56 protein-coding genes are annotated in these 52,941 nt (G+C 65.9%); 19 read left to right on the forward strand and 37 right to left on the reverse strand.

The features are described from left to right. Both VFH65_RS02450 and VFH65_RS02455 read left to right on the forward strand, forming a co-directional pair. On the forward strand, window positions 1–972 hold a 972-nt coding region (locus tag VFH65_RS02450; RefSeq protein WP_353319542.1), incomplete at its 5' end, for a glycosyltransferase. A 9-nt stretch (window positions 973–981) separates the two neighbouring features. Then, window positions 982–1,173: a DUF3046 domain-containing protein gene (locus VFH65_RS02455; RefSeq protein WP_353319543.1), complete on the forward strand. Its 192-nt coding sequence runs from the start codon at window positions 982–984 to the stop codon at window positions 1,171–1,173. A gap of 4 nt (window positions 1,174–1,177) precedes the next feature. On the opposite strand, the gene VFH65_RS02460 is transcribed toward VFH65_RS02455, so the two are convergent. From VFH65_RS02460 to VFH65_RS02545, 19 genes are all read right to left on the reverse strand, one after another. After that, window positions 1,178–1,579, reverse strand: a complete 402-nt coding sequence (locus VFH65_RS02460) for a hypothetical protein (RefSeq protein ID WP_353319544.1) — start codon at window positions 1,577–1,579, stop codon at window positions 1,178–1,180. 128 nt (window positions 1,580–1,707) lie between these two features. Further along, on the reverse strand, window positions 1,708–2,835 hold the full coding sequence (gene hypD, locus VFH65_RS02465) for a hydrogenase formation protein HypD (RefSeq protein ID WP_353319545.1): 1,128 nt from the start codon (window positions 2,833–2,835) through the stop codon (window positions 1,708–1,710). A 17-nt stretch (window positions 2,836–2,852) separates the two neighbouring features. Further along, on the reverse strand, window positions 2,853–3,125 hold the full coding sequence (locus tag VFH65_RS02470; protein ID WP_353319546.1) for a HypC/HybG/HupF family hydrogenase formation chaperone: 273 nt from the start codon (window positions 3,123–3,125) through the stop codon (window positions 2,853–2,855). 17 nt (window positions 3,126–3,142) lie between these two features. Next, a complete protein-coding gene (gene hypE / locus VFH65_RS02475) occupies window positions 3,143–4,243 on the reverse strand; it encodes a hydrogenase expression/formation protein HypE (protein WP_353319547.1) in 1,101 nt (366 codons plus the stop codon). Continuing rightward, a complete protein-coding gene (locus VFH65_RS02480; RefSeq protein WP_353319548.1) occupies window positions 4,240–4,920 on the reverse strand; it encodes a D-sedoheptulose-7-phosphate isomerase in 681 nt (226 codons plus the stop codon). The genes hypE and VFH65_RS02480 overlap by 4 nt, the downstream gene beginning before the upstream one ends. Continuing rightward, window positions 4,917–5,645 (reverse strand): hydrogenase assembly protein HupF, encoded by a 729-nt coding sequence (locus VFH65_RS02485; protein WP_353319549.1) that lies wholly within the window; start codon window positions 5,643–5,645, stop codon window positions 4,917–4,919. Before VFH65_RS02485 ends, VFH65_RS02480 begins: the two co-directional genes overlap by 4 nt. After that, on the reverse strand, window positions 5,642–6,394 hold the full coding sequence (locus tag VFH65_RS02490) for a DUF6390 family protein (RefSeq protein ID WP_353319550.1): 753 nt from the start codon (window positions 6,392–6,394) through the stop codon (window positions 5,642–5,644). The genes VFH65_RS02485 and VFH65_RS02490 overlap by 4 nt, the downstream gene beginning before the upstream one ends. A gap of 4 nt (window positions 6,395–6,398) precedes the next feature. Beyond that, entirely contained in the window at window positions 6,399–8,687 is a 2,289-nt protein-coding gene (hypF, locus tag VFH65_RS02495) for a carbamoyltransferase HypF (RefSeq protein ID WP_353319551.1), read from the reverse strand. Further along, window positions 8,684–8,935, reverse strand: coding sequence for a HypC/HybG/HupF family hydrogenase formation chaperone (locus VFH65_RS02500; protein ID WP_353319552.1), 252 nt, complete (start codon window positions 8,933–8,935; stop codon window positions 8,684–8,686). The genes hypF and VFH65_RS02500 overlap by 4 nt, the downstream gene beginning before the upstream one ends. A 3-nt stretch (window positions 8,936–8,938) precedes the next feature. Continuing rightward, window positions 8,939–9,421 (reverse strand): hydrogenase maturation protease, encoded by a 483-nt coding sequence (locus tag VFH65_RS02505; protein WP_353319592.1) that lies wholly within the window; start codon window positions 9,419–9,421, stop codon window positions 8,939–8,941. A gap of 10 nt (window positions 9,422–9,431) precedes the next feature. Beyond that, entirely contained in the window at window positions 9,432–9,536 is a 105-nt protein-coding gene (locus VFH65_RS32000) for a DUF6893 family small protein (protein ID WP_414688340.1), read from the reverse strand. A 2-nt stretch (window positions 9,537–9,538) separates the two neighbouring features. Further along, the gene (locus tag VFH65_RS02510) at window positions 9,539–10,885 is read right to left on the reverse strand and encodes a hypothetical protein (protein ID WP_353319553.1); all 1,347 of its coding nucleotides are present in this window, start codon (window positions 10,883–10,885) and stop codon (window positions 9,539–9,541) included. Further along, the gene (locus VFH65_RS02515; protein ID WP_353319554.1) at window positions 10,882–11,526 is read right to left on the reverse strand and encodes a DUF6084 family protein; all 645 of its coding nucleotides are present in this window, start codon (window positions 11,524–11,526) and stop codon (window positions 10,882–10,884) included. The genes VFH65_RS02510 and VFH65_RS02515 overlap by 4 nt, the downstream gene beginning before the upstream one ends. After that, on the reverse strand, window positions 11,523–12,155 hold the full coding sequence (locus VFH65_RS02520; protein WP_353319555.1) for a DUF5947 family protein: 633 nt from the start codon (window positions 12,153–12,155) through the stop codon (window positions 11,523–11,525). The genes VFH65_RS02515 and VFH65_RS02520 overlap by 4 nt, the downstream gene beginning before the upstream one ends. Then, window positions 12,152–13,060, reverse strand: a complete 909-nt coding sequence (locus VFH65_RS02525; protein WP_353319556.1) for a NifU family protein — start codon at window positions 13,058–13,060, stop codon at window positions 12,152–12,154. The genes VFH65_RS02520 and VFH65_RS02525 overlap by 4 nt, the downstream gene beginning before the upstream one ends. A 3-nt stretch (window positions 13,061–13,063) precedes the next feature. Continuing rightward, a complete protein-coding gene (locus tag VFH65_RS02530; protein WP_353319557.1) occupies window positions 13,064–14,860 on the reverse strand; it encodes a nickel-dependent hydrogenase large subunit in 1,797 nt (598 codons plus the stop codon). A gap of 90 nt (window positions 14,861–14,950) precedes the next feature. Beyond that, window positions 14,951–16,006: a hydrogenase expression protein HypE gene (locus VFH65_RS02535; RefSeq protein WP_353319558.1), complete on the reverse strand. Its 1,056-nt coding sequence runs from the start codon at window positions 16,004–16,006 to the stop codon at window positions 14,951–14,953. Between the two features lie 85 nt (window positions 16,007–16,091). Beyond that, window positions 16,092–16,904 carry a hydrogenase nickel incorporation protein HypB gene (hypB, locus tag VFH65_RS02540; RefSeq protein WP_353319559.1) on the reverse strand — a complete coding sequence of 271 codons (813 nt, stop codon included), beginning with the start codon at window positions 16,902–16,904 and terminating at the stop codon, window positions 16,092–16,094. Window positions 16,905–16,906: 2 nt separating this feature from the next. Continuing rightward, window positions 16,907–17,236, reverse strand: a complete 330-nt coding sequence (locus tag VFH65_RS02545) for a hydrogenase maturation nickel metallochaperone HypA (protein ID WP_353319560.1) — start codon at window positions 17,234–17,236, stop codon at window positions 16,907–16,909. Between the two features lie 265 nt (window positions 17,237–17,501). Here VFH65_RS02545 and recA point away from each other — a divergent pair, with 265 nt between their 5' ends. Together recA and recX are read left to right on the forward strand one after the other, a co-directional pair. Continuing rightward, a complete protein-coding gene (recA, locus tag VFH65_RS02550; RefSeq protein ID WP_353319561.1) occupies window positions 17,502–18,557 on the forward strand; it encodes a recombinase RecA in 1,056 nt (351 codons plus the stop codon). Then, window positions 18,523–19,047: a recombination regulator RecX gene (recX, locus tag VFH65_RS02555; protein WP_353319593.1), complete on the forward strand. Its 525-nt coding sequence runs from the start codon at window positions 18,523–18,525 to the stop codon at window positions 19,045–19,047. The genes recA and recX overlap by 35 nt, the downstream gene beginning before the upstream one ends. Window positions 19,048–19,052: 5 nt before the next feature. Here the strand turns inward: recX and VFH65_RS02560 are convergent, their stop codons facing one another. The 5 genes from VFH65_RS02560 to VFH65_RS02580 all read right to left on the reverse strand — a co-directional run bounded on the left by VFH65_RS02560 (window position 19,053) and on the right by VFH65_RS02580 (window position 23,212). Continuing rightward, a complete protein-coding gene (locus tag VFH65_RS02560) occupies window positions 19,053–19,952 on the reverse strand; it encodes a hypothetical protein (RefSeq protein WP_353319562.1) in 900 nt (299 codons plus the stop codon). A gap of 80 nt (window positions 19,953–20,032) precedes the next feature. Beyond that, window positions 20,033–20,914 (reverse strand): amino acid ABC transporter permease, encoded by an 882-nt coding sequence (locus VFH65_RS02565; RefSeq protein WP_353319563.1) that lies wholly within the window; start codon window positions 20,912–20,914, stop codon window positions 20,033–20,035. Between the two features lie 28 nt (window positions 20,915–20,942). After that, window positions 20,943–21,623 carry an amino acid ABC transporter permease gene (locus VFH65_RS02570; protein WP_353319564.1) on the reverse strand — a complete coding sequence of 227 codons (681 nt, stop codon included), beginning with the start codon at window positions 21,621–21,623 and terminating at the stop codon, window positions 20,943–20,945. Window positions 21,624–21,639: 16 nt separating this feature from the next. Beyond that, window positions 21,640–22,461: a glutamate ABC transporter substrate-binding protein gene (locus VFH65_RS02575; protein WP_353319565.1), complete on the reverse strand. Its 822-nt coding sequence runs from the start codon at window positions 22,459–22,461 to the stop codon at window positions 21,640–21,642. Between the two features lie 22 nt (window positions 22,462–22,483). Then, window positions 22,484–23,212, reverse strand: a complete 729-nt coding sequence (locus VFH65_RS02580; RefSeq protein ID WP_353319594.1) for an amino acid ABC transporter ATP-binding protein — start codon at window positions 23,210–23,212, stop codon at window positions 22,484–22,486. A gap of 157 nt (window positions 23,213–23,369) precedes the next feature. Here VFH65_RS02580 and miaB point away from each other — a divergent pair, with 157 nt between their 5' ends. Together miaB and VFH65_RS02590 are read left to right on the forward strand one after the other, a co-directional pair. Then, entirely contained in the window at window positions 23,370–24,887 is a 1,518-nt protein-coding gene (gene miaB, locus VFH65_RS02585) for a tRNA (N6-isopentenyl adenosine(37)-C2)-methylthiotransferase MiaB (RefSeq protein ID WP_353319595.1), read from the forward strand. Next, entirely contained in the window at window positions 24,875–25,486 is a 612-nt protein-coding gene (locus VFH65_RS02590; protein WP_353319566.1) for a hypothetical protein, read from the forward strand. The genes miaB and VFH65_RS02590 overlap by 13 nt, the downstream gene beginning before the upstream one ends. Here VFH65_RS02590 and VFH65_RS02595 read toward each other — a convergent pair. Further along, complete coding sequence (locus VFH65_RS02595; RefSeq protein WP_353319567.1) at window positions 25,483–26,847, reverse strand: DUF349 domain-containing protein; 1,365 nt, start codon at window positions 26,845–26,847, stop codon at window positions 25,483–25,485. The two genes, VFH65_RS02590 and VFH65_RS02595, sit on opposite strands and share 4 nt — an antisense overlap. Before the next feature lie 161 nt (window positions 26,848–27,008). Here VFH65_RS02595 and VFH65_RS02600 point away from each other — a divergent pair, with 161 nt between their 5' ends. From VFH65_RS02600 to hflX, 5 genes are read left to right on the forward strand one after another with little or no spacing between them, the layout of a single operon-like run. Beyond that, on the forward strand, window positions 27,009–27,878 hold the full coding sequence (locus tag VFH65_RS02600; protein ID WP_353319568.1) for a DMT family transporter: 870 nt from the start codon (window positions 27,009–27,011) through the stop codon (window positions 27,876–27,878). Between the two features lie 16 nt (window positions 27,879–27,894). After that, window positions 27,895–28,581 (forward strand): hypothetical protein, encoded by a 687-nt coding sequence (locus VFH65_RS02605; protein ID WP_353319569.1) that lies wholly within the window; start codon window positions 27,895–27,897, stop codon window positions 28,579–28,581. Beyond that, window positions 28,578–29,486, forward strand: a complete 909-nt coding sequence (gene miaA, locus VFH65_RS02610; protein WP_353319570.1) for a tRNA (adenosine(37)-N6)-dimethylallyltransferase MiaA — start codon at window positions 28,578–28,580, stop codon at window positions 29,484–29,486. Before VFH65_RS02605 ends, miaA begins: the two co-directional genes overlap by 4 nt. A 4-nt stretch (window positions 29,487–29,490) precedes the next feature. Further along, entirely contained in the window at window positions 29,491–30,363 is an 873-nt protein-coding gene (dapF, locus tag VFH65_RS02615; protein WP_353319571.1) for a diaminopimelate epimerase, read from the forward strand. Window positions 30,364–30,408: 45 nt separating this feature from the next. Beyond that, the gene (gene hflX, locus VFH65_RS02620) at window positions 30,409–31,833 is read left to right on the forward strand and encodes a GTPase HflX (RefSeq protein WP_353319572.1); all 1,425 of its coding nucleotides are present in this window, start codon (window positions 30,409–30,411) and stop codon (window positions 31,831–31,833) included. Between the two features lie 7 nt (window positions 31,834–31,840). Here hflX and VFH65_RS02625 read toward each other — a convergent pair whose 3' ends face one another. From VFH65_RS02625 to VFH65_RS02640, 4 genes are all read right to left on the reverse strand, one after another. Beyond that, a complete protein-coding gene (locus VFH65_RS02625) occupies window positions 31,841–34,171 on the reverse strand; it encodes a putative bifunctional diguanylate cyclase/phosphodiesterase (protein ID WP_353319573.1) in 2,331 nt (776 codons plus the stop codon). A gap of 362 nt (window positions 34,172–34,533) precedes the next feature. Then, on the reverse strand, window positions 34,534–34,770 hold the full coding sequence (locus tag VFH65_RS02630) for a CsbD family protein (protein ID WP_353319574.1): 237 nt from the start codon (window positions 34,768–34,770) through the stop codon (window positions 34,534–34,536). An 85-nt stretch (window positions 34,771–34,855) separates the two neighbouring features. Further along, window positions 34,856–35,488 (reverse strand): methyltransferase family protein, encoded by a 633-nt coding sequence (locus VFH65_RS02635; RefSeq protein ID WP_353319575.1) that lies wholly within the window; start codon window positions 35,486–35,488, stop codon window positions 34,856–34,858. An 8-nt stretch (window positions 35,489–35,496) separates the two neighbouring features. Continuing rightward, on the reverse strand, window positions 35,497–37,818 hold the full coding sequence (locus VFH65_RS02640) for a molybdopterin guanine dinucleotide-containing S/N-oxide reductase (protein ID WP_353319576.1): 2,322 nt from the start codon (window positions 37,816–37,818) through the stop codon (window positions 35,497–35,499). Between the two features lie 129 nt (window positions 37,819–37,947). On the opposite strand from VFH65_RS02640, the gene VFH65_RS02645 reads away from it, so the two are divergent. Then, on the forward strand, window positions 37,948–39,093 hold the full coding sequence (locus VFH65_RS02645; protein ID WP_414688342.1) for an acyl-CoA dehydrogenase family protein: 1,146 nt from the start codon (window positions 37,948–37,950) through the stop codon (window positions 39,091–39,093). Window positions 39,094–39,215: 122 nt separating this feature from the next. Continuing rightward, window positions 39,216–41,162 (forward strand): LGFP repeat-containing protein, encoded by a 1,947-nt coding sequence (locus VFH65_RS02650; protein ID WP_353319578.1) that lies wholly within the window; start codon window positions 39,216–39,218, stop codon window positions 41,160–41,162. A gap of 18 nt (window positions 41,163–41,180) precedes the next feature. Here the strand turns inward: VFH65_RS02650 and lexA are convergent, their stop codons facing one another. Beyond that, the gene (gene lexA, locus VFH65_RS02655) at window positions 41,181–41,885 is read right to left on the reverse strand and encodes a transcriptional repressor LexA (protein WP_353319579.1); all 705 of its coding nucleotides are present in this window, start codon (window positions 41,883–41,885) and stop codon (window positions 41,181–41,183) included. Between the two features lie 210 nt (window positions 41,886–42,095). On the opposite strand from lexA, the gene VFH65_RS02660 reads away from it, so the two are divergent. Both VFH65_RS02660 and nrdR read left to right on the forward strand, forming a co-directional pair. Then, window positions 42,096–42,545, forward strand: a complete 450-nt coding sequence (locus VFH65_RS02660; RefSeq protein WP_353319580.1) for a LysM peptidoglycan-binding domain-containing protein — start codon at window positions 42,096–42,098, stop codon at window positions 42,543–42,545. 162 nt (window positions 42,546–42,707) lie between these two features. Beyond that, window positions 42,708–43,178 carry a transcriptional regulator NrdR gene (nrdR, locus tag VFH65_RS02665; RefSeq protein WP_353319581.1) on the forward strand — a complete coding sequence of 157 codons (471 nt, stop codon included), beginning with the start codon at window positions 42,708–42,710 and terminating at the stop codon, window positions 43,176–43,178. Window positions 43,179–43,190: 12 nt separating this feature from the next. Here nrdR and VFH65_RS02670 read toward each other — a convergent pair whose 3' ends face one another. The 3 genes from VFH65_RS02670 to VFH65_RS02680 are packed head-to-tail and all read right to left on the reverse strand — an operon-like array spanning window position 43,191 to window position 45,976. Beyond that, window positions 43,191–43,877, reverse strand: a complete 687-nt coding sequence (locus tag VFH65_RS02670) for a PhzF family phenazine biosynthesis protein (RefSeq protein WP_353319582.1) — start codon at window positions 43,875–43,877, stop codon at window positions 43,191–43,193. A gap of 45 nt (window positions 43,878–43,922) precedes the next feature. Beyond that, on the reverse strand, window positions 43,923–44,945 hold the full coding sequence (locus VFH65_RS02675; RefSeq protein WP_353319583.1) for an alpha/beta fold hydrolase: 1,023 nt from the start codon (window positions 44,943–44,945) through the stop codon (window positions 43,923–43,925). 47 nt (window positions 44,946–44,992) lie between these two features. Then, the gene (locus VFH65_RS02680; RefSeq protein ID WP_353319584.1) at window positions 44,993–45,976 is read right to left on the reverse strand and encodes a proteasome assembly chaperone family protein; all 984 of its coding nucleotides are present in this window, start codon (window positions 45,974–45,976) and stop codon (window positions 44,993–44,995) included. A 118-nt stretch (window positions 45,977–46,094) separates the two neighbouring features. On the opposite strand from VFH65_RS02680, the gene VFH65_RS02685 reads away from it, so the two are divergent. Then, window positions 46,095–46,901, forward strand: a complete 807-nt coding sequence (locus tag VFH65_RS02685; RefSeq protein WP_353319585.1) for a trypsin-like serine peptidase — start codon at window positions 46,095–46,097, stop codon at window positions 46,899–46,901. 10 nt (window positions 46,902–46,911) lie between these two features. Here the strand turns inward: VFH65_RS02685 and sthA are convergent, their stop codons facing one another. Then, window positions 46,912–48,318 (reverse strand): Si-specific NAD(P)(+) transhydrogenase, encoded by a 1,407-nt coding sequence (gene sthA, locus VFH65_RS02690; RefSeq protein WP_353319596.1) that lies wholly within the window; start codon window positions 48,316–48,318, stop codon window positions 46,912–46,914. A 79-nt stretch (window positions 48,319–48,397) separates the two neighbouring features. On the opposite strand from sthA, the gene VFH65_RS02695 reads away from it, so the two are divergent. Further along, window positions 48,398–49,162: a hypothetical protein gene (locus VFH65_RS02695; protein ID WP_353319586.1), complete on the forward strand. Its 765-nt coding sequence runs from the start codon at window positions 48,398–48,400 to the stop codon at window positions 49,160–49,162. Between the two features lie 90 nt (window positions 49,163–49,252). Next, complete coding sequence (locus VFH65_RS02700) at window positions 49,253–50,296, forward strand: DUF4192 domain-containing protein (protein WP_353319587.1); 1,044 nt, start codon at window positions 49,253–49,255, stop codon at window positions 50,294–50,296. Window positions 50,297–50,311: 15 nt separating this feature from the next. Here the strand turns inward: VFH65_RS02700 and VFH65_RS02705 are convergent, their stop codons facing one another. From VFH65_RS02705 to VFH65_RS02715, 3 genes are all read right to left on the reverse strand, one after another. Further along, window positions 50,312–51,004, reverse strand: a complete 693-nt coding sequence (locus VFH65_RS02705) for a metal-dependent transcriptional regulator (RefSeq protein ID WP_353319588.1) — start codon at window positions 51,002–51,004, stop codon at window positions 50,312–50,314. A 134-nt stretch (window positions 51,005–51,138) separates the two neighbouring features. Next, window positions 51,139–52,128, reverse strand: a complete 990-nt coding sequence (locus tag VFH65_RS02710) for a sigma-70 family RNA polymerase sigma factor (RefSeq protein ID WP_353319589.1) — start codon at window positions 52,126–52,128, stop codon at window positions 51,139–51,141. A gap of 117 nt (window positions 52,129–52,245) precedes the next feature. Beyond that, window positions 52,246–52,662: a DUF3099 domain-containing protein gene (locus VFH65_RS02715; RefSeq protein WP_414688341.1), complete on the reverse strand. Its 417-nt coding sequence runs from the start codon at window positions 52,660–52,662 to the stop codon at window positions 52,246–52,248. 47 nt (window positions 52,663–52,709) lie between these two features. On the opposite strand from VFH65_RS02715, the gene VFH65_RS02720 reads away from it, so the two are divergent. Continuing rightward, the coding region (locus VFH65_RS02720) for a DUF3039 domain-containing protein (protein WP_353319591.1) at window positions 52,710–52,941 on the forward strand (232 nt) is incomplete at its 3' end.

The raw sequence follows: 52,941 nt of genomic DNA on the forward strand, positions 1-52,941 counted from the left end.
GGGGCGAAGATCCATCAGCGGGCCGCGCGGATGGCGGTGCTGAACGTGCCGCGGCTGCGCGGTCTGGCGCCGGATCTGGTGGTCTCCGACGTGATCACGGCGTGCGGCGGGCTGGCCGCCGAACTGATGGGTGTGCCGTGGGTCGAGCTGAACCCGCATCCGCTGTACCGGCCGTCCAAGGGCCTGCCGCCGCTTGGCAGTGGCCTGGCGCCGGGCGTGGGTATTCGCGGCCGCCTTCGCGACACCGTGATGCGCGCGTTGACGGCCCGGTCGTGGCGGGAGGGGCTGCGCCAGCGCTCGGCGGTGCGGATCGAGATCGGCTTGCCCGCAACCGATCCCGGCCCGGTACGGCGCCTGATCGCCACGCTGCCTGCTCTTGAGGTGCCGCGCCCCGATTGGCCATCGGAGGCCGTCGTCGTCGGACCGCTGCACTTCGAGCCGACAATGTCGGTGCTGGACATCCCGTCGGGTTCGGGCCCTGTGGTGGTGGTCGCACCGTCGACCGCGACGACCGGCACGCTCGGGCTGGCAGAGCTGGCGTTGGAGACGCTGGTGCCGGGGGAGGTGCTGCCAGAAGGGTCGCGGGTGGCGGTGTCGCGGCTGGACGGTCCGGATGTGGAGGTTCCGCCGTGGGCGGCCGTCGGCCTCGGGCGGCAGGACGAACTGCTGTCGCACGCCGACTTGGTCATCTGCGGCGGCGGCCACGGCATGGTGTCCAAGACACTGCTGGCCGGGGTACCGCTGGTGGTGGTGCCTGGTGGCGGCGATCAGTGGGAGATCGCCAATCGCGTTGTGCGGCAAGGCAGTGCGCAGCTGGTGCGGCCGTTGACCGGCTCGGCGTTGGCGGCCGCGGTTGGCGAAGTGTTGTCGTCGCCGCGGTACCGGGAGGCCGCCGTGCAAGCGAGGGCCGGCATCGACGAGGTCGCCGATCCGGTACGGGTGTGCCAGGAAGCGCTGGCTGCTTCGGCGTAACTTGGTCGGGTGCGGATGACGGAATTCCGGGAACTCGTCGAGGGACAGTTCGGTCCGGTGCGCGGCGCGTCGTTGCTCGTCGACCACGTGCTGAGCAGGTTCGGGCGCACCGCGGAGCAGGCCATCGAGGACGGTGTCGATCCGCGGGACGTCTGGCGGGCGCTGTGTGCGGACTTCGACGTCCCACGCGATCAGTGGTGACTTCTCAGCGCTTGTCCTCGGCACGCCCCGTACCCGGCGTATGAGCAGGGCCTACTGCGTCATCGTCGCGGTCTGTCTCCGGCGTCTGCGTCGCCGGCCGCTCCTGGGCCGGTGAAGCGGCGGCACCGCCCGCAGTCTCACCTGGTGGCGGCGATTTATAGTCCGGATCGGTGGTGGGCCGAGTAGCTCCACCGGTCCTGGCGCCGGCCGCCTCGGTGCTGTCATCGCCAACGTCGGCGGCCTCTTTGCGGCCTTCGTAGGGCGGTACCGCGGACTCGACGTCCCGAGGTGGCTCGTTGGTCGTTGCCGTTTCAAAGTCCGGCTTGCCGCCGTCGTCGTACGAGGGCACCGATTCGTCACCCTTGTATGTGCCCGACGGCCGATCCGCCGGTCCACCTGACGGCACATCGGATCCTGTGTCTCGCGATCCAGGTGCTCCACGTTCCTCTTGTGGTTCTTCAGACACATTTTCGCCTGGAGTGGTCATCACATCTCCTTACGGCGCCGCACTGGGCTGCGGCGACATCGGTTGGGTTAGACCCGCTGACCCAGCAGCTGAGCCGTCTCGCGGTGAAGCCGGCCAAAGTTGTAGTACGCCGCACAGGCGCCCTCCGGCGAGACCATGCACGTCCCGATCGGCGTTTCGGGTGTGCACGCCGTTCCGAACACCTTGCACTCCCACGGCTTGATGACGCCCTTGAGAACCTCACCGCACTGGCATGCCTTCGGGTCGGCGACGCGTACCCCTGGCATCTCGAACTTGAGTTCTGCGTCGTAATCGGCGTAGTCGGCGTGCACCTTCAAGGCGCTCTGCGAGATGAAACCCAAGCCCCGCCACTCGAAATGGGGCCGCAACTCGAACGTCTGGGCCATCAGCTTCAGGGCTTGAGTGTTGCCTTCGGGGCGGACCACGCGCGTGTACTGGTTCTCCACCTCGCAGCGCCCGTCGCGGAGCTGCTGCAACAGCATGTGCACCGACGCGAGGATGTCCAGCGGCTCGAAACCCGCTACCACCATTGGCTTTCCGTACACCTGCGGAACGAACCGGTAAGGATGCAACCCGACTACCGTCGACACGTGACCAGGGCCGAGGAACCCAGAGAGCCTCAGGTCGGGCGATTCGAGGATCGCCTTGATCGGCGGGACGATCGTGACGTGGTTGCAGAAGACACTGAAGTTCGTGACGCCCAGTGCTCGTGCGCGCACCAGTGTCACTGCGGTCGAAGGCGCAGTCGTCTCGAAACCCACCGCGAAGAACACGACGTGGCGGTCGGGATTGTCGACGGCCACCTTCAGCGCATCCAGTGGCGAGTACACGAACCGCACGTCGGCGCCGCGGGCCTTGGCCTCGATGAGGTTGCCCCTGGACCCGGGCACCCTCATCATGTCGCCGAACGTCGTGAAGATGACGCCGGGCTGCTCCGCCAGCCACATCGCGTCGTCGACACGACCCATCGGGATCACGCACACCGGGCAGCCCGGCCCGTGCACCAGCTCGACCTCTTCGGGCAGCAGGTGCTCGATGCCGTGGCGATAGATCGTGTGAGTGTGACCGCCGCACACCTCCATGAACTTGTACTCGCCGTCGCGGGCCAGCTCGGTGATGGACTTGACCAGGGCCCGTGCAGCGGCAGGGTCGCGGAATTCGTCGACGAACTTCATCATTACCTTCTTCTGCCTCAGGCGATTTCGGACGAATTGAACGCTTCGACTTCGTTGACGTAATCGGCACCCATCTTCTGCACCTGGTCGAGCGTCAGTTTGGCCTCGTGCTCGTCGATCTTGGCCATCGCGAACCCGACGTGCACCAGCACCCAGTCACCGACCTGAAGATTGTCATCGGCCAGTAGTCGCACGCTGATGTTTCTGCGCACGCCGTTGACGTCCACCTTGGCCAGCGATTGTTGGGCATCGACGATGTCGACCACCTGGCCGGGGATACCCAGACACATCGTCGTTCTCCTCTCGATCAACAGATTCGCGGAAGCGGGTCGCCGACAAGCATGTCGACGATTCGGCTGCCGCCGAACGACGTTCGCAGCGCGACGATGCCGGGCGGCTCCGGCACGATCTCGCCGACAACCGTCGCGCGTGCGCCTTGCGGGTGGGCCCGCATCGCGGCGATGGCTTCGTCAGCCTCGTCGGCCGCGACGATCGCGACGAACTTGCCTTCGTTGGCGACGTAGAGCGGGTCGATGCCGAGCATGTCGCAGGCGCCCAGCACCTGCGGCTCCACGGGCAGCTTGTCCTCGTCGAGGATCACCGCGAATGGGGAGTCCTTGACCAGCTCGTTGCACACCGTTCCGACGCCGCCGCGGGTCGCGTCCCGCATCCACCGTGTCGACGGCGCTGCCGCCAACATCATCTCCACCAGTTCGTTGACTGGCGCTGTGTCCGAGGCGATGTCGGCGTCGATAGCCAGATCGCCACGGGCCAGCATGACGGCCATTCCGTGCTCACCGATGGTGCCCGACAGCAGCACCTTGTCGCCTGGCCGCACGAGGTCACGCGACAGCTGCCTACCTTGCGGGATTATGCCGACGCCTGCCGTCGAGATGTAGACGCCGTCGGCGGCGCCCTTGCCGACGACCTTCGTGTCCCCGGTGACGATCTGCACGCCGGCCCTCGCTGCGGCTTCGGTCATGTCGGCGACGATTTCGCGCAACTCGGCGATGGGAAAACCCTCCTCGATGACGAATGCCGCCGAGAGCCACTGTGGCTGCGCACCGGACACCGCGAGGTCGTTGACCGTGCCGTGTACGGCGACGGCGCCGATGGAGCCGCCAGGGAACCGCAGCGGCTGAACCACATACGAGTCGGTGGAGAACGCCAGCCGCTCACCCGACGGCGTGCACAGCGCAGCGGAGTCGCCGAGCTGCTCGAGTTCGGGGTTGCGGAAGGCCTCGAGGAACACCGCGTCGACCAGTGCGGCCGAGGACTTTCCGCCGGCGCCGTGCGCCATCGTCACCACATCGTCGAGCAGCCGCGGGCGCCGCTGCCGGAATTTGTCGATGCGTTCCAGCACACGGTCTTCGCGCTCGGCGGCACTGGCGGCCTGGGTCGTGCTCATGATTGGTCGGCCCCGTGGAGTTGTCGCGCCATCTGATCCTGCGTCACCGACCACAGCCGGTAGCCGAGCATGGCGTGGCTCTCCTGGATGCGGTGAATGCTCTGGCTGTGCACGGTGAAGCAGAAGTCCAGCTCCTCGGCTACGGCCATCCGGCCGCCGTCGTGGCCGGAGAACCCAATGGTCAACAGGCCCCGCTGTTTTGCCTCCGTGATGGCCGTAGTCAGGTCCTCGGAGTTGCCTGACGTCGACAACGCGATGGCGACGTCGCGCTCGCGTGCGTGGGCGATGATCTGGCGCTTGAAGATCAGGTCGAACCCGACGTCGTTGCCGAGTGCCGTCACGACGGCGTTATCTGCGGCCAGCGACCACGCTGCGACGGGGCGGCCAAGGGCGGGGCGGCTGAACAGCGATGCCAGCGTCGCGGCGTCGGTGGAACTGCCACCGTTGCCCAGCGTGTAAAGCCGGCCACCGCGAAGGAACCGCTCGGCCATGCCGGTTCCGGCGGCGGTCAACCCGTCGGCATACTCGTCGAGCGACTCACGTTGCAGGCGGGCGCTTTCGGCGGCCTTGCCGCGCGCCGAGGAGGCGAGGTCGTCCAGAAGGCTCTTGGCGTCGGTCTCCTCGGAGTCGATGAATGGATACAGGAAGCTGGTGGCATCGGATTCGTGCGTGGTCATCGGCTGACCTCCAATCGTGTGATGGCCGCCCCGGCGTGCACGAGGACGAGGTCGTTGGGCGCGACGTCACCCAGCACGGTGACATCGATCCACTCCTCGCCGTTGGCGGTGCGGACCAGTGTTCGACCGGTCGCATCGGCGGGTGCGAGCACGACTTCGGCGAGGCGTCCCTCGTCACTACACGTCACGCAGACCTCGTCGGCGGATTCGTCGGGTTTGAGCAGCCCCGGGTGCTCGAAGCAGACGTGGGTGAGCTCCCAAAGCAGGTGGTACATCAGCACGAATCGCCCGGTGGCCGGGACCATCGGGTCCTCCGAGTCGACCCACAGGATGTGGTTGGCTGCGCCCGCCGGAGGTCGCGGCCCGGAGCCGATCCACAGGGTCAATGCGCCCCACGCCAGTGCCCGTCTCATCGCGTCGACGACGGCGGGCTCGTCGGCTGCCGCCACGGCCAGAAGTAGATCGCCGGGCTGGCACGCCACGCGTGCCTGCGCCACTGGATCGGGTTCGACGAGCGCAACCGACGGCAGTGCCCGTTTGCCCATGATCACCGGGTGAACGAACTCGACGGCGACGTGGTGAGCGTGCGGTTCCCATTGGGGCGAGATGACCCACAGTGTGGCGCCGTCGTGGAAACGGCGGGCGAGATCCAGCGCCGCCGCGGCCAGATCGGCGGAAAGTTCTGTGTCGACGAAGGATTCGCCGGGTTGTGCGATTGCGGTCATTGGTGCCGCCCCCTTTCGCGGGCAGTGTTCACAAGATCGAGGGTGGTGCGCGTGGCATCGGCCAGTGCGTCGGCCTCGGCTTCGGTGAGGGTGGAGCAGATCCAGTCCCAATGTGCGGACACGGTGTCGCCGGGCGCAGGCGCGGCGATAAGCGATTTGCCGTCCTTGCTCCACCGCACCCGCTCGGTCGTTGGTTCGCCCAGGCCGAGCGTGTCCGTCAGGAGCGTCAGCGGACGCGCCACCATCACGACGTGCTCGCTGTCAACGGATTCAACTGTGCCCCAACGTATCCGGCAGTCCTGCAGCACTTGCAACGCCGTTGCCGGATCCCGGTCGAGAAACCGCACCCACGGATAGACCACGAACACGTGGAAGCTGTGATGGGCCAGCACACCGACCGGGTTGGTGAGGTCGGCCAGAAGGCCGGTCGCCTGACCCACAAACGCGCTGCGCAGCCGGTCCAGCAGCGGACCTGGCTCGACGCGGTTCAGCAGTGGTCCGCCGACCCAGTAGCTTGCCACCACGTCGCCGTCCAGAGCGTCGATGCCCGCTGCCTCGGCGATCGCCTGCAGATACGGCCACGCGCCGTCGAACTGAATCGCATGCGCGGCGACCTCGCGTGCGTTGTCGCCGCGCAGCAGCACGTCCGCGTCAGCGGGCCCGCAGTAGCCGAGCTCGTTGGGCGGGAACGCGTAGCGGGCGAACAACGCGTGTCCAGTGGGGAGGCCTTGTCGAGACGGTGCGGTCATGTGATCACCCCGCGTTCCCGACCAGCAGCTGCCCCAACGCCAAGCCCCCGTCATTGGGCGGCACATGCCTATGCGTGATCACCTCAAAGCCTTTGGCCCCAAGGCCGTCTCGCGCGAGCCGCAGCAGCATCGCGTTCTGGAAGACGCCGCCGGACAACGCAACCGTCCGAGGGGCCGGTTCTTCTGCGGTCGCGAGGTCGACGATCAGGTCGGCGACGGCGCGGTGGAATCGTGCGCCGATGACACCGGCCCGGACCTCGTCGCGCACGTCGCTGATGATCGCGACGAGCACGGGCGCCGGGTCGACGATGGTCGTCTGGGCGTCGGCATCGACGGCGAAGGCGTACCGCGTCGTGCCGGCATCCACGTCGCGCGACAGTCCCTCGAGTTCGATCGCCGCCTGAGCTTCGTACGCGACAACCTGCCGGACACCGATCAAGGCCGACACCGCGTCGAAGAGCCTGCCCATACTCGATGTCGGCACGCAGCCCACGCCGCTGGCCAGCTGGTGTAACAGCGCCCGCCGTTCGTCGGTCGGGCATGCCGATACGGGCGGAAGGTCCTCGTCCCAACGCAGCCCGGCGGCCCACAAATGCGACAACGCCATCCGGTACGGCCGCCGCACGCTGACGTCGCCACCGGCAAGCGGCACATACTTCAACTGCGCCCGTCGTTGATAGCCCTTGTAGTCCGCGAGCAGGACCTCACCGCCCCAGGTCGCCCCGTCGGGCCCGTATCCCGTTCCGTCGAAGGCGAAGCCGAGTATCTGGTGTTCGCCGTCGAAGCCATGCTCGGCCATCACCGCCGCAACGTGCGCGTGGTGGTGCTGCACCGTCCGCACCGGCCGGTCGCCGGCATTGCGGTGCGCCCAGGAGGTGGAGCGATAGGCCGGATGTGAGTCCGCGACAATGACTTCCGGTGCGACACCGGTCAGCGCCTCGAGGTGTCGTTCGGCCGAGTCGAACGCGGACAATGTGGCAAGGTCGTCCATGTCGCCGATGTGCTGGCTCAGCCAGGCGTACTTGCGGTCCGCGACGGCGAACGTGTTCTTCAGGTCGGCACCGACGGCCAGGGTGGGCGGCATTGATACGGGCAGCGCGACGGGCAGGGGTGCGTATCCGCGTGAGCGCCGGATGGGCAGCTGGGAGCCATCAACCACGCGCACCACCGAGTCGTCGCACGGCACCAGGATCTCCCTGTTGTGCATCAGCCAGCCGTCGGCCAGATGCGAAAGCCGGTCGAGTGCATCGTCGTCCGTGAAGCAGATCGGTTCACCGCCAAGGTTGCCGGAGGTCATCACCAACACTGATGGCCCGGGTGGTTGGTCGCCAGCAAGACCGAAGAGCAGCGCGTGCAGCGGCGTGTAGACCGTCATGACGCCGAGGTCGGGGTTGTGCGGGGCGACGGCATCGGCGATCGAACCGGAGGGCCGCCGCGGCACCAACACGATGGGACGCTGCGGGCCTGACAGTAGGCGCGCAGAAGCATCGTCGACGAACGCGACGGTGCGCGCCGCAGCCACGTCGGGCACCATCACAGCGAATGGCTTGTCGCCCCGGCGCTTCCGTCGCCGCAGTTCGGCAACGGCGTGCTCGTCGGCGGCGTTGCACGCTAGGTGATAGCCACCGATTCCCTTGACGGCAAGAATGCCGCCGTCGCGCAGTATCTTCCGCGCCTCGCGCAGTGCACCGTCGCCTCCGGTTTCCCGTCCGTCGCAGTCCCGGTAGCGCAAAGTGGGTCCACAGTGCGGACAGCAGACAGGCTGCGCATGGAAGCGCCGGTCGGCGGGATCGGCGTACTCGCGGGCGCAGTCGGCGCACATCACGAACGGCGCCATCGTGGTGGAGGACCGGTCGTAGGGCAGCGAGGCGATGATCGTGAAGCGCGGGCCGCAGTTGGTGCAGTTGACGAACGCATGCCGGTAGCGACGGTTGGCGGGGTCGCGTTGCTCGGCGGCGCATTCGGCACACATCGCGACGTCGGGGGAGGCCAGCGTGCGGCCACCGACTGCTCGGATGGAGTCGGCGATGGTGAAACTAGTTCCGCCGGCGACCGGGATATTTTGGGTGTCAACGGATTCAATGACCGCCAGGGGCGGAGGGCGGTCAGTGAGACGGGTCACGAAGGAATCGACATCGCCTCCGTCGCCCTCGACTTCGATGAACGCGCCCGACGAGTCATTGCGCACCGAACCGGACAGGCCGAGGGCCACCGCCGTGGTGTAGACGAAGGGGCGGAACCCCACCCCCTGAACCACACCCCGCACGCGGATCTGGATACGGCGACGCGTCATGGTGCCGCTTCGTCCCGGCCGCGCCCCATCAGCTCGAGGCCCGCCATCGCCGCGTCGGCGCCGGCCTTGTCGGTCTTCTCGACGACGAAGCCCATATGGATGATCACCCAGTCGCCACGCTCGAATGTCTCCTCGGGCAGCATGCCGACGTTGACCTTGCGGTGTTTGCCGGCGACGTCGACGAGGGCGAGCTGGTCGCCGTAGCCCTCTAGCATTTTCACGACCTGTCCCGGGATGCCCAAACACATGATTCAACACTCCCGTACCGGTGTGAGTAGCTGCGCCACAACGTCTTCGACGGAGCGAACGGCATCGGGAATGGCGGCCGCGAGGGGGGTGGATAGCCCTATGCCTTCCTCAACGCTCTCGATTTCACAACCGACGACGACGGTGTAGGGCGCCGTGCCGCCTAGTGCATTGAGGCTCGCGAACACCGCGACGGGATCCATCGCGTGGGCATCCAGCCCCGTCGCGGACGACAGTGTTTCGTGGTCGGCCTCGAAGACGTGCACGGTGCCAGGCGCTCCTCGGCTTGGCAGGGCGTCGACGAGCACCAGTGCCCGGTACCCCTCAAGAAGGTCATATGCCAGGTGCATGCCTCGGATTCCATAGTCCTCGAGGCGAACTCGCGGACTGGCGAGGCGCGATGGGACATGGCGCATCACCTCGGGTCCGAACCCGTCGTCACCGAGGAAGATGTTGCCGATTCCGGCTACCAGAATCTGGGACGTGATGGATTTCCCCCTACATCCGGCGGATCTTCATGTACCGGCGCATATCGGGCACCGCTCGGATGCCGAGGTAGAGTCCGCCGAGCACAACAACGCCCGCGATGACCGTTGCTGTCACACCTACTGCATGCATGTTGGATTCCCTTCTGTGAGAGGTTCGACTTCGTCGGGTGCGAAGTACAAATAGCGGCCGTACCAGTCGTGTAGGTCGGCGGCCGGATCGTCCTCGAGCACTACGCCGACATGCTGATCGCCGTCGACGTCTTCGTGCACCGATGTGACCCGCGCGATTCTGTCCGCGAAGAACAGGTCCTGCGCGTCGGCTCTCCGCGACGGCCGCAGCCGGACCCGACTACCTCGAGTGATCCGGACACCGTTGACCAGCACGGCGTCGATGTCGGGACGGACTGCGTTGTCGGCCAGGGGGTCCCACCATTCGACACCCTCGGGGATTTCCGGTATCAGGCCGGGTGCTTCGCTGGATGCGTGCGGGTTGCGCAGTACCCCGTGCAGATTCAGCATCGCCTCCGGCGACATCGAATCGCATCGGTCGATAATTTGTGCAGCGCGCGGATCGGTGGCGCGGGCCTGCGCCTTCTCCTCGTCGGTCATCGTCATGACACGCAGCGTGAGGATCTCATCGATCTCCGTCGAGTCGTACAGCGCGCCTTCGCTTTGTTCTGCGATCTCGGGATGGTCGTAGAGGATGATCGGGGAGACCAGCACGAAGTTGTGATCACCTGGCGGGCCGGCGAGCACCGGGAAGCACCGGTGCTGACGGCATCTGGCGGCGGCGTCGACCGCCGAAGCCGGGGGGTCGAGCAGCGATACGAACTCCCCGTCGGTGACCTCGGCAACAAGGTGTGTGCCGATCAACGACAGGGCAATCGCATCGTCCTTGTCCGCCGCGGGTGCAGTGCTGTTGCGAACCGAGACCGTGAGGCGAACAAGCCCGCCGATATGTCCTGCGACGATCGTGAGCTCGGCGTGAATCGTGCGCCGGGTGCGAACAAGCCTGCCACCATCGACGATTTCGACATCGCTGCCGCCGCCAACGGCGATCGGAATGGCGTACTGCTGCGGGAGTTTGGTGAGGTCCGACGGCCCGAACGGGACTTCCCGTGGCACGGCCTCGTCCCAACTCAGCCACGAACGCGCGCCTGCGACCAATTCGTCTACCGGCTCGAATCGGCCGTCACCGAGGGCACGCTCGGCACCGCGATGCTGCAGTTGCAGGAAGCGCACCATGCCGGACACCGACGTGTCACCCTGCGGCTGCACAAGCACCTGCGCCGACAGTGTGTCGTTCTCACCGATCCCGTCAGCCTCGGCGCCCCGCGGGCCGAGTACCCCGAACTGCCAGCGGGACTGGTTCTTTCGCGAGTTGGCCCGATAGGGGTACAGAAGATAGCCCTCGTAGAGGACCGCGTCGGCGACAGCGCGGGCCTGGTCCCAATTCGCGGTCATCGGATATCCCCGGAGGTGCTGGCTCCAAGAAGGGAGGTGATCGCCTCGTCGAACGACAGCAGGCCACGCTCGAACCGGTAGGTCGCAAGCGCGTCGAGCGAGTCCCGATGAAGCCGTATCCACCCGGTATTGGGGAAGTGCTGCTGGACCAGGTCACGCCACGCCGACACCGGCATGTCGTAGCGGTCCTCGCGATCCCATGGCACCTGCTGCACGGAGAAACCGCGTGAGCCTTGCACGAAGAGCGTTCCGCTGAAAAGGAACTGCAACGGAACAGTTCCGTCGCGCAGGGCGTGCAGGTACTTGGCCGATGCCACTTCGAAGTCGTAGGTGCATTCCAGCGGCAGATCGACCTGGGTGGCCCCGCTGAAGCCGGGCACCATGGCCGCGGCGTGCTGCCACAGGAACGTGTGCTGCGTCGACGCCCAGCGTTCGCGCGGCCCGAACAAGTCGACGAGCCCGTCGGCTTCGGCGTCGGAGTATGCGCGACGCAGCGGGTCGATGCGGACCTGACATCGCAACGCAATCGCGTGTACCGGTTCATCGCCGACCGCGACCACACCCACCCGGGCGGTGAGAATCGGTGTCACCGCGTAGGGTTCGGGCGCCACGTCGAGGACCGCGAACGTCACCTCCGTCACGAGTACACCACCTTGCTCCGCTCGCCGATCGCGCCGAAGAACTCGTCCATGTAGGCGCGCACATCGCCGCCACCGTCGAAGCCGCGCCACAGCATGCGTAACCGCCCGACGAACTCGTAGCAGGCGTCGATCGGCAGTAGATGACAGTCGGGGGACCCGGCGTCGTCGTCGGGCACACGGACCAACAGCGCCTCGGTGTCGTCGGTAAGCATGTCCACCCGAGGGTCGGCGGCACGGATGTCGTTCCAGGCCACCATGTCCAATTCCGACTCCGTCGCCCCTGCCGGTCCCGGGTAGAACGCCACCATGCGGTCGAGCGCCGAGTTGCGGAAGAAGAACGCCAGCCCCACCGGGATCTGCAGCGCCTCCCATCGGCGGCGGTCCAGTGCGAAGTCGGGAAAGGCGAGGTAACGATCGGGTACGGCGCGGTAGCGCAACTGGGCATGTTTGTCGGTGAACAACAGGTAGCAGCCGCGGCACACGCACATCAGTTGTCGGCCTTCGACGTTCACGACGTGCTGGTGCTCGTCGGTGATCGCTTCCGAGCACATCTCGCAGCGTTCGCCGGGCTCGGGCGCTTGCCGGTTGGCGCGGATACGGGCCAGAACGTCGTAGGCGCTTGCGGTCATGTCGCCACGGCTTCCGCGACCGCCATCGACAGCACGCCGTCGCGCACCAGCACCGGAATGGGGTCCAGATGAGCCGCGCTGTCGCCGTTGACGCCGCTGCCCGCGTGGACGACGTCGAAGCTGGCGCCGCAGCGTGGACATCGCAGCACCGCATCGGCCAGCACCGCGCCTGTAAGTGACTCCGTGCAAGCGGGGCAGCGATCCCGATAGGCGTAGAAGTTTTCGCCGACCCGGCAGGCCAGCGCCGTCATGCCTGCCACCAGGAACCCGCCGATCTCACCGGGTGCGAGCTCGGCCAACTCGGGGACCGGGTGCCAGGCGGCCGCGCGGTGTCCGTTCGCGTGGACGCGGTTGAGCAGGGTCTCCGCCGGAATGACATGGGATCCAGCCTCCGGTTCGGCCGCCACGACTTCGATCGACGAAATCTCAGGCGCGGCGGCACGGACCGCGTCCTCGACGGCCAGTTCCAACGTCACCGCGGACGACGGGCAGCTCTTGCAGCTACCCGCGAATTGCAGGCGCACGACATCGCCGTCGACGTCGAGCAGATGCACGTCACCACCGTGAGAGCCGAGGTACGGGCGCACACTGTCCAGCGCGTCGGCGACGCGTCGCTCGATGTCGTGCGGATGAAGTCCGTGCACCAGCAGCAGGCTGGCCACCAGGTCATCCCGCGTAAAGGTCTCCGCGAGTTCGGGATTCGCCGAGACGGCCATCTGCATGATCCGCTCCAGACCGGCCCCGTAGAGGTCGGTCACCTCTCGGACGAGCTGCTCGGCGCGCTCGTGCGCAGCCGAGCCACCAGCGGCGCTGGCGTCGAGCAAGGTCTGTATCCGATCGCCCGCCGAGCGCCACTGCGCATCATCGGAGGTTTCGTCCGGGCCTGGCAGTGTGGGCGGGGCCATTCGTTATTCCCCGGTCGCGGACTGGGTTGGTGAATGTAGTAGGTCCAGCGTCTTCCCTTCACCGAGATACATGTGCACCCCGCAGGGCAGGCAGGGGTCGAAACTGCGCACGGTGCGCATGATGTCGATGCCCTTGAAGTGCTCCCGGTCGTTCTCCTCGAAGATCGGTTGGCCCTGGACCGCGTCCTCGTATGGCCCCGGCGTGCCGTAGCTGTCGCGCGGGCTGGCGTTCCATGGCGTTGGGGGATAGGGGTGGTAGTTCGCGATCTTGCCGTCGCGGATCACCATGTGGTGGCTGAGCACTCCGCGCACCGCCTCGGTGAATCCGCAGCCGATGCCCTCGTCGGGCACCTCGAACTTCTCCCACGTCTTGGTCCGGCCGGCACGGATTTCGATGAGCGCCTTCTCCGCGAAATGCAGCGCGCAGGCCGCGGCGTAGGCCTGGAAGTACGTTCGGGCGCGGTTGCGCTCGATCGTATTGCTGCCGTACTGCGGGATCTTCCACTCGAGCGAAACCGGCCCCTTGAGTGCGGTCTTCGGGAAGTTGATCTGCACGCTGTGACCCGTGGACTTCACGTAACCGATGTCGACGAGGTTGGCCAGCGCCGTTGCCCACAGCCGCGCCAGCGGGCCACCTCCGGTGTCCAGTGCCAGGTGATCCTTGCCATCGAACCACCGCGGGGACATCACCCAGCTGTACTTATCCTCCATGTCGCGCTTCTGTGGATGCGGGTTGGTGTGCTGGTTCCACGGGTGGCGCCGATCAACCGGATTGCCCAGGGGGTCGGTCTTGACGAACATCTCCTGATCGGACCAGTCGTCGTAATACGAGCTGCCCAAAAGGATTCGGAGGCCCAAGTTGATGTCCAGCAGCGACGTCGTGACGAGCTTGCCGTTGACGACGACGCCCGGCGTGACGAACATCTTGCGGCCCCAGTTCTCCATGTCCTTGTAGGCGAAGTTGCAGTGCTCGGGATCCTGGAACGAGCCCCAGCAGCCCAACAGTGTGCGCCGCAGACCCACCTGGTCGTAACCCGGCAGGGCCTCGTAGAAGAAGTCGAAGAGGTCGTCATGCATGGGCACGACCTTCTTCATGAACTCGACGTAGCGCATCAAGCGAGTCATGTAGTCGGTCATCAGCTGAACCGTTGCGGTGGTACCGATTCCACCGGGATACAGCGTGGATGGATGCACATGCCTGCCCTCCATGAGGCAGAACATCTCCCGCGTCCACCGGCTGACCTGCAACGCCTCGCGGTAGAAGTCGCCGGTGAACGGGTTGAGCGCCCGCATGATGTCGGCGATCGTCCGGTAGCCGTGCATGTCGGCTTGTGGCGCCTGGGTGTTCTGGGCCTTGGCGAGCACACTCGGGTTGGTCTCAGAGACCATCTTTTCGCAGTAGTCCACGCCGACCAGGTTTTCCTGGAAGATGTTGTGGTCGAACATGTATTCCGCGGCCTCGCCGAGGTTGATCAGCCACTCGGCTAGGTGCGGTGGCCGCACGCCGTATGCCATGTTCTGCGTGTAGACCGAGCACGTGCAGTGGTTGTCACCGCAGATGCCGCAGATACGGCTGGTGATGAAGTGGGCGTCGCGTGGATCCTTTCCCTTCATGAACAGCGAATAGCCGCGGAAGATCGACGACGTGCTGTGGCATTCGACCACCTCGCGATTGTCGAAGTCGATCTTGGTGTAGATGCCGAGGCTGCCAACGATGCGGGTGATGGGATCCCACGCCATTTCCACGAGTTGGCCGGGATCACGCTTGACGTGTGACGGCTCGGGGATGGTGGTTGTCATCGAACTTCTTCTCTCTCGTTGATTGACTGCGCCACAGCGAGATTCGCCGTCTTCAGGACGTGGACCGCCGGGCACCGAAACGAGGCGCACCTACCAGGTGCGGGTCGCTCCGGTTTCGAGTTTCGTGCCCGGATGCCGCCAGCGCGGCTCCTTGTCGACGGTCTTGCCGGTCACATGCCGCAGGCTGCGGATCACCGACCCGTATAGCCCAGACATCGTCGAGGAGACATGCGCGCCGGGCGGTTCGTCCATGAACGGCATGAACTTGTCGGGGAAGCCGGGCATAGTGCAGCCGATGCAGATTCCGCCCACGTTCGGGCAGCCGCCGATCCCGTTGATCCAGCCCCGCTTCGGCACGTTGCACTTCACAACCGGGCCCCAACAGCCAAGTTTGACAATGCATTTCGGCGATCCGTACTCGTCGGCGAAGTCGCCCTGCTCGTAGTAGCCGGCTCTGTCGCACCCCTCGTGAACGGTCGCGCCGAACAGCCACTGGGGTCGCAGTTCATCGTCGAGCGGAATCATCGGGGCCTGCTCAGTGGCCATGTAGAGCAGGTAGGTGAGGGTTTCGGCCATGTTGTCCGGATGGGCCGGGCAGCCGGGTACGCAGACGATCGGGATGCCTGCCTTGCTCTTCCAGTCCCACCCCAGATAGTCGGGCACACCCATGGCGCCGGTCGGATTGCCCGCCATGGCGTGGATCCCGCCGTAGGTGGCGCAGGTTCCGACCGCAACGATGGCGGTCGCCTTGGGCGCCAGGCGGTCCAACCACTCACTGGTAGTCATCGGCTGACCGGTGGCCGGGTCGTTGCCGAACCCGCACCAGTACCCTTCGTCCTTGATCTTCTCGTTGGGTATCGATCCCTCGACGACCAGTACGAACGGGTCGAGTTCACCGCGCTCGGCCCTGAAGAACCAGGCCAGGAAATCGTCGGCGCCCCCATTCGGTCCGCATTCGAAGTCGATGAGGGGCCAATGGACGGCGATCTTGGGCAGACCGGGAAGCGCGCCGAGCGCGATCTCCTCGATGCTCGGTTGGGTGGCGGCAGTCAACGCCACCGAATCCCCGTCACAACTCAAACCCGCGTTAATCCACAGGACGTGGATCAACGCCTCTTCCGCTTTGACTGCTGCTTCGCTTGGCATGCGTCACAGCTCTCTGGGGCCGGGGCTGGCGGCCCCTGTAGCAGGTATCTGCCTGCGCCCACTTCTAGAGCGCTAATTTTTTGGTCTACTCCTGGGACAATGTCTTGTCAACGGATCGTTGTGACAAATCGCTATTTGCCCGAAGCTCGATCCACTTGTACCAGGCCGCGATGCCTTCGCCCGTCCTAGCGGACACTGGCAAAATCTCCGTGGTGGAGTTGATTGAACGGACAAACTTCTCAAAGGCTTCAAGATCGAAGTCAACATAGGGCAATAGATCGATCTTGTTCAGAACCACCAGTCCGGCCGCAGCAAACATATGGGGGTACTTCAGCGGCTTGTCGGCGCCTTCGGTGACGGATATGACCACGAGTTTGCTGTGCTCACCGAGATCGAACAGCGCGGGGCAGACCAGATTGCCGACGTTTTCGATGAACAGCAACGACCGCGGTTGGGGATTCAGCGCCTCGAGCGCACGCCGGATCATCTCGGCGTCGAGATGGCAGCCGGCTCCCGTGTTCACCTGTACCGCGCGGGCGCCGGCCGCCCGGATGCGTTCGGCGTCGAGCAGCGTTTCCTGATCGCCCTCGATGACGGTCACTGGACGACTGCGTGCGAGCGTGCCGATAGTTCGCTCGAGAAGGGTCGTCTTGCCTGCGCCGGGGGAACTAGTGATGTTCAATGCAAGGATCTCGCGCTCGGCCAGCCACTTGCGGTTCTGTTCGGCGAGGAGATCGTTCTTCGCGAGGACCTTCTGTTCCAGAGAGACCGTCTCGGTGTGGACGTGGCCGTGGTCATGGTGGTGGTGCTCGTGTTCGTTTGGGTGGTCATGTGGGTGACCTTCACCGGCAAGCGTGACAACCGCACCGTCTTCGCCACAGCCGCACGTTGCACACATGGTCAGCTCACTTCCATCGAGAGAATCTTCAGGTCCCGCCCCGCAGTGACTTCGACATCGGCACTTCCGCACGGGCACAACAAGATCAAGTCGCGCAGCTCGAATCGCTGGCCGCACGTGCGGCAGCGCGCAGCGCCGGGTTGCAGGTTCAGGTCGAGCCGGGCGCCGTCGGCGACGGTGCCCTCGGCGGCCAGTTCGAAGCAGAACAGCATCGAGTCGGGTACCACGGCACACAGCGCACCGACCTCCAGCTTGACGCTGTGCACCCGGCGACCGGCGGCGTGCTCACACACCGCGTCGACAACACTTTGCGTTATCGCCATTTCGTGCACGCGAGCCCCCGTTCGGGCGGGATGACCTCACGATAGGACGGTGTGCACCCGGGCACAATGAACCGTCCTGGCCGTCGTTCGTCGCAGAGACGACTGAGATCGCAACGCCACGGCGTGTCAACTTGAATCGAACAGGTGTTCGTCTAATGTGGGCAGTGTTCGACGGCTAGATGCTGGTCAGGGCGACTTGTCGGTACCTGCCTCTAGCGTCACGGCCAACTGATCGAAAACCGATCACCGAACACTCACGAGGACGGAGACCACCATGGCGCCACAGGCCCCTGATCGCGAAAAAGCCCTTGAACTCGCGATGGCTCAGATCGAGAAGAACCACGGCAAAGGCTCGGTGATGCGCCTCGGCGACGAGGTGCGCCAGCCGATCTCGGTCATCCCCACTGGCTCGATCGCCCTGGACGTGGCGCTGGGCATCGGCGGGCTTCCGCGCGGCCGGGTCGTCGAGATCTACGGGCCGGAGTCCTCGGGTAAGACCACCGTTGCGCTGCACGCGGTGGCCAACGCCCAGGCGGCCGGCGGCATCGCGGCGTTCATCGACGCAGAGCATGCGCTGGACCCGGAGTACGCCAAGAATCTGGGCGTCGACACCGACTCGCTGCTGGTATCGCAGCCCGACACCGGTGAGCAGGCGCTGGAGATCGCGGACATGCTGGTCCGGTCCGGGGCAATCGACATCCTTGTCATCGACTCGGTGGCCGCGCTGGTGCCGCGGGCTGAGATCGAAGGCGAGATGGGCGACAGCCATGTCGGCTTGCAGGCCCGGTTGATGAGCCAGGCATTGCGCAAAATGACTGGCGCACTGAGCAATTCGAACACCACCGCCATATTCATCAACCAGCTTCGCGAGAAGATCGGCGTGATGTTCGGCTCGCCCGAAACGACAACTGGCGGAAAGGCTTTGAAGTTCTACGCGTCTGTCCGGTTGGACGTCAGGCGAATTGAAACCCTCAAGGACGGCACCGACGCGGTGGGTAACCGCACCCGCTGCAAGGTGGTCAAGAACAAGGTGTCGCCACCGTTCAAGCAGGCCGAGTTCGACATCCTCTACGGCAAGGGCATCAGCCGCGAAGGTTCACTCATCGACATGGGTGTCGAGCAGGGCTTCATCCGCAAGTCCGGCTCCTGGTTCACCTACGAGGGTGAGCAACTGGGCCAGGGCAAGGAGAATGCCCGCACCTTCCTGATCGAAAACGGCGAGGTGGCCAACGAGATCGAGAAGAAGATCAAAGAGAAGCTCGGCATTGGCGCCGTGGTAACCGATGACCTCAGTACTGATGGCGTCCTGCCCGCCCCCGTCGACTTCTGAGCTCTCCCGCGAGGAGCAGGCGCGGGCCTTGTGCCTGCGCCTGCTCACCGCGAGGGCGCGCACCCGGGCAGAGTTGGCCGGGCAGCTGGCCAAGCGGGGTTACCCCGATGACGTCAGTGAGCGGGTGCTTGACCGGCTGGCTGAAGTCGGACTGGTCAACGATGCTGACTTCGCCGAACAGTGGGTCCAGTCACGGCGGGTGCACGCTGGAAAAGGTAAGCGCGCCTTGGCCGCCGAGCTGCGGAACAAGGGTGTGGACAACGACGTGATCACCGACGCGCTGGCGGACATCGACGCAGGGGCGGAGCGGGAACGGGCCGAGCAGCTGGTGCGCGCCAAGCTGCGCCGCGAAGAGCTCAGCGATGACAACGACCCGAAGGTTGCGCGCCGGCTAGTCGGGATGCTGGCCCGCCGCGGCTACAACCAGACAATGGCGTTCGACGTCGTTCGCACGGAGATGGACCTCGAGTTGGAGCGCCGCAGAACCTAACTCGATTACTCCTCTGAATCACTCGAGTCGGTTTGGGCGGCATTGTCTGCACCGTCGTTGTCTGCGCGTTCCTGAATGGCCTCACGCTGCGCGTTGTCGTTGCTTTCGTCAGCCTGGTCGTCGCGGGCCGGCGTGGCATCCGCGTCCGTCAAGTCCGTTGTGTCGGTCGTTCCGGTCGTTGCGGTGGTTTCGGTTGTGCCGCTTCTGACTTCGCCCTGGGCGCTGAACGTCGCGGCGGTGCCGGAGTCAGGTGCCGCGATGACCGACATCCGCCTCTGCGGCTCGTCCTTGTCCGGCTCCTTGACGGTCGGCGTATTGTCCGCCGGCTCGTCAACGCTCTTGAGGGCGCGCTGCTCCGACGGCGAGGCTGTCGGCGCCGATACGTCGCTCGCGGACATCGCCTGCGTGGGCGCGCCCGGCTCGGCGACGGGCTGTGGCGTCACGGGCGTGAAGAACGAGCCGACAAATTCACCGACGGCAGCCACGACGGCGAAGGGCAGCGCGATGAGCTCTGCCAGGAAGCGCACCTGAAAGTCCACGTACTCGGCGGCGAAACCGAGCAGCTCTCGACCGGCGTCCAGCTCAACCTCGACGAGGGTCTGCAGGGCACGGCCGACCGCGACGGGTAGCGGTGTGCCGTTCTGGATGTCCTGGAGAAGCCTGCCGGGAACCGGTACCTGACGCGCGACGAGTTGCGCCCCGGTGACGATGAAGTCCACCACTAGAGCGACGTGGAAGTTCACCTGCTGGCCGACCAGCTCCAACGGGTGGGTGGGCGCCAATGTCGTCGGCGCCGGCAACGGTTGCACCTGCGCCGCGAGCGCGACAACTGGCTGGTCGGGCTGGGGGAAGGGACCACGCGGCGCCGCAGGCGTCAGGACGGCGGCGCCGACTCCGATGACCACGACACCTGATACGAGGCATGAACGAATGCATCCGGTCATGGCTAGGGCACGAAACAGCCCAGCGCCTGGTTCAATCCGCGCTAGACGGCCTTCGCGCCGGGTGCGCCTTCCTGCTCGACGGCCTCGGTCGCCAGCGGCGTCGGGGCGCGCCGCGATCGGCGCATCCGGCCTTCCAGCCAGACCGCGAAGCTTGACAGCGCGAAGTTGACGCTGATCATCAGAATCGCGACGACGATCAAGGCCGGGACGAGGTTGCCGTACGCCGCGCCCAACTGGACACCCTGACGCACCAACTCGAGGAACGTGATGATGAGGCCGATCGCGGAGTCCTTGAGGACGACCACCAGCTGCGAGATCAGCACCGGCAACATCGACGTGATCGCCTGCGGCAGCAGGATCGACCGCATCGTCTGGCCCCAACGTAGGCCGAGCGCGGACGCCGCCTCCGACTGGCCCCTTGGCAGCGCATTGACCCCGGCCCGGACGATTTCGGCAATGACCGCACCGTTGTACAGCGTCAGGCCCGTGATGACGCCCGCCAGCGCCAGGTGCTTTGACGGGAAAACGTCGTATTGCGCGTACAGGGAGTACGCGAAGAGCATGAGGATCAGCACCGGCACGGCGCGGAAGAACTCGACGATCACCGAGCACACCGAGCTGATCGCCTTGTGCGTGGACATCCTGCCCACGCCGAGGACGAAGCCGAGCACCAACGCCAGCACGATGGATACTGCCGCCGCTGTCAGCGTCCCCTGAACACCGGGCCATATGTAGGTTTTCCATAGATTCGCGGTCAGGAACGGTTCCCACTTCGGCGCGGTCAGCTGACCCTTCTCGTCCAGCCGCGAATACACCACCCAGATCACCAGCAGGACGACGAATGCGGTGACGATGTTGAATACCCAGTTGCGCGCCCGTGCCCGAGGTCCCGGCACGTCGAAGAGAACCGATGAACCAGTCATGGCGCTCCGTTCTTCGCGCAAGCGCTCATCACCTTGCCACCGCCAACCGCTTGCCGAGCCACCCGAAGAACAACCCCGTCGGCAACGTCAGGACGACGAAGCCGAAGGCGAAAATCGTTCCGACGGTAAGTATTGCCGCCGTGTTCTCGATCATCTCCTTCATCAGCAGCGCCGCCTCGGCCACCCCGATCGCTGACGCGATGGTGGTGTTCTTCGTCAACGCGATCAGCACCGATCCGAGTGGAATGATCACCGAACGAAACGCCTGTGGCAGCAGGATTATTCGCAGATTCTGGCTGAATGTCAGGCCTAGTGACCGCGCCGCCTCGGCCTGCCCCAGTGGCACCGTGTTCACCCCAGAGCGAATGGTCTCACACACGAATGCCGCCGTGTAGACAGCCAATCCGAGCGCCGCCAACCGGAAGTTGCTGTCCTCGATCGACGTCACCGACTTGGGATCGACCAGCGTGATGCCCAGCGTCTGCGACAACCCGAACGAACAGAACAGGATGATCAACGTCAGCGGGGTGTTGCGCACCACGTTGACGTAGGTCGTCCCGATCCAATTGAGCATCGGTACCGGCGCCAGGCGCATGGCGCCCAACGCCGTACCGAGGACCAGCGCTCCGATCGCGGAGTAGACCGTGAGCTGGATCGTGGTCCAGAACGCCGCGAAGATCTGGTCGCGATAGTCAGTGAAAATTTCCACTTGGGCGGCGGCCCGCTCAGTTCTTGTCGAGCGGCGGCGGCGCCGGTGCCTCAATGCCGGCCGGGCCCAGGTTCTTGTCCCAGGCAGCCTTCCATGCGCCGTCCTGCTCCATCTTCGTGATCGCGTCGTTGATCTTGGTCTGCAGTTCGGTGTCGCCCTTCTTCAGGCCGATGCCGTACTTCTCCTCAGAGAAGGTTTCGCCGACGATCTTGAACGCGCCCGGCGTCTGCGCGGCGTAGCCGGCCAGAATCACCTCGTCGGTGGTCACCGCGTCGACCGCGCCGTTCTTCAACGCCTCGACGCACGCCGAATACGTGTCGTACTGCTGCAGCTGCACACCGGGATACTCGTCCTTGATGCGCTGCGCAGGCGTCGAACCCGACACCGAGCACAACTTCTTGTTGTTCTCCAGCGACGGCGCACCGGTGATGTCTGTGTTGTCCGCGCGCACCAGCAGGCTCTGACCGGTGATCAGATACGGCCCCGCGAAGTCGACCTTCTCCTTGCGGGCGTCGGTGATCGAGTAGGTGGCGGCGATGAACTTGACCTGATCGTTCTGAATCAGCGTCTCCCGCTGCCCCGACGGGGATTCCTTCCACTCGATCTTGTCCTCGCTGTACCCGAGCTGCTCGGCCACGTACTTCGCGACATCGACATCGAAGCCGCTCATGGTGCCGTCGGGATTCTTCAGCCCGAGACCGGGCTGGTCGAACTTCGTTCCGATGACGATCGTGTCGCCATCGCCGCCGCCATCACCACCGCCACAGGCGGTCACCGAAAGCGGCAACGCGATGGCGAGTGCAACTGCGGCTGCGACCCGCACTTTGAGAGACGGCATGGAAGGTTCCTTTCGCCGAGCGTTAGTGGTGGAGAATCTTGCCGAGAAAGTCTTTGGCGCGATCGGTTTGCGGATTGCTGAAGAAGTCGGTCGGTTTGGCGGTCTCGACGATGGCGCCGCCGTCCATGAAGACAACGCGGTTCGCAGCGCCCCTGGCGAAGCCCATCTCGTGGGTCACCACCAGCATCGTCATCCCTTCCTTGGCCAGGGACGTCATCACGTTCAGCACCTCGTTGATCATCTCTGGATCGAGCGCGCTTGTCGGCTCGTCGAACAGCATGACCTTCGGGTTCATCGCGAGCGACCGCGCAATCGCCACCCGCTGCTGCTGGCCGCCCGACAGCTGAGCCGGGTACTTGTCCGCCTGGTTGGCGATGCCGACCCGCTCCAGAAGCTCCATCGCCTTCTCGCGAGCCTCTGTCTTCGATTTCTTGCGCACCTTCATCGGCGCCAGCGTGACGTTGTCGAGGATTGTCTTGTGCGCGAACAGGTTGAACGACTGAAACACCATGCCGACGTCGGACCGCAGCTGCGCGAGCTTCTTGCCCTCTTCGGGCAGCACCTCGCCGTCGATCGCAATAGTGCCGGAGTCAATGGGCTCGAGCCGATTGATGGTGCGGCACAACGTCGACTTGCCCGACCCCGACGGACCCAGCACCACGATCACTTCTGCGCGATCCACGTCCAGGTTGATGTCCTTGAGGACATGCAGGCTGCCGAAATGCTTGTTGACGGCCTTGATCGAGACCATCGGCACCGCTGTTGGAGTCGGATTCGCTTCCTTCACATCCGACCCGGTCGTCTCCATGGGTGCAGACCTTACCCAGGGAACGCCCAGCGTGCCTGGAACTCGCCAATCCGCTCAAATCCTCACGCGGGCCCGTCCGTACCATGGGGCCGTGACTTTGATGGCGGCCCCTGAGGCGACGGCGCAGACTGCCGTTCGCCAGGCGAGCCGCACCTATCAGGTCCGCACCTACGGCTGCCAGATGAATGTGCACGACTCTGAGCGGTTGGCCGGGTTGCTGGAGGCCGCCGGGTACCGGCGCGCGGCCGACGGCGCCGATGCCGACGTTGTCGTCTTCAACACCTGCGCAGTACGGGAAAACGCCGACAACAAGCTGTACGGCAACCTGAGCCATCTGGTCCCTCGCAAGCAGGCCGACCCCGATATGCAGATCGCGGTCGGCGGCTGCCTGGCCCAGAAGGACCGCGAGGCGGTGCTGCGCAAAGCCCCGTGGGTCGACGTGGTGTTCGGCACGCACAACATCGGCTCGCTGCCGACGCTTCTCGAGCGCGCCCGCCACAACAAGTCGGCCCAGATCGAAATCGTCGAGGCGCTCAAGGAATTCCCATCAGCACTGCCCGCCGCGCGCGAATCCGCTTACGCCGCATGGGTTTCGATCTCAGTCGGCTGCAACAACACCTGCACTTTCTGCATCGTGCCCGCGCTGCGTGGCAAGGAGGTCGACCGCAGGCCAGGCGATGTGCTCGCCGAAGTACAGTCGTTGGTCGACCAGGGTGTCCTCGAGGTAACCCTGTTGGGCCAGAACGTCAACGCCTACGGTGTGTCGTTCGCCGATCCGGAACAGCCGCGCGACAAAGGGGCGTTCGCGAAGCTGCTGCGCGCATGCGGACGAATCGACGGGCTGGAGCGGGTGCGATTCACGTCGCCGCACCCCGCCGAGTTCACCGACGACGTGATCGAGGCGATGGCCGACACGCCCAATGTGTGCCCGACGCTGCACATGCCGCTGCAGTCCGGGTCCGACCGCGTGCTGCGGGCGATGCGCCGGTCGTACCGCGCCGAGAAGTACCTCGGCATCATCGACCGGGTGCGGGCTGCGATTCCCCACGCCGCGATCACCACCGACCTCATCGTCGGATTCCCCGGCGAAACCGAGGACGACTTCCAGGCCACGCTCGACGTGGTCGCCAAGGCGCGGTTCGCCAGCGCGTTCACCTTCCAGTACTCCAAGCGGCCAGGGACGCCGGCGGCCGAGCTCGACGGTCAGATCCCCAAAGCCGTTGTGCAAGAACGCTATCAGCGGCTCATCGAGCTCCAGGAGAGAATCTCCCTCGAGGAGAACGCCGCCCAAGTCGGGCGCACAGTCGAGCTGCTGGTCGCCACGGGCGAGGGGCGCAAGGATGCGAGCACCGCCCGGCTGTCCGGACGCGCACGTGACGGCCGGCTGGTGCATTTCAATCCGAACGGACGCGACATCCGGCCCGGCGATGTCGTCACCACCACCGTCACTGGCGCTGCGCCGCACCACTTGATCGCCGACAGCGAGTTGCAGACCCATCGGCGCACCAGGGCAGGCGATGCGCACGCCGCGGGTCAACGGCCCAATGGTGTCGGCCTCGGCATGCCGGGCATCGGCGCGCCCGCAGAGCAGCCGACCTCGACCGGGTGCGCGCGGTGAGCGCCGGCGACCAGAACAACGGCGACTTCGAAGAGTTCAAGGGCGACATCGAGGCCGCGGAACGCCGCGTCGCGGGTGAAATCGATCCCGGCGCACGGGCATTGGTGATCGCGGTCTGTGTCTTTGTATTGCTGTTGACCTTCGTTCTGCCGCACACCGGCGACGCCAAGGGCTTCAACGTGCTGGTCGGCGACGACGTGGCGATCCGCAACGGAATTGCATTGCCGTCGCGGGTATTCACCTGGCTGATCCTGGTGTTCAGTGTCGGGTTCTCGATGCTTGCCCTGCTGACTCGGCGGTGGGCACTGGCATGGGTTGCGCTGGCCGGCTCCACCGTCGCGTCGTTCCTGGGCCTGCTCGCCGTGTGGTCACGACAGACCGCGCCGGAGCCTCACCCCGGACCGGGCATCGGGCTGGTCGTCGCCTGGATCGCGGTCATTGCGCTGACCATCAACTGGGCGCGTGCGGTGTGGGCGCGCACCGCGCTTCAGCTCGCGGCCGAAGAGGAACGCCGTCGCGTGGCCGCCGAACGACACAAGAAAAGCCTGCTGGACAGCCTCGACGACGACACCGACGACGACGGCCCCGAAACGAGCTAGGTCTTTCTGCCGAGCGCTTCGGCCGCGGCCTCGGCCCACTGCCTCCACTGTTCGGCGCTCGCTCGCGCCTCCTCGGCGTCCTTCGTCCGCCCGGCCGCCGCGGCCTTCTCGGCCTGGCGCTCGAATTGCTCTGCGCGCTCGCGGAATTGGTCGGCGCGGGCCTGAGCCTCTGGGTCTACGCCCCGCGTCGGAGCGTCGCGCACCTTTTTCTCGACCGCACGCAGCCGTCGCTCGAGTTCGGCGCCGCGTTCGCGCGGCACCTTGCCGATCGCGTCCCATTTGTCGCCGATTGCGCGCAGTGCCGCACGCGCCGCGTCGAGATCGGACGTGTCGAGCTTCTCCGCCTGGGCCAGCAGCGCCTCTTTGGCGTCGGCGTTGGCGCGGAACTCGGCGTCACGTTCGGCGCTGGCCGCGTTGCGGGCCGAGAAGAAGGTGTCCTGAGCGGCCTTGAACCGCTGCCACAGCGCGTCGTCGACGTCTTTGGCAGCCCGGCCCGCTGCCTTCCACTCGGTCAGCAGGTCGCGGAACGCCGCGCCAGTTGCGCCCCAGTCTGTGGAGTCGGCCAGTTCTTCGGCGCGTTCGCACAGCGTCTCCTTGGCCTGCCGGGCCCCCGCCCGCTCGCGGTCGAGCTCAGCGAAATGCGATCCACGCCTGCGATTGAAAACCTCCCTGGCCGCCGAATAGCGCTTCCACAACGCGTCATCGGTCTTGCGGTCCAGGCCGCTGATCGTGCGCCACTCCTCGAGGATTTCCCGGAGCCGGTCGCCTGCGGCCTTCCATTGGGTGGAGTTTTCGGCCAGTTCCTCGGCTTCTGCGGCCAATGCTTCCTTGCGTGCGGTCTGCGCCGCCCGGTGTTCCTCACGCTTGGATTTCTCTTGCGCGGCGGCGGTGTCTGCGTGATCGATGATCGTCGACAGGCGGGCCGCCAGCGCGTCGACGTCGCCGAGCACGTGTGCCTCCGAAAGGCTTTCCGCCAGTGCCGCCGCAGCGGCCTTGATCTTGCGGGCATCGCCGGTGCCCGACTCCAACCGGGTCTCCATCAGCGCGACCTCGGTCTGCAGGTCGTCGAATCGCAGACCGAAATGCGCGAACGCGGCCTCGGGGTCACCAGCCTGCCAGGAGCCGATCATGCGTTCGCCTGAGGCCGTGATCAGCCAGACCGTGCCATCGGGGTCGACGCGGCCGAACCGGTGGGGATCGCTCGACACGGGTGCGGCGATTGTCGGTACGGCCGCCCTGCCAGGGCGGGGGACTGGGCGCGACGGTCCGGGGCGGGGAGCGGGTTTGGGGGTGGAGGGTTGGGCTGATTCCCCGGTCACTTCGTTCGTGCCCGCCGGACCACCTGGTTCGCTCGTCGTCATATCCGTCACCTCGTACCCTCCGCGCGGGAACCCGCGCACCTGCCGCGCGACGCGGCGCCTGATAGCTCGAACGCTATTCAAACAGGTCGCCGCGTCTCGTGCCCACGCCTTTGCGATCGCATTTGCCTAGGCTCGTCTCGAACAACAACGGGAGGTCATCGATGGCGAAGGCGGACATCGCCGTTCTGTTCGCCCTCGGCGCTGCCTTCTTCATCGCCGTCGGCGACGTCATCCACCAGCGGTCCGCCCATGAGGTCACCGACGAGCCGGTCGGCCACGTGGCCTTGTTCATGCAGTTGCTCCGCGATCGTCAATGGTGGTTGGGCAGCCTGGTGGCCGCCGCCGGATTCGCATTCCAGGCCGCGGCGCTTGGCTTCGGATCGGTGCTGCTTGTGCAGGCGCTGCTGGTCACGTCGCTGCTGTTCGCCCTGCCGATCAACGCGCGACTGACCCACCGGCGGGTGACCCGGTGGGAATGGACGTGGGCCGCGCTGCTCGCCGCCTCGGTTGCCATCATCGTGATCGTCGGAAACCCGACCGCAGGGCACTCCCGCGCGTCCCTGGAGACCTGGACGTCGGTGATCGCGGTGCTGGGCCCCGCGATGGTGCTGTGTGTGATCGGCGCGGGCATCTGGAAAGGCCCGACGAGCGCCGTGCTGTTGGCGATGGTGTCTGGCGCGCTCTGGGGCGTGTTCGCGGTGCTGACGAAGGGCGTCGTGGACCGGCTCGACGACGGTATCTGGGAAGTGGTGCGCACGCCGGAGCTGTACGTGTGGGCGCTGGTCGGGGTCGCGGGTACCGCCTGGCAGCAGTCGTCGTTTCGGGCGGGCTCGCTGACAGCGTCGTTGCCGACCATGACTATCACCGAGCCGATCGTGGGCTCGGCGCTGGGCATTGTCGTGTTGGGTGAAATGTTGCGGCCGGGGGAGGCCGGCTGGCTGACCCTCGTCGTCGCCGTGGCGGTGATGATCGTCGCGACCGCCGCGCTGGCCCGCGGCGAGGCGGTCACCGCCGCCCAAGCGCCAGCCTGACCGTTACTTTGGTGGCGTGCTGAGCGCCATCGCGATTGTCCCCTCGGCGCCCGCCATGGTGCCGGAACTGGCGGGTGCTGCCGCCGCCGAGCTGTCCGACCTGCGGGACGCGGTGTTCGCCGCCGCGGCGTCGCTGCCGATGCGGTGGATCGTCATCGGCGTCGGCGCCACCGATTCGGTCGTCGGCCCGGACAGGGTTGGCACATTCGCCGGCTACGGCGTCGACCTGCCGATCGCGTTGTCTGCCGGCGGTGAGCAGGAGCCCGCGGAACTGCCGTTGTGCGCGCTGATCGCGGGCTGGGTTCGCGGCCAGGTCAATCCGGGGGCGCACGCTGAGGCGCGGGTGTCCGCTGCCGACCTCGATGTGGACACCGCGGTGGAGCGTGGCAGGCGCCTGCGCGCTGAGATCGACGAGGCCGCAGATCCGGTGGGTCTCCTCGTCGTCGCAGACGGCGCGCACACCCTCACTCCGTCCGCACCCGGCGGATACGACCCCGACTCCGTCCCGCTGCAGACCGCGCTTGACGACGCGTTGGGTCACGGCGATGCCGCGGCGCTGACCCGGCTTCCTGCCGGGATCGTCGGCAGGGTGGCCTATCAGGTCTTGGCGGGACTGACCGAACCGCGGCCACGGTCGGCCAAAGAGCTGTACCGCGGCGCGCCCTACGGTGTCGGCTACTTCGTCGGCGCCTGGCAACCATGAGGAGACCGCTGGCGATCATCGGTCCGACGGGCACCGGAAAGTCGGCGCTGGCGTTGGCAGTCGCGCAGCGCGTAGGCGGCGAGATCGTGAACGCCGACGCCATGCAGCTCTACCGCGGCATGGACATCGGCACCGCGAAACTGTCCGTCGCCGAGCGCCGCGGTGTCCCGCACCACCAGCTCGATGTCCTCGATGTCACCGAGACCGCCACCGTCGCGCGTTACCAGCAGGCGGCGTCGGCCGATATCGAGACGATCGCAGGCCGAGGGGCGGTGCCGATCGTCGTCGGCGGATCGATGATGTACATCCAGTCGCTGCTCGACGAGTGGTCGTTCCCCGCCACCGACCCGTCCGTGCGGGCGAAATGGGAGCAGCGGCTGGCTGAGGTCGGCGTCGGCGCATTGCACAAGCAGCTGGCACAGGTGGACTCCGAGGCCGCCTCTTCCATCCTGCCCACGGACGGCCGCCGTATCGTGCGGGCGCTGGAGGTCGTCGAGCTGACCGGCCTACCCTTCGCGGCATCGGCCCCTCGGATCGGGGCGCCCCGATGGGACACCGTCATCGTCGGGTTGGATTGGGACACAACTGTTCTCGACGAGCGGCTGGCGCAGCGCACCGACAAGATGTTCGACGACGGGCTCGTCGAGGAGGTGCGGACACTGCTGGGCCGCGGGCTGCGCGACGGCGTCACCGCCTCACGTGCGCTCGGGTACGCCCAGGTGATCGCCGATCTCGACGTCGGCGGCGACGGCGCGGCCGCCCGCGAGCCGACCTTCATCGGCACTCGACGCTACGTGCGCAGGCAACGATCGTGGTTCCGTCGCGATCATCGCATCGTGTGGCTAGACGGCGCCGCGTCCAACAACGTCGACGAGACCCTGCGAGTGTGGCGACACGTATCCTGAACTCGTGCTATTCGCCAAGGGTCACGGCACGCAGAACGATTTCGTGCTGCTGCCGGACCCTGATGCCCGCCTGACGCTGACCCCGGCAGTGGTCGCCGCGCTGTGTGACCGACGCCAGGGTTTGGGCGCCGACGGCGTGTTGAGGGTCACCACGGCCGCGGGCGCCCAGTCCGCCGGCGTATTCGACCGGCTTCCCGAGGGCGTGGCGCCCGGCGATTGGTACATGGATTACCGCAACGCCGACGGATCGATCGCGCAGATGTGTGGCAACGGCGTGCGGGTCTTCGCGCATTACCTACGGGCCAGCGGGCTGGAGAGCCGCGACGAATTCGTGGTGGGCTCGCTCGCGGGGCCGCGACCGGTCGTCCTGCACCGCTGGGACAGCACGACTGCCGACGTCACAGTCGAGATGGGCAAGACCAATCAGCTCGGTACCGGCGAGGCGATCGTCGGCGGCCGGCCGTTCGCAGGTCTGGCCATCGATGTCGGCAACCCGCATCTGGCGTGCGTCGACCCCGATCTGACCCTCGACGAACTTGCGGCCCTCGACGTCGCCGCACCGGTTTCGTTTGATCGCGCGCAATTCCCCGACGGTGTCAACGTCGAAGTGCTTACCGCCCCGCACGGTGGAGTGGTGTCGATGCGGGTACACGAGAGGGGTGTCGGCGAAACCCGATCGTGTGGCACCGGAACCGTCGCCGCCGCGGTTGCGGCGCTGGCATTCGGCGGTGCGACCGCGGGCACGCTGCGGGTCCGTATCCCCGGGGGCGAGGTCATCGTCACGGTCACCGACGCAACCAGCTACCTGCGCGGGCCGTCGGTGCTAGTGGCCCGCGGCGAGTTGTCGCAGGAATGGTGGCGCGTTGCGCATCGTTAATTCAGGTGCACGATCTGCTGCAGGCGTGCAAACCTGTGAAGACCTATGACTTCTCCCAATTTCCCGTTCAGGAGCACCCCCAGCGCGGGTGAGCTCGCTCTCGAAGACCGCACGGCGTTGCGCCGCGTGGCCGGTCTGTCGACCGAACTCGCCGATGTCACCGAGGTCGAATACCGGCAGCTGCGGCTGGAACGCGTCGTGCTCGTCGGTGTATGGACCGACGGCAGCGCCGCCGATGCTGACGCCAGCCTCGCCGAGCTCGCGGCGCTCGCCGAGACGGCCGGCTCCGAAGTCCTGGAGGGATTGATCCAGCGGCGAGACAAGCCCGACGCGTCGACCTACATCGGCTCCGGCAAGGCGCAGGAACTGCGCGAGGTGGTGCTGGCCACTGGCGCCGACACTGTCATCTGCGACGGTGAGCTGAGTCCCGCTCAGCTGACGGCGCTGGAGAAGGCGGTCAAGGTCAAGGTCATCGACCGCACGGCGCTGATCCTCGACATCTTCGCCCAGCACGCCACCAGCAGGGAAGGCAAGGCGCAAGTCGCTTATGCCCAAATGGAATACATGTTGCCGAGGCTGCGCGGCTGGGGCGAATCGATGTCGCGTCAGGCCGGCGGCCGAGCCGGCGGCAGCGGTGGCGGTGTGGGCCTTCGTGGTCCGGGTGAGACGAAGATCGAGACGGACCGCCGTCGCATCCGCGAGCGAATGGCCAAGTTGCGCCGCGAAATCAAGGACATGAAGAAAGTCCGCGACACCCAGCGTGGCCGTCGGCTGGCCAGCGACGTGGCCTCGATCGCAATTGTCGGCTACACCAACGCAGGCAAGTCGAGTCTTCTCAACGCGTTGACCGGAGCCGGTGTACTTGTCGAGAACGCGTTGTTCGCCACACTCGAACCCACCACGCGCCGTGGGGAATTCGAGGACGGACGGCCGTTCGTGATGACCGACACCGTCGGGTTTGTCCGGCATCTGCCCACGCAGCTGGTGGAGGCGTTCCGCTCCACACTGGAAGAAGTGGTCGACGCCGATCTACTGGTGCACGTGGTCGACGGCTCCGACGTCAACCCCTTCGCGCAGATCAACGCGGTCCGACAGGTGGTCAACGACGTTATTGCTGATCACGAGGGCCGGCCGGCTCCGGAGTTGTTGGTGGTCAACAAGGTCGACGCGGCAAGCGATCTGGCGATGGCACAGATGCGCCGCGCGCTGCCCGACGCGGTGTTCGTCTCCGCGCATACGGGCGAGGGTCTGGGCCGGTTGCAGCAGCGAATGGCCGAGATGATCGCGCCGACGGACACCATGGTCGACGTGACGATCCCGTACGACCGCGGCGAACTCGTCAACAGGGTTCATGCCGACGGCCGCGTGGACGCCACCGAGCACACCGCAGACGGCACCAGAATCAAAGCGCGGGTACCTGTTCCGTTGGCCGCCAGCCTGCGCGAGTTCTCGACGTTCTCCAACTCCTGAACCGCCGCTAAGTCCGCACGCGCCGGCTGTCATCCATCGGGTCGCCGCCCTCTGTGAGCCACGCGGACGGGTCGGCGGGTTCGGCAATGTAATCGAATAGTCCGGTCAGCGGCAGCGGCCGGCCGCAGAAGTATCCCTGCGCGACCGTGCAACCGCAATTGACAAGGGCCCTGGCCGTTTCGGCGTTCTCGACTCCTTCTGCCACTGCGGTCAGGCCCAGGGTCTCGGCGAGATCGATCACAGTGCGCACGATTTCGGCGGCGCGCCGATCCGCGGTGATGGGTGCGATGAAGGAACGGTCCAGCTTGACCTCGTCAATCGGTAGCTCGCGCAAGTAGGACAACGCCGAGTAACCCGTGCCGAAATCGTCGATGGCGATACCGACGCCCAATTCGCGCAGCTCGTGAAGGACGTTGAGCGCACGGTTGCGGTTGCTCAGCAGAAAGTCTTCGGTTATCTCGACAACCACCAGACTCGGGCTCAGGTCGCGGCGGGACAATGCGTCGGAGATCTGCAGCGGCAGATCGAGGTCACCGAGACTCGGCGGGAACAGATTCACCGCAACGGGCAGCGGGCCATGCCGGTCGCGCAACTGCACAGCGCCGTCGAGTGCCTCATCGAGGACGGCCATCGTCATCGCGTGCATGAGCCCGTTCTGCCGCACGGCGGGAAGGAAGTGTTCCGGCCCGATGAGCCCGTGCTCTGGATGATCCCAGCGGACAAGGGCTTCGACGCCGACTACGGTGCCCGATCGCAGATCGACCTTGGGCTGATAGTGCGCGCACAGATCGCGATTCGCGACCGCAATACGCAATTGATCGAGCAGCCGCATGCTCGCGCGTGTGGTTTCGAGCGCTCGGTTGCCTGCGGCTTCGGTGGCGTAGAACACGTAGCCGACGCGCTGCTGCTTCGCGCGGTACATCGCGATGTCTGCGTGGCGCAGCAATGTACCGACGTCTTCACCGTGGGAAGGGCTGGCCGCGATGCCAATGCTGCCCGTGACCTGTACTCGAAGGCCCTCGAGCGGCACGGGTTTTTCTACGACGTCGAGCAATCTGCTTGCCGCTTGGGTGGCGCCGGCCTCGTCGGCGTCGGGCAGGAGTACGGCGAACTCGTCACCGCCGAGGCGGACGAGCAGGTCCTCGTCGCGCAGGCTGGCATTCAACCGGGCGGCGACAACGCGCAGCAGTTCGTCTCCTGCGGCGTGGCCCAGGGAGTCGTTGATGTCTTTGAAGTTGTCGAGGTCCAAGAGCAGCAGTGCCGGCGAAAGTCCGTGGTTCGGGGTTCGTAGTAACAAGCCCGCTCGCGTGTAGAAGCCGCGCCGGTTCGGCAGCCCGGTCAGATCGTCGGTCCGCGCGAGATGGGCATGTTCACCCGCGGGGCCCGATTCCCAGTAAGCGGCCAAGATCCGGCCCATCGACGCCAGCACGGTAGTGAGTGCGAGATACGTTGCAGCCCGGACAATTTCGACGTAATCGTCGAGTATCAGAATGAACAGGCCCAAACAGGTGCACACAATCGGGACGGCCAAGGGAACCGCGCGCGGGACACTCTCGATCGAGGCTCGGCGATGCCGTCCCGGTGCCAACGCGGTCATCGTTGCAGCGACGACGGACGCTGCGTCGACGAAACCGCCGTACGTGTACGAGTCGTCAAGGGCCTGAAGCAGATAGACGGAGTCGACGAATGCGAACAGCGCCGATCCGAGAATGAGCCACCATAGTCCGTGCGGCGGGTGCCACCGAAACACCGCGCACGCCGCAAGCATGGCGGCCAGCAGGACGATGTCCAGAATCGGATACGCCAGAGTTGTCGCCACTACAACAATGCCGGTGCCCAACTCCGACAACGCGGCGGGCAGGACCAACGCGGCCGCTACGGATGCGGTTCCCAGCCCCACCAGGAGTCCGTCCAGTCCGACAGTCAGCGGGAAATGCTCGATCCGAGCCCGCACGAGCAGCCACACCGCGAGGAAGACGCAGGGGTAGTACGCCAGCCACATCACATCCGTCAGTGTCGGGAATGGTTCTGGCACGATCGGCTGGATGAACCAGCACCAATAGGTGTTGGCAAGCGCACAGAACGCCAAAGCCGCCGCCACGAACTGCCAGGCGCGACGATCGGGACTCGACGGCCGAATCCGGACCACGCACAGCAGCGCGGCAGCTCCGTAGGCGAGGTTCTGCCAGATCCCGTCGATCCACCATGAGTAATCGTGGTCGCGATCGATTAGGGGCAACGTTGTGCAGAGATACGTTGCGATGACGACCAGCAGGGGGAACTGCAGCCGTGTGCGCCATCGTCCGCCCGCCCGGGCAGCCTTCGGGTCTGGCGGCACCGGCCGTACAAACGTGGGTCGCAACTCAGAGCCGGCGGACCCTCTGTGGCAAATCCCCACTCCGTCTCCCAAACGGCCAAAACCAGCTTTCCGAGCGCAAGCCGTGTCTGTATTAGCAGATCGTATCGGCGTTCAGGCAGTGCAAGACGCACCAATATGCGGCCGCAGCTAAGACCGGAGTGCGGCCAGGCATCCTCAGTGTCGAGAGCCCGCGACCGACGGGACTGACATAGGTGGCTTTGCGTGCGCCGAATCAGCGCCCCCCACAGTCATGTTGGCGAACGCGAAGCCACGATGTTGCGAGTCCGGACGTAGGGAGGTGCCCGCACCCCACGACGCGGGCACCTCAGCTCATGTGCGCGCTATTGCTCGGACTTCTGGCGCTCTTCGGCCGCTTTGGCGGCCGCGCGGGCGCTGTCGGCTTCAGCTTCCTTCTTGGCTGCGTTGCGCTGAGCGTCAGCCTTGTCCTGCTGGGCCTGGCCCTCGCGGTACAGATCATCACGGCCCGCGACGGCACCGGCGACTTCCTTGGCTTTGCCCTTGACTCCTTCGACTACACCCTTGACCGCTTCTTCGGGACCGCTGTTCTTATCCGACATGAGCTGACTGTTCCCAGTTGGCCATTTCGCTAAACACGGATTCGTACAAGGTGACAGAGTTGGCAATGTTTGCGGTCGGCTGAAATCAGACGTCATCAGTTCGTTTGATCCGGCCGACGCCCGGGACAAAACGGCCGACCTTCGCGGCGTAGCGGACATACGCGTCGCCATGTGCCCACCGAAGATAGGGTTCCTCGACGCGTCGGACGTGCACGTCGATGCCCAATGCCACTGCGACGACACCGGTCAGGGCGACCGCGTTCGGTGCCATCAGTGCCAACCCGGCCGCGGTGACGATGATGAACGTGAAGATCGGGTTGCGGATCACCGCGAACAAGCCGGTTGTGACCAGTTCAGGGCGCTCGGTGTAATCGATGGTGGCCCGCCACGACGTGCCCATCCCGGACTGCGCGACCCACACTGCGCCAATGCCGAAGGCGGCCAACAACGTTCCGGCGACGCGCACCCCGGTGAATTCGAGATAGCGCACCGCGTCCATCCGGCTCGTGGCAGCGAGGACGGCGCCTGCGACAGTCGTCGTCATTCCCGCGAATGCGACCGCACCGCCTGCGAAATCGGATGCCTTCAAGCCCGAGACGCGACGTGGAGTTCCCGTCGACCCGGTCGAGCGCCAGTGCAGATAGCCCCGCGCCAGCACGTCGACGGCGAAGAAAACGAGGAACAACGCCACCGCCAGCCATGCGAACGCGATTTCCATGTCGGGCGTTACGGCCCGGATCGGATTGTCGGCGGCTCGTGCGCCCGCACCGGCGGCAGTGGCGCGGTGTACTTCTCGACCTGCACCAGCGCGTGGGCGCCGGTGCACCCCCTGGCCAGCGACGAGGTCCCGACGTCGTCGGTCAGCACATTGGGATTGCCGTGCACGCACATGGTGTCCGGATCGGCGGGATCCAACGGATCGAACCACGCGCCGGTCGGAAGCTGCACCACATCGGGGCGCAGCCGATCGTCGATTACCACCCCGGCCAGGCAGGCCCCGCGGTAGTTGAACACCCTGACCACATCGCCGTCGGACAGCCGGCGCGCGGCCGCGTCCGTCGGGTGCATCCGGATCGGTTCGCGCCCTTGCACTTTGGATGCCTGGCTGGTGGCGCCGCCATCCAGCTGACTGTGCAGCCTTGACGCGGGCTGGTTGGCCAGCAGGTGCAGCGGATAGCTGGCCGCGCGGGAGCCACCGAGCCATTCGGCGGGCTCGTACCATTTGGGGTGGCCGGCGCAGTCGTCATAGCCGAAGCTGTCGATGTCGGCCGAGAAGATCTCGATACGACCGCTAGGGGTGCCAAGTCGGTTCGCCTGCGGGTCGGCGCGAAAGTCGGCCAGCAGGGTGAGCCCGTTCTCGGTGGGGAGCCGCACCCGGCCCATCGCCCAGAAGTCGTCGAATTCCGGTACCGCGAAATCCAGCCCCGCGGCCCATTTGTCGTACAGATGCACCAGCCACTGCCAGGCACTTCGGCCCTCGGTGAACTGTTCGCCGAATCCCAGCGTTTCGGCCAGGGCCGCGAAAGTCGTGTAATCGTCGCGGGATTGGGCATATGGCTCGGCCATCTTGGGCATCGCCATCAGCAGCGGATCGTTTCGCGAACCGGAGTAGTCGTTGCGTTCGAACGGCGTGGTCGACGGCACCACGATGTCGGCGTGCTTGGCCATCGCGGTCCAGTAGGGTTCGTGCACCACGATGGTGTCGACCCTGGCGAGCGCCCGCCGCAGCCGCGGGATGTTTTGGTGGTGGTGAAACGGATTCCCGCCTGCCCAGTACACCAATCTGATGTCGGGGTACGTCAGCCGTCGCCCGTTGTAGTCGAAAGGCTCACCGGGGTGCAGCAGCATGTCGCTGATCGCGGCGACCGGGATGAACGTCTGCACCGGATTCGGCCCCTGCGGCAGCTTGGGCAGGCGAAAGCGCAGTGGCGGCAGTCCCGGCTCGTTCATCGAGCCGTAGCCGTGGCCGAAACCGCCTCCAGGAAGGCCGATTTGGCCCAGCATCGCGGCAAGCGTCAAACCCATCCATGGCGCCTGTTCGCCGTGCAGCGTGCGCTGCAGCGACCAGCTGACGGTGACGATGGTGCGGCAGGCGGCCATCCGCCTCGCCAACCCGATGAGGTCCTCGGCGGGCAACCCGCAGATCGGCGACGCCCACTGCGGTGACTTCGGCACACCGTCGTCGAGGCCGAGCAGATAGCGCTCGAAGCGCTCGTAACCGGTGCAGTACGTGCGGAGAAAGCCCCGATCGGCCAGCGACTCGGTGGCCAGCACGTGCGCCAGAGCGAGCATGATGGCCACGTCGGTGCCAGGCACCGCCGCATGCCATTCGCAGTCGCCCTCGACGTCATCACGCAGCGGCGAGAAGGACACGATCCGACCGCCACGGTCGCGGAAGCGGCGCAACGCGTCCCGCGCCGGATGCGCAGTGGTGCCACCGTGATTGATCGCGGTGTTCTTCAAAGCCAGCCCGCCGAAACACACCAGCAGATCGGTGTGCTCGACGATGACCTCCCATGAGGTGGATCGCTTGAACAGATCATCGTGGTTGCCGACCACTCGTGGCATGATCACCCCGGTCGCGCCAAGGCTGTACGAGTGCCGTGAAAAGGTATATCCACCAAGGAGTTTGAGGAACCGGTGCACCTGGCTCTGCGCGTGGTGGAACCGGCCGGCACTGGCCCAGCCGTACGAGCCGCCGTAGATCGCCTCGTTGCCGTGGGTGTCGACGACCCGGCGTAGCTCGCCGGCCAGCAGTTCGGTGAGCTCCTCCCATGAGACGGCGACGAACTCGTCGGCGCCACGGCGCGTACTCGGGCCCGGTCCGTTGCGCAGCCAGCCGCGCCGCACCGCAGGCGTGGTGATCCGCGAGCGGTGCCGGATTGACCCGGGAAGGTTGCCCAACAATGGCGATGGATCGGTGTCGCCGTCGAAAGGTGTGACTGAAGCGATGTCACCGGAATCGATGGTCGCGGTGAATGCGCCCCAGTGCGTGAGGCTGGTTGGGGCTCCGGAGCCGCTCGGTTGGCGACATTGGGGCTGCACCATGGCGGCGAGTCTAGGGCCGGCGACCGACCTCCTCCGGCCAACCAACCACCCGGTTGGATGGTATATCGTCGGTGCAACGCCCCACCGATCCGGAGGTCAGCCTTGGGCACCGAAAAATCGCCCGTCGTCCTGTATGAACGCACGCTCTTCGAGCCCGACCACGACCTGTTCCGCGAGTCGTATCGGGCGTTTCTGGATCGCCACGTGGCGCCCTTCCACGAGCAGTGGGAGAAGGACAAGATCGTCGACCGCGGCGTGTGGCTGGAAGCCGGTAAGCAGGGCTTTCTCGGGATGGCGGTGCCCGAAGAGTACGGCGGCGGCGGCAACCCGGACTTCCGCTACAACGTGATTGTCACCGAAGAGACCACCGCCGGCCGCTACAGCGGCATCGGCTTCGGCTTGCACAACGACGTTGTCGCGCCGTATCTGCTGCGACTCGCCACCGAGGAACAGAAACAAAGGTGGCTGCCGCAGTTCTGCACCGGGGAAGTCATCACCGCGATCGCGATGACCGAGCCCGGAACCGGAAGCGACCTTCAGGGCATCAAGACGCGCGCCGTCAAGGATGGCGATCACTACGTGCTGAACGGTGCGAAGACGTTCATCACCAACGGCATCAACGCCGATCTGGTGATCGTGGTGGCTTGCACCGATCCGGATAAGGGTGCGATGGGCTTCTCGCTGCTCGTGGTTGAGCGGGGCATGGAGGGTTTCGAGCGCGGCCGCAAGCTCGACAAGATCGGCCTCGACGCGCAGGACACCGCAGAGTTGTCGTTCACCGACGTCAAGGTGCCCGCCGAGAACCTGCTTGGCGAAGAGGGCATGGGCTTTGTCTATCTGATGCAGAACCTGCCGCAGGAGCGCATCGGCATCGCGGTGATGGCGGCAACGGCGATGGAGGCCACGCTCGAGGAGACGTTGCGATACACCAAGGAGCGCAAGGCATTTGGCCGCCCCATCGGCAGCCAGCAGAACAGCCGGTTCCTGCTGGCCGAACTTGCCACCGAGGCCACCGTCGTGCGGATGATGGTCGACGAGTATTTGAAGCTTCACCTCGACGAGAAGCTGACCGCCGAGCAGGCGGCGATGGCGAAGTGGTACTCGACCGAGAAGCAGGTGTACCTGATCGACCGGTGCCTACAGCTGCACGGCGGCTACGGCTACATGCGTGAATACCCGGTCGCCCGGGCATATCTTGACTCGCGCGTGCAGACGATCTACGGCGGCACTACCGAGATCATGAAGGAGATCATCGGCCGCAGCCTGGGCGTCTGACGCAGAGCAGAACAAGGCGGGGCGCGTCGGAATATTGACGCCACGTTGTGCTGTATCGCCGACACGCCTTGGTTATCGTCATCAGACACGGTCGCGGGGGCGATACTCAACGTGACTAGCAGATGACGAAACGGGGCACAGTGCTGAGCGGGCTGATCGCGCGGATGACAATCGGCCTGTTGAGTGTGGCGGCCCTCGTACTCTGCGCTCCTATTGCGGTCGCGACTCCGGAGTCCGACGCAGACGCGTCGATCACCGCGGCGTGGGACGCCAGCGGCGGCCCCACTGGCCCGCTCGGGCCCAAAGACGGCGGCGTCTACCCCGTCGCCGAGGGCTTCGGACAGACCTTCGCCGGCGGCAAGGCCTTCTTCACCCCGGCCACCGGCGCCCACATCATGACCGGCGCGATTCTGGAGAAGTACGAGGCGCTGGGCGGTCCGGCCGACAGCGATCTCGGTTTCCCCACTATCGACGAGGGCGCAGGCCGCGCTCCTGGCAGCCGCAACACCACGTTCAGCGCAGCCGACAAACCGGTCATCTTCTGGACGCCGGAAACCGGCGCCCGGGTGGTGCGCGGGCCCATCAACGCCGCGTGGGACAAGCTCGGCGGCTCGGCCGGGAGGCTGGGTGTGCCGACCGAGGACGAGGCGTATCGCGGCGACGTCGTCAACCAGAAGTTCACCGGCGGAGAACTGTCCTACGACGCCAAGGCCAAGACGTTCACCACTGTGCCGCCCGAGCTGGCAGGGGAACTGGCGGACCTCGAGATCCCGGACGATCCGGCGTCGGCGATCAACGCGGCCCGGCGAGCGGCCGGGGGAGCGCTTGCGCTCGGCGGGGCGGAAGGCCCGCCGTATCCAATCGGCGGCGACGGTCTGGGCCAGAACTTCGCAGGCGGCAAGATCTTCTACAGCCGCGAAACCGGTGCGAACGTGGTGACCGGCCAAGTCCTGGCCAAGTACGAAAGCGTCGGCGGTCCAGAGGGCGACCTCGGATTCCCGACCAGTGACGAGGGCGACGGCGGCCTGGCGCCGTCGAGCCGGATCAGCACCTTCGCGGCCGAGGACAAACCGGTCATCTTCTGGACGCCCGACTACGGCGCCGTCATCGTGCGCGGTGCCATGAACGCCGCCTGGGAAAAGCTCGGCGGCGCAAAGGGTGAACTCGGCGCGCCGATGGCCGACCAGACGGAGAACGGCAACGTCATCACGCAGCGGTTCAGCGGCGGTGTGGTCTCGTGGGATTCCTCGACCAACAAGTTCACCACCGAGCCGTCGAATCTGGCATCCGAGTTGTCGGGCCTGCAGGTCCCTGGACACGAGCCAGCCAAGGCGCCCAACACCCCGCAGGCATCGGATACCGGCGGCGACAAGGGTTTCCAGTGGCACTGGTGGTGGTTGCTCGCTGTTGTCCCGGTATTGCTCCTCGTCGGGCTGGTGGCCTTCGCCGCTATGAGGGGCCGACGCAGTGGTCGCGACGACGATCGGTTCGACGCGGAAGCCGGTCTCGGATTGGACGTTCCGGCGTACAGCGGCGGACCTGGGGCCGCCGACCAGTCAACTACCGGTGATCACGCGGCCGAGCTGTTCGGCGACGGCTACTCGCGCGAAGTGCTTGGGTCGCTTCCCTCTTCGACAGTCGGCCAGCGGTCCTATCCGGATGCTCCGATCAGCCTGTGGGGTGCACCTGAGAGCGTTGACGAGACCACCGAGGCTCACCCTGCCGCGGCGCCGGCCGTCGCACAAGAGGCGCACGACGAGGAGCAGGAAGACCCCGATTCGGTCGACACCACTCCCACTCGCGTGCCAACCGCGGTTGAACGCGATCCGCTGACCGACACCGGGCGCCACGCACGTATCGAGATCGACGAGCCCGAACCATCTCGTACCGCGCTTCGCCTTCCACTCGACGACCCCAACCAGGCGCCGGAGGGGTACCCGGTCAAGGCCGATACCAAGTCCGGTCTGTACTGGTCGCCGGGCAGCGCGTTCTATGACGATGCCCGCGCCGAAATATGGTTCGCCAGCGAGGAAATCGCTCGCACCAACGGTTTCGTCAAGGGCGACTAGATCGCCGTCAGATCTCCGCTAGATCTTGCGGATGACGGTCACGACCTTGCCGAGCACCGCAGCGTCATTGCCGGGAATCGGATCGAACGCCGGGTTGTGCGGCATCAGCCACACCTGACCACGCGTGCGCTTGAAGGTCTTCACCGTCGCTTCACCGTCGATCATCGCCGCGACGATATCGCCGTTGTCGGCCACGTTCTGCTGACGCACCACCACCCAGTCGCCGTCGCAGATCGCCGCGTCGACCATCGACTCTCCGACCACCTTGAGCAAGAACAGCGACCCCTCGCCGACAAGCTCTTTGGGCAGTGGGAAGACGTCCTCGACGGCCTCCTCGGCCAGGATCGGCCCGCCGGCCGCGATGCGGCCGAGCACCGGCACGAACGTCGGCTCGGGTAGCGCGTCGGACCCAGCCACCTCGGTGGTGACGATGTTCGCCATATCCTCGGGAGTGCGCACGTCGACGGCGCGCGGCCGGTTCGGATCGCGCCGCAGATAGCCCTTTCGCTCCAGGGTGCGCAACTGGTGAGCAACCGACGACGTCGACGTCAGGCCGACCGCATCGCCGATCTCCCTGATGCTCGGCGGATAGCCGCGACTGGTGACGGAGGCGCGAATGACGTCGAGGATGGTGCGCTGACGCTCGGTGAGACCCGCATCGAGTCCTCGGCGTCCGCCGGTGCTGTCCGTGCTGACCGGGGTGTCGCTGCTGTCGTCGCTCATGGCGCCGAATGTAGTCCGCGCAGGGCCAATAATCAAACATGTGTTCGAGGCGTGTCGCCTTGAACCAGGTCGCCGGAAGCGGTGGCCGAATTTTGTCGGTGGGCTGCCCTATCGTTTGGCAACAGTTCGATCACATGTTCTATAAATCGAACAGGTGATCGAGTACTGTTCGAACACAAGAGCGAAAACGACGGAGCGGAGGGCAGAGCAATGACGATTCTCGACACCCGGGAAACCCAGGCGGCACCGGTGGTCAGGCCGGGAATCCGGCCGGCCGACACACGCCGCAGGCCACGGTCTGATCGCCCCGGCGGGGCGCCGATGCGCTACCGCGGCACGGGAGTGCTGATGTCGCGGGCTTCGCATCGTCGACGCCCGATATCCCCGGTCACCACCGTGATGCTCGCGCTGACCGCCGCGGCGATCACCGTGTGGCTCGGCCTCGTAGCCCAGCTGGGCGGGACAACCGACAGTGCCGCCGAGGTGCCGACGCGGCTGGCGGTGATCCAGGTCCAGGCCGGCGAGACCCTGCAGCACGTAGCTGCGCGCGTGGCGCCCGACGCACCGGCTGGCCAGGTCGTCGAGCGGATTCGCGAACTCAACCAGCTCGAATCGGCGGCGCTGGACGCGGGGCAGACACTCATCGCTCCCGTCGGCTAGTACCGTGCCGTGAGCGGTGAAAGGCATTGTCGCACAACCACTCTGGTCGGCACGGCGGCGACATGCGCCCCGTTTGCCCAGGTGCTGGGCCTCGCTGAAGGCACGCAGGTACGCTCGGAGACGTTCGAGGTAGTTGTTTGTCGTCGCGGCGAAGGAGCGGTGATGCACTGTCCGTTCTGCCGTAACCCCGACTCTCGCGTGGTCGATTCGCGCGAAACCGACGAAGGCCAGGCGATCCGGCGCCGCAGGTCGTGTCCCGAATGCGGGCGGCGGTTTACCACGGTTGAGACGGCCGTGCTGGCTGTCGTCAAGCGCAGCGGCGTCACCGAGCCGTTCAGCCGGGAGAAGGTCATCAGGGGCGTTCGGCGGGCCTGCCAGGGCCGACAGGTCGACGACGACGCGTTGAATCTGCTCGCCCAGCAGGTGGAGGACGCCGTCCGGGCGGCAGGCTCACCCGAGGTGCCCAGCCACGAGGTGGGGCTGGCGATCCTTGGTCCGCTGCGGGAACTCGACGAGGTCGCCTATCTGCGATTTGCATCGGTGTACCGGTCGTTCTCGTCGGCAGAGGATTTCGAGCGCGAGATCGAAGCGTTGCGGGCGCATCGCAATTCGCCCCAACCCGCCCAGAACTGACTCCAGCGGTCGTCAGTCGATCTGCTTCACGCCGTCGCTGACGACGCGGCCGGCGATCCGAACCCAGCCCTCCGCGCTCCATCGCGTGTGGATGACCGATCCCTTGCCCTGCACGATTGTCAGATCACGGCTGAGGTAATCGGTGATCCGCACGGCAGCAGCGCCGGTGGCCTCGTCCTCGGGCACGCCGAGGTTCGCGGCGAACATGCGTGAGCGCAGCTCGCCCCGCTCCTTGTCGGTCCATGTCCACAGGTAGTTCTGAATGTCGTCGGGATAATCGTCGGGATCGGCCGCGAAGAGCTCATCGGTGGTCGCAATGTCGTAGATCGCGAACTCCGGCGCCCAGTCCGAACGGGCGCTGACCGCGGTCAGATCATCCTCGTAGGCGACCTGCACAATGCCCGCCGGGACCTGCAGAGTATGGATCGGTCTGCCAATGTCGCGTAGCCACCAGGAAGCACCGACGGTCGGATGCCCTGCGAACGGAAGCTCGGTGGCGGGCGTATAAATGCGCGCGTGAGCCGTGCTGGTACCGGGTTCTGGCAGGTCGATGAATACCGTTTCGCTGTAACCCAATTCGGTGGCTATCCGCTGGCGGTCGCCGGGGTCTGCCGTGCTGGCGTCCACAACGCCGAGGGGGTTTCCGAAGTTGCCGTCAGGGTCGGTGAAAACGCGCAGCACTGTCACGTCGATGGCCATGGGCCGATGCTACTTCTTATCGGATCGCGGTCGGCTTCCCGCCTGTCAGGTCGCGCTGCGTTCGTCGGTGCCCATCGCGTCAAGCACGGCGACGCGGGTGTCGATCGAACCGGAAATGGCGCCCTCGCTGATGCCGGTGCGCAGCAGGCTGCGCAGGTAATCCTGGTCGTAGATGGCGGGCTCGGTGGAATCGATGAACCGCTCCACGACCTCGACGAATCGGTCCGGATCGTCATGGAATGGGAAGTGCCCGGAACCTTCGAAGATCTCCAACAGTGAACCGGGCATCGCGGCGTGCGCCATCCTGGCGTGGCTTACCGGGATCACCGAATCGTGGCTGCCCCAAATCAATTGCACTGGAACGGATTGCGTCAAATAACATCGGTCCAGCATGGTGACCACCTGGCCGCGCCAGTCGACCACGGCGCGCAATGTGCGTGCGAACGCCGATGAGGCGGTCGGCTCCGGAAGGTCGGCCAGGATCCGCAGTACATCGGGAAGGTCGCGACCCAGGCCGGTCGAGCCGATCACACCGCCGGCCATCCGGCCCACCACCTGCAGGGCTGGCAGCACCAGTGGCAGGCGCAGGAACGCCAGTGCTTCACTGCCCATTGGCAGCGAGGCGACCCGCAGCGCGAAGTTCACGTCCTTGGTCACCCCGCCCGCCCCGACCAGAATCAGCCGGTCGACCAGCTGCGGGAACTGGTAGGCGAACTGCATCGCGACCCCACCGCCCAGCGAGTGGCCGACCACCGTGACCCGGTCGATGTCGAGCACGCTGAGCAGATCCCTCATGCCGTTGGCGTATGCGGCCACCGAATAGTCGGCGCGCGGCTTGTCAGACTTGCCGTGTCCCAGAAGGTCGGGTGCGATGACCGTGAACCGCTGGGCGAGCTTGCTCTGAACTGTGCTCCACGTGGTGGAGTTGTCGCCGATGCCGTGAATCAACAGGATCGTCGGGCCGGAACCGGCCACCCGGTACGCGCGCCGGTACCCATGGATGGTCCGATACGCAAGCGTCGGCGTCAGTTCCCTCACGGAACGCAAGTTGGGCTTTCGTTTAGCCATGAATCCGGGTCATTTCGCCAACTTCGTCGTCGGGCCGGCAGGGGCTGCTACTTGTTGTCCGGGTCGTCGGTGAAGCCGTCTTTGAACTTGTCACGTTGTGCGAGGAATCGTTCGAACTCGGCGCCTAATTCGTCACCGCTTGGCAGATCTTCATCGCGCGCCAGCAGCGACCGGTTCTCCTGAGCGGCAACGAACGCATCGTACTGTCGCTCCAGCGCCTCCACCACTTGAGCGACCTCGGTGCTTGCGGCGACCTGTTCGTTGATTTTGTCGTGCACCTCGGCGGCCGCCTCAGTGAGCGCCGCAGTCGGTATCTGCAGCGAACCACTCTTGGCGACCTCGGAGAGCAGCGCCTCGGCCGCACTGGGGTAGTCCGTTTGGGCCAGGTAATGCGGAACGTGGACGGTGAAGCCCACGACCTCGTGGCCGTGCTGGGCCATCCGGAACTCGAGCAGGTTCGACACGCTGCCGGGCACCTGCACCTCACCGACCCAGGGCTGGTGGTCGGCGATCAGCTCCTTTTCGTTGGAATGCGCGGTCATGGTGATCGGGCGGGTGTGTGGCACGGCCATCGGGATGGTGCCCAGCCCGATGACCCGCCGAACGCCGAGCCGCTCGGCCAGCAGCCGCACCGCCGTGATGAAGCGCTCCCAGCGCAGGTCAGGCTCCATGCCGGCGAGCAACAGGAATGGGGTGCCGACCGTGTCGTGCAGCGCGTACAGGTTGAGCTCGGGGTCTTCGTAGTGAGTGAAGTGGTCTGTCTTGAACGTCATCATCGGACGCCGCGAGCGGTAATCGAGCAGTTCGTCGATGGCGAACGACGCCACCAGTTCGGTGTCCAGCGTGTTCTTGAGATGCGCTGCGGCCAATCGGATGGCGTGTCCGGCGTCCGAGAAGCCTTCGAGGGCGTGGATCATCACCGGTCCGCGGCCGTCGTCGGATGACAGCTGCGGCGCAGGGAACTCCAACTCGTAAATCCCGGTCTGCTCGGGCTGGTAGTGCTGATCTGGACTACCTGGGTCGTCAGCCATTCTGCCTCGCCTCCTCGTGACACCTAGTGTCGCGCATATCGCGGTGGATGCCGTTGCCGCCCCACCCGGCGACGTTTGCCCAATGTCGCGTGCCTGCCGTTCGGGCAAGATCGGTGGGGTGCGCGTATCGGCGGCCGGCCGGACTGTCCTGGCGATCACGCTGCTGCTCGCGGTTACGGCGGCGTGTACCCGTGCCGGCACCACCGAACATCCCACCACGGCCGCCCCGTTACTTAGGCAACCTGCGACGGCACCGGCCACGGCGCAGCCCGTGCAACCCGACCCTGAGGTGGGTGCGGTGTTTCTCGGCGGCGGCTCATTTCACACCTGCAGTGGCGCGGTGCTGGACTCGGCCGGGGGAGACCTGATTCTGACCGCGGCGCACTGCCTCGCCGACGGCGTCGACGCCACATTCGTCGCCGGTTTCAGCAATGATGCCGCGCCGGAGGACGTCTGGCACCTCGACGCCGTCTATCTGGACCCGCGGTGGATGCAGAACCAGGATCCGATGGCCGACTTCGCGATCGCCAGGGTGAGTCGCGAGGCGGGCGGCACAATCGTCGCCGAAGCCGGTGGCGGCCTGACGCTGGGGTCGGCTCCGAATCCGGGGACGGTCGTCACGGTCACCGGTTACCCGATGGGTGAAGGCGGCGGTCCTATCGCCTGCCGGGGCCCCACTGTGCCTGCGACACAAGGCTTTCCGTCGCTGCCCTGCGAGGGCCTGGTCGATGGGTTCTCGGGTGCGCCGTGGGTAACCGGGTCGACGGTCACGGGTCTGGTCGGCGGCCTCGACGGTGGCGGCTGTGAAGACAAAAGTTCGTATTCGCCGCCGTTCGACGACGCGATCACCGGCCTGCTCAGGCGCGCCGAGGCAGGCGGCCCGGCCGATGACCCGCCAACAGTGTTCAACGACGGGTGCGACTAACCGGCGACGACTAGGTGCGGAACTGATTGAGCGCGCGCAGCTTGTTCATCACGTCGAGCGCCGCGACCTTGTAGGCCTCCGAGAACGTCGGGTAATTAAAGACGGCGTCGACGAGGTAGTCGACCGTGCCGCCGCATCCCATCACCGCCTGGCCGATATGCACCAGTTCCGTGGCGCTCGTACCGAAGATGTGCACGCCGAGCAGCCTGAGATCCTCAGTCGATACCAGCAACTTGAGCATGCCGTAGGAGTCGCCCGCGATCTGCCCGCGCGCCAACTCGCGGTAGCGCGACACACCGACCTCGTACGGGATCGAATCCTTGGTGAGCTCATCCTCGGTGGCGCCAACGTAGGACACCTCGGGGATCGAATAGATGCCGATTGGCTGGATCTCGGTGATGCCCTTGGTCGGCTCGCCGAACGCGTGATAGGCGGCCAGCCGGCCCTGCTCCATCGATGTCGCGGCGAGCGCGGGGAAGCCGATCACGTCGCCGACGGCGTAGATGTGGTCGACCTTGGTTTGGAACTGGTCGTCAACGAAGATCCGTCCGCGGCTGTCGGTCTCCAGGCCTGCGTTCGCCAGGTCGAGGTGGTCGGTCTGGCCTTGTCGCCCAGCCGAATACATCACCGTCTCCGCCGGTATCTGTTTACCGCTGGCCAGCGTGGTCACCGTGCCCGCGGCGCCGACGTCGACGGCCGTCACCTCCTCGCCGAAGCGGAACGTCACCGCCAGGTCGCGCAGGTGGAACTTCAAGGCCTCGATGATCTCCGGGTCGCAGAACTCGAGCATGTTGTCGCGCTTCTCCACGACGGTGACCTTGGTGCCCAGGGCGGCGAACATCGAGGCGTACTCAATGCCGATGACGCCGGCACCGACGACCACCATCGTCGACGGCAGGGACTTGAGGTCGAGAATGCCGTCGGAGTCCAGCACCCGGTCCTCGTCGAACTCGACGCCGGTGGGCCGGGCTGGCTTGGTGCCCGTGGCGATCACGATGTACTCACCGCTGACGCTCGTGCGCTCGCCGCGGGTGGGTTCCTCGACCAGCACCGTGTGCGCGTCGACGAAGCGACCGTGGCCCTGGATCAAATCGATCCGGTTGCGCATCAGCTGCGATCGGACGACATCCTGCTCCTTGCCGATGACATGGCTGGTGCGGGCCAAGAGGTCGGCGGGGGTGATCTTCTCTTTGACCCGGTAGCTCGCGCCGTACAGCTCGCGCTGGCTCATGCCGGTGAGGTAGACGACGGCCTCGCGCAGCGTCTTGGACGGGATGGTGCCGGTGTTCACGCATACGCCGCCCAGCATCCGCCCGCGCTCGATGACGGCGACCGACTTGCCGAGCTTTGCCGCGGCGATAGCGGCCTTCTGCCCGCCCGGGCCCGATCCGATGACGACGAGGTCGTATTCCAGCACAGAAGCCATGGCACAAGGTGTACGCCGGTTGCGGCAATCTCGCACGCCGACTGGCGTCAATAGCAAGTGAATTAACTGCGTGGCAGAGCGAATCGGAAGTTACGCGCGCGCCTGCCCTTACGTCTGGCCGGCCGGTGAGACGATGACGTCGATGGTCAGGTCGGGATCGGTGGTCATGGGTTGCGCGCTGCTCATGGCCACGATGCTGCTCGGTGGTTGCACCCGGGTGATCGTGGGGGCAGCGCACCCCGCGGGACCCGCAGACGAGGAGCGCCCGCCGATTCCGGTGGCGGACTTGCTGATTGAGCCCGAGCGCTTTCCCGCGCGGTATCCCGCCGTGGTGCTCGACGGCACGGCGATGGATCGGGTATTGCAGGACATCGACGGTGTCCCCGGCGGATCTGTGGTCACCCCGCCGGCCTGCGCGTCGCCGCCGCTAACGCCGCATCACACCGCCGCCGCGCAGGGTACCGACAGCGAGGACTCCAGCAGCCTGATCGTTGCGGTGACAAGTCCCGCACCGCCGCTGCGGGCCAGGGCCGAGCAACTGACCGCCTGCCCGTCGTTCACGGCTGTCCGCGACGGCGAGACGTTCTCGGTGACGGCGACGCTGTTGCCTGCCCCGCCTGTCGACGCCGACGACAGCTACGCCGTCGACCAGACCGTCACCTTGCCGTCGGGATCGACGCGCCGAACGATGACGTTGGCGGCCCAAATCGGCCAGGTGCTCGTGCGCGCAACCTGGCTGCTAGAGGGCGCCACCGACTCCGCGCCTGATACGCAGTCGCTGGACACGCTGTTCACCGACGCGGTGCTCAAGGTGCATCGCGTCGACGGGCCCTAGTCCATTCACAGTCGCGATTTCATCCCCAGGCCGCGCCTGAAGCCTCGCTTCGGACGTGTGACCGACGGTTCCGATCGCAAAGTTTGGCTCATGACGCAACCACGTGATTTCCACTTGAACCGGCCCGCTGTCCTGATCGCGGCTCTGCCCGCCGTGCTCGGCTTCGTGCCCGAAAAGTCTCTCGTACTCGTGACCGCGGACCGCGGCGAAATGGGATGCGTTATGCGCGTGGACCTTTCGGACGAACTGCTGGAGTCCGTTGAGCACATCGCGGAAGTGGCCGCCGCGGCCAAACCGGATTCGGCGATCGCAGTCGTGGTCGACGAGGACGGAGCCGACTGCCGGATGTGCAACGACGAATACCGCGAACTGGCCGCCGTCCTGGCCGACTCGCTCGCTGAGAGGGGCATTGAACTACTGGCCGCCCACGTGGTGGATCGGGTCGCCGTCGGCGGCCGCTGGCACTGCGCGGATGGCTGCGGTAGCGCAGGCATCGTGAACGACCCGTCGGCGTCGCCGTTGGCCATGGCGGCCGTTCTGGACGGACGCAGGCTCTACACCCGTCGCGCCGAGCTGCAGCAGGTCGTCGAAGTAAGCGATCCGGTCCGCCGCGCCGCGCTCGTCGACGTCATCGCCGACCAGGAACCGGCTGACGCCGAACAACCGGATGCTCAGGCGCGCGTCGACATCGAAGACGCCATTGCCGCTGCCGCGCACGTGGTCGATGGCCGGGAGCTGTCGGATGACCAGCTGGCGAGGCTGGCGTGGGCGCTGAAGGATCCGCGTGTGCGTGACACCCTGTACGCACTTGCGGTGGGGGAGAGCGCAGGGCAGGCAGAGTCTCTGTGGGCGTTGTTGTCGCGCACGCTGCCCGACCCGTGGCGGGTGGAGGCACTGGTGCTGCTCGCGTTCTCCGCTTATGTCCGCGGCGACGGCCCGCTGGCCGGGGTGGCGCTGGACGCGGCGCTACGGGGCGATCCCACACACCGGATGGCAGGCATGCTCGACACTGCTCTGCAGTCGGGCATGCGGCCCGAACAGATTCGTGAACTGGCCGTCACGGGCTACCATCTGGCCGATCAGCTGGGCGTGCGGCTACCGCCGAAGCGACCGTTCGGCAGGCGTGCGGGATAGCTCTGCGGCTCTGCGCTAGACCTTTTCGACCTTCACGGCGTGGGCCATGTGGTGAGGCAGCTCGACTTGCTCGTGGCCGGGGATCACGATCATGACCCCGCCATGGTCGTTGCCTTGCACGGTAACTCGCGCGTTGGGCACCACGCCGGCGTCCTTGAGCCTGGCGATCAGCTCGGCGTCGCCCTGGACGTGTTCAGTGAGTTGGCGCACGACAACCGCGACGGGCATCCCGGCCGGCAGTTCGGTGAGCCGGACCAGGTTGATGGCGTCATTGGCCAAGTGGTCGCCGACGCCCAACTCGGACAGGCCGGGGATCGGGTTGCCGAACGGCGAGGTGGTCGGGTTGTTGAGGACCTGCACCAAGCGGCGCTCGACGTCCTCGCTCATCACGTGTTCCCAACGGCACGCCTCGGCGTGCACTTCTTCCCATGGCAGCCCGATCACGTCGACCAACAGCCGCTCAGCGAGCCGGTGCTTGCGCATCACGGCGACGGCCAAGGCGCGGCCCTTGTCGGTCAGCTCTAGATGCCGGTCGCCGGCGACGTGGAGCAGTCCATCGCGCTCCATCCGGGAAACGGTCTGGCTGACGGTGGGTCCACTCTGCTCGAGGCGTTCGGCGATGCGCGCGCGCAACGGAACTACGCCCTCTTCCTCGAGGTCGTAGATCGTCCGCAAGTACATCTCGGTGGTATCGACAAGATCGTTCATTCCGCACCCTCCGTCACGGCGAGTCTACCGGTTTGGCCGCCTGAACTGCGGTGCAACATTCGCCGTGCACTGGGCTCCCGCGTGCGACACACCACTGGGCCCGCCGGTTGCCCGGCGGGCCCAGTGCACCGTGTCTAGCTGGCGTAAGAGCGCAGACGGTCGGCGCGCTCGCCGTTGCGGAGCTTGGCCATCACCTCGCGCTCTATCTGGCGGACCCGCTCGCGAGAAAGACCGAACAGCTTGCCGATCTGATCCAGCGTGCGAGGTTGACCGTCGTCGAGGCCGAACCGCAACCGGATCACTTGCTGTTCGCGCTCGTCGAGGGTGGCCAGCACGTGGCGGATGTCGGTATGCAGCAGCTCGGAGATGACCGCGTTCTCGGCCGACATCGCCTCGGCGTCCTCGATGAAGTCACCAAGCGGCGCCTCTTCGTCGCTGCCGACCGGCATGTCCAGGCTCACCGGGTCGCGGCTGTGCTCGAGGAGGTCGGCGATCTTCTCCGCGGGGATGCCGGACTCTTCTGCCAGTTCCTCATCGGTGGCCTCACGGCCGAGGTTCTGGTGCATCTCGCGCTTGATCCGGGCCAACTTGTTGACCTGCTCGACCAGATGGACGGGCAACCGGATGGTGCGGCTCTGATCGGCCATACCGCGGGTGATCGCCTGACGGATCCACCACGTGGCATAAGTCGAGAACTTGAAGCCCTTGCTGTAGTCGAACTTCTCCATCGCGCGGATCAGGCCGAGGTTCCCCTCCTGAATCAGGTCCAGCAGCGGCATGCCGCGACCGGTGTAGCGCTTCGCCAGCGAGACGACCAGTCGCAGGTTCGCCTCCAGCAGATGGCGTCGCGCCGCCTCGCCGTCACGGACAACTGCGGCGAGATCACGTTTGCGGTTCTCGCCCAAACGCTTCCGGGTGTCAAGAAGATGCTGCGCGTAAAGGCCGGCCTCGATGCGCTTTGCGAGTTCAACCTCATCGGCGGCATTGAGCAAGGCCGTTTTGCCAATGCCATTCAAGTACACGCGCACTAGATCAGCGGCTGGACTCTGGGCGTCCAGATCCTGGTCGAAGCGGGCGGTGGTGGCATTCGCCATGACGGCCTCCTGATCGGCTCGAACTGTCATGAGCTACAACGCCCATCTGCCGCTAGGAGTTCCCACCCGTTGCCCGGTTCACACCTTCTGATCTGCGGTTATCCGGCGTCGACCTGAGAATGCGCTGAGAATAGAGCCAGAAGTTCCTCAGCTGGGAACATCGCCTTCCGGATCGGCCCCATCCGGCTGCGGCGCCGACGCTGCGCGTTGTTCCAGAGCAGGACGCTCGGCAGTGGGAAAAAGAGGTATCCGGCGCGATTCGTACCGCCGCGGCTCCTCGGCGCGCCGCGGCGGCCGATCGTTGGCGATCAGTACGGCGATCCACGGCAGCGGAATCGACGCCACCAAAATTGCGAGCGATATCAACCCGTTGTGCCAGATGCCGTAGGCGACGGCGGCGAAAATCAATGCCGGTATCCGGAACGACATGATCGTCAGGTATTTCCGCACGCGCTCGCGGTGCTGCACCTCGTGGGAGGGTGCCGCGCGGGTGATCAGGACGGGCCTGCCGTCGTCGTCGAAACTCAGCTCTTGGCCGTGTTTCATACCTCCACTGTTCCACATTCGTCGCCTGCTTTACGGGCTGGATAAATCACCGGCAAAATGGACCCATGCGAACCCAGACGATCGAGCGCACCGACACCGACGAACGCGTAGACGACGGGACCGACAGCGACACCCCGAAGTACTTCCACTATGTGAAGAAGGACAAGATCGCCGAAAGCGCTGTCATGGGTACGCACGTCGTCGCGTTGTGCGGCGAGGTGTTTCCGGTGACGCGGGCCGCCAAGCCGGGCTCCCCGGTGTGTCCCGAGTGCAAGCGGATCTACGAAAAGCTCAAGA

The sequence above is a fragment of the Mycobacterium sp. genome, assembly GCF_035697385.1.
GTDB lineage: Bacteria > Actinomycetota > Actinomycetes > Mycobacteriales > Mycobacteriaceae > Mycobacterium.

Coding starts and splice junctions, on each gene's coding strand:
- hypD (WP_353319545.1), bottom strand. CDS start 2,835: ATGAAGTTCGTCGACGAATTCCGCGACCCTGCCGCTGCACGGGCCCTG.
- VFH65_RS02470 (WP_353319546.1), bottom strand. CDS start 3,125: ATGTGTCTGGGTATCCCCGGCCAGGTGGTCGACATCGTCGATGCCCAA.
- hypE (WP_353319547.1), bottom strand. CDS start 4,243: ATGAGCACGACCCAGGCCGCCAGTGCCGCCGAGCGCGAAGACCGTGTG.
- VFH65_RS02480 (WP_353319548.1), bottom strand. CDS start 4,920: ATGACCACGCACGAATCCGATGCCACCAGCTTCCTGTATCCATTCATC.
- VFH65_RS02485 (WP_353319549.1), bottom strand. CDS start 5,645: ATGACCGCAATCGCACAACCCGGCGAATCCTTCGTCGACACAGAACTT.
- VFH65_RS02490 (WP_353319550.1), bottom strand. CDS start 6,394: ATGACCGCACCGTCTCGACAAGGCCTCCCCACTGGACACGCGTTGTTC.
- hypF (WP_353319551.1), bottom strand. CDS start 8,687: ATGACGCGTCGCCGTATCCAGATCCGCGTGCGGGGTGTGGTTCAGGGG.
- VFH65_RS02500 (WP_353319552.1), bottom strand. CDS start 8,935: ATGTGTTTGGGCATCCCGGGACAGGTCGTGAAAATGCTAGAGGGCTAC.
- VFH65_RS02510 (WP_353319553.1), bottom strand. CDS start 10,885: ATGACCGCGAATTGGGACCAGGCCCGCGCTGTCGCCGACGCGGTCCTC.
- VFH65_RS02520 (WP_353319555.1), bottom strand. CDS start 12,155: ATGACCGCAAGCGCCTACGACGTTCTGGCCCGTATCCGCGCCAACCGG.
- VFH65_RS02525 (WP_353319556.1), bottom strand. CDS start 13,060: ATGGCCCCGCCCACACTGCCAGGCCCGGACGAAACCTCCGATGATGCG.
- VFH65_RS02530 (WP_353319557.1), bottom strand. CDS start 14,860: ATGACAACCACCATCCCCGAGCCGTCACACGTCAAGCGTGATCCCGGC.
- VFH65_RS02535 (WP_353319558.1), bottom strand. CDS start 16,006: ATGCCAAGCGAAGCAGCAGTCAAAGCGGAAGAGGCGTTGATCCACGTC.
- hypB (WP_353319559.1), bottom strand. CDS start 16,904: ATGTGTGCAACGTGCGGCTGTGGCGAAGACGGTGCGGTTGTCACGCTT.
- recA (WP_353319561.1), top strand. CDS start 17,502: ATGGCGCCACAGGCCCCTGATCGCGAAAAAGCCCTTGAACTCGCGATG.
- VFH65_RS02565 (WP_353319563.1), bottom strand. CDS start 20,914: ATGACTGGTTCATCGGTTCTCTTCGACGTGCCGGGACCTCGGGCACGG.
- VFH65_RS02575 (WP_353319565.1), bottom strand. CDS start 22,461: ATGCCGTCTCTCAAAGTGCGGGTCGCAGCCGCAGTTGCACTCGCCATC.
- VFH65_RS02580 (WP_353319594.1), bottom strand. CDS start 23,212: ATGGTCTCGATCAAGGCCGTCAACAAGCATTTCGGCAGCCTGCATGTC.
- miaB (WP_353319595.1), top strand. CDS start 23,370: ATGGCGGCCCCTGAGGCGACGGCGCAGACTGCCGTTCGCCAGGCGAGC.
- VFH65_RS02595 (WP_353319567.1), bottom strand. CDS start 26,847: ATGACGACGAGCGAACCAGGTGGTCCGGCGGGCACGAACGAAGTGACC.
- VFH65_RS02600 (WP_353319568.1), top strand. CDS start 27,009: ATGGCGAAGGCGGACATCGCCGTTCTGTTCGCCCTCGGCGCTGCCTTC.
- miaA (WP_353319570.1), top strand. CDS start 28,578: ATGAGGAGACCGCTGGCGATCATCGGTCCGACGGGCACCGGAAAGTCG.
- hflX (WP_353319572.1), top strand. CDS start 30,409: ATGACTTCTCCCAATTTCCCGTTCAGGAGCACCCCCAGCGCGGGTGAG.
- VFH65_RS02630 (WP_353319574.1), bottom strand. CDS start 34,770: ATGTCGGATAAGAACAGCGGTCCCGAAGAAGCGGTCAAGGGTGTAGTC.
- VFH65_RS02635 (WP_353319575.1), bottom strand. CDS start 35,488: ATGGAAATCGCGTTCGCATGGCTGGCGGTGGCGTTGTTCCTCGTTTTC.
- VFH65_RS02640 (WP_353319576.1), bottom strand. CDS start 37,818: ATGGTGCAGCCCCAATGTCGCCAACCGAGCGGCTCCGGAGCCCCAACC.
- VFH65_RS02650 (WP_353319578.1), top strand. CDS start 39,216: ATGACGAAACGGGGCACAGTGCTGAGCGGGCTGATCGCGCGGATGACA.
- lexA (WP_353319579.1), bottom strand. CDS start 41,885: ATGAGCGACGACAGCAGCGACACCCCGGTCAGCACGGACAGCACCGGC.
- VFH65_RS02660 (WP_353319580.1), top strand. CDS start 42,096: ATGACGATTCTCGACACCCGGGAAACCCAGGCGGCACCGGTGGTCAGG.
- nrdR (WP_353319581.1), top strand. CDS start 42,708: ATGCACTGTCCGTTCTGCCGTAACCCCGACTCTCGCGTGGTCGATTCG.
- VFH65_RS02670 (WP_353319582.1), bottom strand. CDS start 43,877: ATGGCCATCGACGTGACAGTGCTGCGCGTTTTCACCGACCCTGACGGC.
- VFH65_RS02675 (WP_353319583.1), bottom strand. CDS start 44,945: ATGGCTAAACGAAAGCCCAACTTGCGTTCCGTGAGGGAACTGACGCCG.
- VFH65_RS02680 (WP_353319584.1), bottom strand. CDS start 45,976: ATGGCTGACGACCCAGGTAGTCCAGATCAGCACTACCAGCCCGAGCAG.
- VFH65_RS02700 (WP_353319587.1), top strand. CDS start 49,253: ATGACGCAACCACGTGATTTCCACTTGAACCGGCCCGCTGTCCTGATC.
- VFH65_RS02705 (WP_353319588.1), bottom strand. CDS start 51,004: ATGAACGATCTTGTCGATACCACCGAGATGTACTTGCGGACGATCTAC.
- VFH65_RS02710 (WP_353319589.1), bottom strand. CDS start 52,128: ATGACAGTTCGAGCCGATCAGGAGGCCGTCATGGCGAATGCCACCACC.
- VFH65_RS02715 (WP_414688341.1), bottom strand. CDS start 52,662: ATGTGGAACAGTGGAGGTATGAAACACGGCCAAGAGCTGAGTTTCGAC.